Origin of the sequence: Streptomyces sp. MB09-01 (assembly GCF_033794505.1) — a bacterium.
Taxonomy (GTDB): domain Bacteria; phylum Actinomycetota; class Actinomycetes; order Streptomycetales; family Streptomycetaceae; genus Streptomyces.
Window position 1 is genome coordinate 1 of the sequence record NZ_JARAYQ010000044.1, and the last position, 40,477, is coordinate 40,477.

41 protein-coding genes and 1 riboswitch are annotated in these 40,477 nt (G+C 71.1%); of the genes, 20 read left to right on the plus strand and 21 right to left on the minus strand.

The window, feature by feature from the left end:
• Nucleotides 1-123 precede the first annotated feature (123 nt).
• From PV721_RS12365 to PV721_RS12375, 3 genes are read right to left on the minus strand one after another with little or no spacing between them, the layout of a single operon-like run.
• Entirely contained in the window at nucleotides 124-1,551 is a 1,428-nt protein-coding gene (locus PV721_RS12365) for a bifunctional RNase H/acid phosphatase (protein WP_319723299.1), read from the minus strand.
• On the minus strand, nucleotides 1,551-2,294 hold the full coding sequence (locus PV721_RS12370) for a zinc ribbon domain-containing protein (RefSeq protein ID WP_319723363.1): 744 nt from the start codon (nucleotides 2,292-2,294) through the stop codon (nucleotides 1,551-1,553). The genes PV721_RS12365 and PV721_RS12370 overlap by 1 nt, the downstream gene beginning before the upstream one ends.
• The gene (locus PV721_RS12375) at nucleotides 2,291-3,148 is read right to left on the minus strand and encodes a Nif3-like dinuclear metal center hexameric protein (protein WP_319723301.1); all 858 of its coding nucleotides are present in this window, start codon (nucleotides 3,146-3,148) and stop codon (nucleotides 2,291-2,293) included. The genes PV721_RS12370 and PV721_RS12375 overlap by 4 nt, the downstream gene beginning before the upstream one ends.
• A gap of 358 nt (nucleotides 3,149-3,506) precedes the next feature.
• On the opposite strand from PV721_RS12375, the gene PV721_RS12380 reads away from it, so the two are divergent.
• The 6 genes from PV721_RS12380 to PV721_RS12405 all read left to right on the plus strand — a co-directional run bounded on the left by PV721_RS12380 (nucleotide 3,507) and on the right by PV721_RS12405 (nucleotide 10,219).
• The gene (locus PV721_RS12380; protein ID WP_319723303.1) at nucleotides 3,507-4,574 is read left to right on the plus strand and encodes a hypothetical protein; all 1,068 of its coding nucleotides are present in this window, start codon (nucleotides 3,507-3,509) and stop codon (nucleotides 4,572-4,574) included.
• Nucleotides 4,575-5,286: 712 nt separating this feature from the next.
• Nucleotides 5,287-5,955 (plus strand): hypothetical protein, encoded by a 669-nt coding sequence (locus tag PV721_RS12385; RefSeq protein ID WP_319723305.1) that lies wholly within the window; start codon nucleotides 5,287-5,289, stop codon nucleotides 5,953-5,955.
• On the plus strand, nucleotides 5,952-7,430 hold the full coding sequence (locus tag PV721_RS12390) for a B12-binding domain-containing radical SAM protein (protein WP_319723306.1): 1,479 nt from the start codon (nucleotides 5,952-5,954) through the stop codon (nucleotides 7,428-7,430). Before PV721_RS12385 ends, PV721_RS12390 begins: the two co-directional genes overlap by 4 nt.
• Complete coding sequence (locus PV721_RS12395; RefSeq protein ID WP_319723308.1) at nucleotides 7,423-8,202, plus strand: hypothetical protein; 780 nt, start codon at nucleotides 7,423-7,425, stop codon at nucleotides 8,200-8,202. Before PV721_RS12390 ends, PV721_RS12395 begins: the two co-directional genes overlap by 8 nt.
• Nucleotides 8,202-9,431: an MFS transporter gene (locus PV721_RS12400; protein WP_323806078.1), complete on the plus strand. Its 1,230-nt coding sequence runs from the start codon at nucleotides 8,202-8,204 to the stop codon at nucleotides 9,429-9,431. Before PV721_RS12395 ends, PV721_RS12400 begins: the two co-directional genes overlap by 1 nt.
• Nucleotides 9,431-10,219, plus strand: coding sequence for a hypothetical protein (locus PV721_RS12405; RefSeq protein WP_319723311.1), 789 nt, complete (start codon nucleotides 9,431-9,433; stop codon nucleotides 10,217-10,219). Before PV721_RS12400 ends, PV721_RS12405 begins: the two co-directional genes overlap by 1 nt.
• Before the next feature lie 171 nt (nucleotides 10,220-10,390).
• Here PV721_RS12405 and PV721_RS12410 read toward each other — a convergent pair whose 3' ends face one another.
• Genes PV721_RS12410 through PV721_RS12420 form a run of 3 tightly spaced genes read right to left on the minus strand, consistent with a single transcriptional unit; the run spans nucleotide 10,391 to nucleotide 13,328 of the window.
• A complete protein-coding gene (locus PV721_RS12410; RefSeq protein WP_319723313.1) occupies nucleotides 10,391-11,332 on the minus strand; it encodes a 3-oxoacyl-ACP reductase in 942 nt (313 codons plus the stop codon).
• A 37-nt stretch (nucleotides 11,333-11,369) separates the two neighbouring features.
• Nucleotides 11,370-12,446: a Zn-dependent alcohol dehydrogenase gene (locus PV721_RS12415; protein ID WP_319723315.1), complete on the minus strand. Its 1,077-nt coding sequence runs from the start codon at nucleotides 12,444-12,446 to the stop codon at nucleotides 11,370-11,372.
• A 27-nt stretch (nucleotides 12,447-12,473) separates the two neighbouring features.
• Nucleotides 12,474-13,328 (minus strand): MaoC/PaaZ C-terminal domain-containing protein, encoded by an 855-nt coding sequence (locus PV721_RS12420; protein WP_319723317.1) that lies wholly within the window; start codon nucleotides 13,326-13,328, stop codon nucleotides 12,474-12,476.
• Nucleotides 13,329-13,547: 219 nt separating this feature from the next.
• On the opposite strand from PV721_RS12420, the gene PV721_RS12425 reads away from it, so the two are divergent.
• The 4 genes from PV721_RS12425 to PV721_RS12440 all read left to right on the plus strand — a co-directional run bounded on the left by PV721_RS12425 (nucleotide 13,548) and on the right by PV721_RS12440 (nucleotide 15,523).
• Nucleotides 13,548-13,901, plus strand: coding sequence for a DNA-binding response regulator (locus tag PV721_RS12425; RefSeq protein ID WP_319723364.1), 354 nt, complete (start codon nucleotides 13,548-13,550; stop codon nucleotides 13,899-13,901).
• Nucleotides 13,902-14,080: 179 nt separating this feature from the next.
• Entirely contained in the window at nucleotides 14,081-14,635 is a 555-nt protein-coding gene (locus PV721_RS12430) for an RNA polymerase sigma factor (protein ID WP_319723318.1), read from the plus strand.
• Complete coding sequence (locus PV721_RS12435) at nucleotides 14,622-14,909, plus strand: hypothetical protein (protein WP_319723320.1); 288 nt, start codon at nucleotides 14,622-14,624, stop codon at nucleotides 14,907-14,909. Before PV721_RS12430 ends, PV721_RS12435 begins: the two co-directional genes overlap by 14 nt.
• Before the next feature lie 185 nt (nucleotides 14,910-15,094).
• Nucleotides 15,095-15,523 (plus strand): hypothetical protein, encoded by a 429-nt coding sequence (locus PV721_RS12440; protein ID WP_319723322.1) that lies wholly within the window; start codon nucleotides 15,095-15,097, stop codon nucleotides 15,521-15,523.
• 28 nt (nucleotides 15,524-15,551) lie between these two features.
• On the opposite strand, the gene PV721_RS12445 is transcribed toward PV721_RS12440, so the two are convergent.
• The 3 genes from PV721_RS12445 to PV721_RS12455 form a co-directional block, all read right to left on the minus strand.
• Complete coding sequence (locus tag PV721_RS12445) at nucleotides 15,552-16,067, minus strand: YcxB family protein (RefSeq protein WP_323806077.1); 516 nt, start codon at nucleotides 16,065-16,067, stop codon at nucleotides 15,552-15,554.
• Nucleotides 16,068-16,149: 82 nt separating this feature from the next.
• The gene (locus PV721_RS12450) at nucleotides 16,150-17,346 is read right to left on the minus strand and encodes a lipid-transfer protein (protein ID WP_319723324.1); all 1,197 of its coding nucleotides are present in this window, start codon (nucleotides 17,344-17,346) and stop codon (nucleotides 16,150-16,152) included.
• Between the two features lie 12 nt (nucleotides 17,347-17,358).
• A complete protein-coding gene (locus PV721_RS12455) occupies nucleotides 17,359-19,488 on the minus strand; it encodes an acyl-CoA dehydrogenase family protein (RefSeq protein ID WP_319723326.1) in 2,130 nt (709 codons plus the stop codon).
• 197 nt (nucleotides 19,489-19,685) lie between these two features.
• Between PV721_RS12455 and PV721_RS12460 the strand changes: the two genes are divergently transcribed.
• The gene (locus PV721_RS12460) at nucleotides 19,686-19,898 is read left to right on the plus strand and encodes a hypothetical protein (protein ID WP_319723328.1); all 213 of its coding nucleotides are present in this window, start codon (nucleotides 19,686-19,688) and stop codon (nucleotides 19,896-19,898) included.
• Nucleotides 19,899-19,923: 25 nt separating this feature from the next.
• On the opposite strand, the gene PV721_RS12465 is transcribed toward PV721_RS12460, so the two are convergent.
• The 3 genes from PV721_RS12465 to PV721_RS12475 are packed head-to-tail and all read right to left on the minus strand — an operon-like array spanning nucleotide 19,924 to nucleotide 22,625.
• Entirely contained in the window at nucleotides 19,924-21,579 is a 1,656-nt protein-coding gene (locus PV721_RS12465; RefSeq protein ID WP_319723330.1) for a serine/threonine-protein kinase, read from the minus strand.
• Nucleotides 21,580-21,622: 43 nt separating this feature from the next.
• The gene (locus tag PV721_RS12470; RefSeq protein WP_319723332.1) at nucleotides 21,623-21,817 is read right to left on the minus strand and encodes a DUF397 domain-containing protein; all 195 of its coding nucleotides are present in this window, start codon (nucleotides 21,815-21,817) and stop codon (nucleotides 21,623-21,625) included.
• Nucleotides 21,777-22,625, minus strand: a complete 849-nt coding sequence (locus tag PV721_RS12475) for a helix-turn-helix transcriptional regulator (RefSeq protein ID WP_319723334.1) — start codon at nucleotides 22,623-22,625, stop codon at nucleotides 21,777-21,779. Before PV721_RS12475 ends, PV721_RS12470 begins: the two co-directional genes overlap by 41 nt.
• A 229-nt stretch (nucleotides 22,626-22,854) precedes the next feature.
• On the opposite strand from PV721_RS12475, the gene PV721_RS12480 reads away from it, so the two are divergent.
• Nucleotides 22,855-23,499 carry a class I SAM-dependent methyltransferase gene (locus tag PV721_RS12480; protein ID WP_319723335.1) on the plus strand — a complete coding sequence of 215 codons (645 nt, stop codon included), beginning with the start codon at nucleotides 22,855-22,857 and terminating at the stop codon, nucleotides 23,497-23,499.
• Nucleotides 23,500-23,594: 95 nt separating this feature from the next.
• Here PV721_RS12480 and PV721_RS12485 read toward each other — a convergent pair whose 3' ends face one another.
• Nucleotides 23,595-24,176 (minus strand): RICIN domain-containing protein, encoded by a 582-nt coding sequence (locus PV721_RS12485; RefSeq protein ID WP_319723337.1) that lies wholly within the window; start codon nucleotides 24,174-24,176, stop codon nucleotides 23,595-23,597.
• A 238-nt stretch (nucleotides 24,177-24,414) separates the two neighbouring features.
• Nucleotides 24,415-25,443 carry an AraC family transcriptional regulator gene (locus PV721_RS12490; protein WP_319723339.1) on the minus strand — a complete coding sequence of 343 codons (1,029 nt, stop codon included), beginning with the start codon at nucleotides 25,441-25,443 and terminating at the stop codon, nucleotides 24,415-24,417.
• A gap of 151 nt (nucleotides 25,444-25,594) precedes the next feature.
• Here PV721_RS12490 and PV721_RS12495 point away from each other — a divergent pair, with 151 nt between their 5' ends.
• The 4 genes from PV721_RS12495 to PV721_RS12510 all read left to right on the plus strand — a co-directional run bounded on the left by PV721_RS12495 (nucleotide 25,595) and on the right by PV721_RS12510 (nucleotide 30,848).
• Nucleotides 25,595-26,584 carry an N-acetylmuramoyl-L-alanine amidase gene (locus PV721_RS12495; protein WP_319723341.1) on the plus strand — a complete coding sequence of 330 codons (990 nt, stop codon included), beginning with the start codon at nucleotides 25,595-25,597 and terminating at the stop codon, nucleotides 26,582-26,584.
• Between the two features lie 150 nt (nucleotides 26,585-26,734).
• On the plus strand, nucleotides 26,735-27,547 hold the full coding sequence (locus tag PV721_RS12500) for a hypothetical protein (protein ID WP_319723343.1): 813 nt from the start codon (nucleotides 26,735-26,737) through the stop codon (nucleotides 27,545-27,547).
• A 112-nt stretch (nucleotides 27,548-27,659) separates the two neighbouring features.
• Nucleotides 27,660-28,670 (plus strand): LLM class F420-dependent oxidoreductase, encoded by a 1,011-nt coding sequence (locus tag PV721_RS12505; RefSeq protein ID WP_319723345.1) that lies wholly within the window; start codon nucleotides 27,660-27,662, stop codon nucleotides 28,668-28,670.
• A gap of 132 nt (nucleotides 28,671-28,802) precedes the next feature.
• Nucleotides 28,803-30,848, plus strand: coding sequence for a PKD domain-containing protein (locus tag PV721_RS12510; protein WP_319723346.1), 2,046 nt, complete (start codon nucleotides 28,803-28,805; stop codon nucleotides 30,846-30,848).
• Nucleotides 30,849-30,914: 66 nt separating this feature from the next.
• Here the strand turns inward: PV721_RS12510 and PV721_RS12515 are convergent, their stop codons facing one another.
• Together PV721_RS12515 and PV721_RS12520 are read right to left on the minus strand one after the other, a co-directional pair.
• The gene (locus PV721_RS12515; RefSeq protein ID WP_319723347.1) at nucleotides 30,915-31,325 is read right to left on the minus strand and encodes a hypothetical protein; all 411 of its coding nucleotides are present in this window, start codon (nucleotides 31,323-31,325) and stop codon (nucleotides 30,915-30,917) included.
• 52 nt (nucleotides 31,326-31,377) lie between these two features.
• Nucleotides 31,378-31,956 (minus strand): hypothetical protein, encoded by a 579-nt coding sequence (locus PV721_RS12520; RefSeq protein ID WP_319723366.1) that lies wholly within the window; start codon nucleotides 31,954-31,956, stop codon nucleotides 31,378-31,380.
• Nucleotides 31,957-32,134: 178 nt separating this feature from the next.
• Between PV721_RS12520 and PV721_RS12525 the strand changes: the two genes are divergently transcribed.
• Complete coding sequence (locus tag PV721_RS12525; protein ID WP_319723349.1) at nucleotides 32,135-32,437, plus strand: hypothetical protein; 303 nt, start codon at nucleotides 32,135-32,137, stop codon at nucleotides 32,435-32,437.
• Between the two features lie 13 nt (nucleotides 32,438-32,450).
• On the opposite strand, the gene PV721_RS12530 is transcribed toward PV721_RS12525, so the two are convergent.
• From PV721_RS12530 to PV721_RS12540, 3 genes are all read right to left on the minus strand, one after another.
• Nucleotides 32,451-33,533: a prenyltransferase gene (locus tag PV721_RS12530; protein ID WP_319723351.1), complete on the minus strand. Its 1,083-nt coding sequence runs from the start codon at nucleotides 33,531-33,533 to the stop codon at nucleotides 32,451-32,453.
• Nucleotides 33,530-34,264 carry a class I SAM-dependent methyltransferase gene (locus PV721_RS12535; protein ID WP_319723353.1) on the minus strand — a complete coding sequence of 245 codons (735 nt, stop codon included), beginning with the start codon at nucleotides 34,262-34,264 and terminating at the stop codon, nucleotides 33,530-33,532. The genes PV721_RS12530 and PV721_RS12535 overlap by 4 nt, the downstream gene beginning before the upstream one ends.
• A 92-nt stretch (nucleotides 34,265-34,356) precedes the next feature.
• Complete coding sequence (locus PV721_RS12540) at nucleotides 34,357-35,670, minus strand: glycosyltransferase family 4 protein (RefSeq protein ID WP_319723355.1); 1,314 nt, start codon at nucleotides 35,668-35,670, stop codon at nucleotides 34,357-34,359.
• A 218-nt stretch (nucleotides 35,671-35,888) separates the two neighbouring features.
• Here PV721_RS12540 and PV721_RS12545 point away from each other — a divergent pair, with 218 nt between their 5' ends.
• Nucleotides 35,889-36,512 carry a TetR family transcriptional regulator gene (locus tag PV721_RS12545; protein WP_319723357.1) on the plus strand — a complete coding sequence of 208 codons (624 nt, stop codon included), beginning with the start codon at nucleotides 35,889-35,891 and terminating at the stop codon, nucleotides 36,510-36,512.
• Between the two features lie 71 nt (nucleotides 36,513-36,583).
• A complete protein-coding gene (locus PV721_RS12550) occupies nucleotides 36,584-36,958 on the plus strand; it encodes a VOC family protein (RefSeq protein ID WP_319723359.1) in 375 nt (124 codons plus the stop codon).
• An 83-nt stretch (nucleotides 36,959-37,041) separates the two neighbouring features.
• Here the strand turns inward: PV721_RS12550 and PV721_RS12555 are convergent, their stop codons facing one another.
• Nucleotides 37,042-37,275, minus strand: a complete 234-nt coding sequence (locus PV721_RS12555; protein ID WP_319723360.1) for a ferredoxin — start codon at nucleotides 37,273-37,275, stop codon at nucleotides 37,042-37,044.
• Nucleotides 37,275-38,738 (minus strand): aldehyde dehydrogenase, encoded by a 1,464-nt coding sequence (locus PV721_RS12560; protein WP_319723361.1) that lies wholly within the window; start codon nucleotides 38,736-38,738, stop codon nucleotides 37,275-37,277. Before PV721_RS12560 ends, PV721_RS12555 begins: the two co-directional genes overlap by 1 nt.
• A gap of 180 nt (nucleotides 38,739-38,918) precedes the next feature.
• Between PV721_RS12560 and PV721_RS12565 the strand changes: the two genes are divergently transcribed.
• Nucleotides 38,919-39,968: an MBL fold metallo-hydrolase gene (locus PV721_RS12565; protein ID WP_319723362.1), complete on the plus strand. Its 1,050-nt coding sequence runs from the start codon at nucleotides 38,919-38,921 to the stop codon at nucleotides 39,966-39,968.
• A 192-nt stretch (nucleotides 39,969-40,160) separates the two neighbouring features.
• Nucleotides 40,161-40,238, plus strand: a riboswitch (cobalamin riboswitch).
• Nucleotides 40,239-40,477: the final 239 nt, after the last annotated feature.

Here is a 40,477-nt window from a genome sequence, read left to right on the forward strand (position 1 = left end):
ACCCCCGGCCGAGCGGCACAGCCACCCCGCGCCCGAGCCACCCGAACCGGCGAAGCCCGCCGCCCCGGCCCGCGCACGGCCCGGCCAAGCGGCGCAGCCAACCCGCACCCCCGCCGGCGAGGCCTACCGCAGGTGGGAGGTGTCGTTCAGGAGGCGGACCGAGGCGTTGCCGTCCGCGTAGTAGGCGACGGCCGAGAGGGAGGCCGCCGAGAGTTCCATGCGGAACAGCGCTTCGGGCGGGGCGCCCAGGGCGAGGCGGACCAGGATCTTGACCGGGGTCACGTGGGTGACCAGCAGGACCGTGCGGCCCGCGTGCGCGGCCAGCAGCCGGTCCCGGGTGGCCGAGATCCGGCGGGTGGCGGCCGCAAAGCTCTCGCCGCCGCCCGTGGGGGCCGCCCTCGGGGAGTCCAGCCAGGCCTGGAGGTCGTCCGGGAAGCGTTCCTGCACCTCGGCGAAGGTCAGGCCCTCCCAGGCGCCGAAGTCCACCTCGCGCAGGCCCGCCTCGACCGTCACGGTCAGGCCGAGGCGGTCGGCGACCGTCCGGGCCGTCTCGCGGCAGCGGCGCAGCGGGGAACTGATGACCGTCTGGACGGTGCCGCGGGCGGCCAGTGCCTCGGCCACGGCGTCGGCCTGGCGGTGGCCGGCCGGGGACAGTTCGGGGTCGCTGCCCCCGCTGCCGGAGAAGCGCTTCTGCGGGGTGAGGGCGGTCTCCCCGTGCCGGAGCAGTACGAAGGTGGCGGGCGCACCCATGTCCGGGCCCCAGCCCTGGCCTCCGGCGGGCGCGGTGGCCGTGGCGTTCCCGGCGCCGTGGACAGGGGTGCGGGCCGGCCCGGCGTCGGCCGTGGGGGCCCGGCCGGGCGCGAGCGCCACGGCTTCCCCGAACAGGGCGTCGGCGCCGCCCGCTCCGGCACCGCCCGCTCCGGCGTCGCCTGCGCGCGGGGCCGCGGCGTAGGCCGTACCGGCTCCGGCCGTACCGGCCCCGGCGCTCGCGCCGGAGGCGGATGCCAGAGCCGCGCGGACCGCCGCCGCTCCCTTCGCCGCATCCCCCGGCGGGCCCGCCGGAGGGGCCGCCAGGGCCCGGGCCGCCGAGGCGTCCAGGGCGGCCGTGGAGTCGGACGGCTCCCACTGCTTGCCGCGCTTGCCCGCGTCCATCGCCTCGTTGGCGAGCCGGTCCGCGTGCTTGTTCATCTCGCGCGGGATCCACTCGTACGTGACCTGCGCGCGGGGCAGGATCTTCGCCGCCTCCGCCGCCAGGGGCTTCATGTCCGGGTGCTTGATCTTCCAGCGGCCCGACATCTGCTCGACGACGAGCTTGGAGTCCATCCGGACCAGGACCTGCGCGTCCGACGCGAGCTCGCGGGCCGCCTTGAGCCCGGCGATCAGGCCCTTGTACTCGGCCACGTTGTTCGTCGCGACGCCGATGTACTCCGCGCGCTCGGCGAGCGTCTCGCCCGTCGCCGGGTCGAGGACGACCGCGCCGTAGCCGGCGGGCCCCGGGTTGCCCCGGGACCCGCCGTCCGCCTCCACGACGAACCCGGCAGGCCTCGGCATCAGATGCCCGAGTCCGCCGTACGGACCAGGATGCGGCCGCAGTTCTCGTGACGTACGACCTGGTCGCGGGCGGCGGCCTTGATCTCGTTCACCTCGGCCATGTCCAGCTCCAGCCGGCAGCCCTCACAGCGGCGCTGGTAGAGGCGCGCGGCGCCGACCCCGCCCTGCTTGACGCGGATCTTCTCGTACAGGGCCATCAGGTCGGCCGGCATGGACGTGACGATGACCTCGCGGTCCTTGGTGATCTTCGCGGCCTCGGCGTCGATCTCCGCGGTGGCCGCGTCCCGGCGCTCGGTGACGTCCGCCACCTTGGCCTCGAGGGCGGAGACGCGCTCGGTGAGCCCGGTGACACGCTCCTGCGCGGCCTCCAGACGCTCCATGACCTCCAGAACCACGTCCTCCAGGTCGCCCTGGCGCTTGGCGAGGGAGACGACCTCGCTCTGCAGGTTCGCCAGGTCCCGGGCCGAGATGCCCACGCCGGAGTCCAGCCGCTGCTGGTCGCGGACCGCGCGCTGGCGCACCTGGTCGACGTCCTGCTCCGCCTTGGTCTGCTCGCGTGCGGTGTCGCTGGCCTGGGTCTGGGCGGCGACGAGCAGGTCGCGCTGCTGCGTCAGGTCCTTGGTGAGCGAGTCGAGCTCGGCGTGCTCGGGCAGCGACTTGCGCTTGTGGGCGAGCTGAGACAGCCGGACGTCCAGCGCCTGGACGTCGAGAAGTCGGATCTGGTCGGCGGGCTCGGCGTTCAGTTGGGGGCTCCAGGGATAGAAGGGTGTGTGACGGACGGCGCGTGCGCCGTCCAGGGGTCGGTGACCGTGCGCGAGACATGGGTGCGCAGACCCCAGCCCTTGCGCTCGGAGATCGCGTCGAGCTGCGCGGCGGCCTGCTCGCACCAGGGCCACTCGGTGGCCCAGTGGGCGGCGTCGACGAGGGCGAGCGGGCTCTGCTCGCGGGCCTCGGACACCGGGTGGTGGCGCAGGTCGGCGGTCAGGAAGGCGTCCACGCCCGCGGCCCTGACCTGCTCGAAGAGGCTGTCGCCGGAGCCGCCGCTGACGGCGACGGTACGGATGAGGGCGTCCGGGTCGCCCGCGAAGCGGATGCCCTGCGCGGTCTGCGGCAGCCAGGCGGCGGCGCGGGCAGCGAACTCCCGCAGGGTCTCGGGGTGGTCCAGTTCGCAGATCCGGCCGAGGCCGCGGCGGCCCTCGGGGTCGGTCGGGTCGGGCACCAGGGGGCCGGTGATCCGCAGGTCGAGGGCGCCGGCGAGGGCGTCGGAGACGCCGGGGTCGGCGGTGTCGGCGTTGGTGTGGGCGACGTGCAGCGCGATGTCGTTCTTGATCAGCGTGTGCACGACGCGGCCCTTGAAGGTGCCGGCCTCGACGGTGGTGGTGCCCCGCAGATAGAGGGGATGGTGGGTGACGATCAGGTCGGCGCCCAGCTTCAGCGCCTCGTCGGCGATCTCCTGGACGGGGTCCACGGCGAACAGGACCCGGCTGACCTCGGCTTCGGGGTCGCCGCAGACGGTTCCGACGGCATCCCACTGCTCGGCCCGCGAGGGGGGCCAGAGAGCGTCCAGCGCGGCGATGACTTCAGAGAGACGGGGCACGGGCCAAGGCTACCGTCCCCGTCACCACGACCCGCCCGTACCACTGACCAGGAAGCCGCGCAGGTCGTCGAGGACCTGGGACGTGGTGGGGATGCCCGCGTCACCCTCGGAGCGGCGGCGGTTCCGCGGCGGCGGAGGGACGGGTCAGAACTCCCGGGGTGGGGGCAGGGTCGACCGAGCACCCGGTCAGCCCTGCCTCACTTCACCCCATCCCAAACGCCCCGATATCGCACAGCACAAACGCCTCCTCCACCACAAACGAATCGCTCCCCGGACACCCGTATGTGTGAAGCCCGGTTGGTCGTGTTGTTCAGCAGGAACCCCGAAAACTAGCTTCCACCCCGGAGGTGACGCACGGATGACTGTCTGTGCCATCGAGATGACGACCCTGGTCCCGTTCACCATCGCCGCGGACGGGTCGTACGCCGCCCGGCTCGCCGGGGAGGGTGAGGCGCGCTTCGTGGAGCGCTGGACCCTGGCCGGCCCCGAGCCGTATGCGGTCCCGCTGCCGCTCGCGCAGCCCGAGGAGGCCGACAGCGAGGTGCTGCCGCTGGCCGACGGGCGGGTGCTGATCCACCGGCGGGTCGCGGAGCGGCACGCGTTCGCGCTGCTGTACCCGACGGGCGCCGCGGCCGGGCCGCGCACCGGGGAACTGCAGCTGGGCGCGGTGGACGCGGAGGAGGGCGTACGGGTGGGCCTGCTCCCGCCGTCCCCGGACGGATCCGGCGCCTTCGCGCTGGCCGCGGCGGACGGGGTGACCACGGTCTGGCAGGTGGCCGGGGGCTCCTTCGGGCCGCAGGCGGTCGCCCGGATCCCGGGCCGGTGTTCGGGTGGCGTGTGGCTGGACCGGGCGGGCCGGCTGCTGGCCCTGGACCGCGAGCTGGAGGGCACGACCAAGTCCGTCGCCGTGGACCTGGGGTGCGGCGGGGTGTCCCCGCTGCTGCAGATCGCCGAGGACAGTGACGACCGGCTGCTGCTGGCGGACCCGGACAGCGGGCTGCTGCTGATCCGGTCCGATGCCCCGGGCGAACCGCGCCTGGGCTGGGGGGTGCTGGGCAGTTCGCGGCCGGTCCGGTTCCCGGAGTGCCTGCGGCTCGGCGGCGCGCTGCCGTTCGCCGCACAGCCGGGTCAGGCGCTGATGCCGGAGACCTGCGGGGTGGCGCTGCGGCTGCCCGAGGGCGACATCGGCCTGTGGCGCCCGGCCGACCGGCACGTGGTCCGACTGAGCGCCCCGCCCGGGTGGCTCGGCGGTACGGGCCTGTGGAGCCCGCAGGGCCGCCTGCACCTCCCGTACGCGACCCCGGAAGTGCCCTGCGGCGTCGTCGGCTTGTCCCTGCCGGCCTCCGCTCCCCCACCGGTCCACCTTGACCCGTCCCCACGGCAGGCCCCGCGCCCGGTCCCGCTGCAGCAGGCCCCGCTGCACTGACGGGGCGCCGGTCTCCGGGGCCCCTCTGCCGTCTCGGCCGCAGGCGGATCCGCGTACTGCGTACGCCCGCGGCGATCGACGTTCGCCTGTGGAAGAACGCGGCCGCCTTCCGCAGCGTCACCGCCCCGGGCCTTCCGTGACGTGGACATGCCGAGGATGCCGCAAGAGAACTGTCTTGAAATCGCGCCTGGACCCTCCCGCCCGCCTACAGCACGGCCTCCCCGAGACCGGACGCCCCCTGCGCACCCCGGCGAGGCAGGGGCGAGCAGGAATCGGTCCATTTCCACCCGCAAGGGCAGCTGGAATCGACTCGCTGACCGTCTCCGCGCGCGAGAGCCGCAACCCACCGACCCTGGCCGAAAACCACACCTTGCGTGAAGCCCGACTCGCATTCCGGCCCCTGAATTCGACGCCAAGCCCCGAACCGGACACTCCTGACTACGTAGGCAAACCTGCTCAATGAGTCATCGCGATTGTGAACTTTCAACTGTGAATGGCATTGACGCTGATCTTGCAGCGGGATACGGTCCTCGAACAGAGAACCGGGGAGCCGCCCCGATAATACCTCTGAACCCACGAAAGGGGGCGAAGATGAATCCGCAGGAAGAGACCAGCATCAAGTCGATGGATGCCATCCTCGAGGCACTCAACGCGGCCCACGAGGCGCCGGTGGAAATCGCGCGCAGCATGGCTTGGTCCAGCGAGTAATACGGTGACGAACCCGGAGCCGGCCACGGGACTGAAGCGATTCGAGGTTTCGTTCCGGGCTCCTGCATGCCGTGCGTTGGCCGACTGGAAAATCCAGTCGGCCAACGCCGACATCGTGGAGACGCTGTTTGAGAATCGGCCGCAGGTGACCCAGTACTTCATACCTCGCGACAGTGAGTCACCCGAGGTCATTGCGGTGCAAGACCGTGTCGATGCGCACGACTATGTGGCCTCGATGTCCGTGAAGCGGTCTGTCGAGATTGCGGACACTCTGCACCTTGCGAGGGTACCGCTGCTTCGAAGCGAGGTCGTCCACCGAATACGCCTGGACCTGCCCGTGCTGAGTCGGCAGTCTTTGAAGGCGCCTCTTGCGCTCGGTGGCGACTATCGCATCGGGCCGTGGTTGTCCCAGACGCGCAGTAAGTGGGAACTGGCCAGTCCGTTCGACGACGCAAAGGTGTTCGTGTCTGTCGACACTCAAACGTGGCATCACGAAGACGGAGATGTCGAAAGCCTTTTCCCCACCGTGGGCTTGGAGGCGAACCTGGTGCCACCGGTGGTCAACGGGCGAGTCGTGGTGGTAGCGGAGTTCTTGATTGAGACTCTTGATGAACTCGGACTCCTCGACCACGTTCCTGCGGTGGGGCTGAGCAAGCTTGAGGAGATACGGTGACGATCCTGCCACTACTTGGCGTTCAGACTGACGCCGGCCTCCAAGGCAGCCGAAAAGAACCTCAATACCGGCGGCTCGTCCTCGCCAGCTACCTGGCGGACCAGTACCAACTGGGTCCGTTCGGTTCCGCTGTTCTTGCCAATTCAGTGGAGACCCGGTTCAACGGGCCTGAGGACGCTGAGGACACCGACTGCACCCAGGACAGCAATGCCGTCCAAACGCGGGTAGTGGCCATGGAATTTGGCACCTCGGCCGCGGAAGCTGCCGAAAGGATCATCCGGGAGGAGCCGGACCTGCTCGGCCTCAGCCTCTACGTGTGGAATTACGTTCCCACCATGGCGCTGATCGAAGAACTGCACGCACAGGGGCCTGATTTTCCGATCATCATCGGTGGCCCGCACGTGAGCCGGGACGACCACCAACTGCAGCGTCTGGTGCAGGAGGGCAAGATTGCGACGTGCGTGAGCGGCGAAGGCGAGGCAGCGCTCGCACAACTGATGACACTGCGTCCCCAGGAACTTCCGGAGTTCCTTGAGGGGCAGCCCGCCGGATTCACCTCTCGGCGCAGCCCCTACATCACGCAAGAGGTGATGAGGACCGAACTCCGGAGAACCCGGACAGCCATCGTGGAAGGGGCGCGCGGCTGCCCGTTCTCTTGCACTTTCTGTGATCAGGGATGGCGCAAGGCCCGCCTGGCCTCTTTCGATGAACTGACAGACGAGCTGAGGCGGCTGTACGAGTTGGGGGCCAGACATTTCATCTTCCTGGATCCCACATTCAACTTCGACCGCGCGCGCATGCATCACCTCCTGGACTTCCTGCGTGATGAACTGCCGGGATCGACCTTCAGTGCAGAGCTCAAAGTCGACATGCTTCGCCCGGACGATGTGAAGGCGCTCACCGGGGTCTGCTCCTTTGTCGAAGCCGGCCTCCAGACTATTCACATCGAAACGCAGAAGCTGATCAAGCGTCGCGAGAAGGTCGACATCGTTCTGGAGAACTGCAATCAACTGATCGCCGCCGGCGTGCAAGTGGCTGTGAATACTATCTACGGTTTGCCCGGCGAAACGTTTGACGAGTGGCTTCAAACGATCGACAAGTGCTACACGGGAACCACCGCCGAAATAACCAGTGCATGCCTGAAGGTTCTTCCGAACACGGAGATCTGGAATCGCAGGGAAAGCTTTGGCTACACCTGGGATCCGGACCAGATGTTCCGTGCGCTGCGCTCATCGGCCATGACTACCGAAGAGTTCGACAGGGCTGCCCGATTGTCGCGGCTCCTCGACGGCATTCAGCGGAACGGAGAGGGAGTAATTTCCCCGGCCCGATCCTACATCGATCAGAACAATCTCAGCCTGAGCGATTTCCTGATCGGCCTCGAAAGCGAGACCATCGCCCTTGTCCAGCGCCGGGACGCGGACGGCAGAGCTCTCATCTCTTTTGCCGCTGCGCAACGTGAGCCGGTTGGCTGAGCTGATGGCCAATGACATTCTTGAGCCGCCAGGCCAGCCACGCCTCACGGGAAGGGCATCCGAGATCATCGCGAAGTTCGATGAATCTCACATGTCCGCATCCGCAGCCTTCGGGCCGGTTTCCAAGGCCACATACATCGTCACCTGGGCTGCTCTCACAGAGATGTTTCGGCTGTACACGAGTATCGACTCCGTGCCGCATCGCGAGGAGGTCCGCCCTTCGCTGGAGTTCCTCCGGTCCCGGTTGGACTCCCTGTTCAGCAGGATGACGATGGCTCCGCGACCGGAGCGTGAAATCCTCACCGCGCGCGCAGGAGAGCGCGCAGGAGAGAAGGAACATCAGTCATATGTCTTCACGGGTGAAGACTCGGAGATGCGTGCGGGACGCGCCCTGGTACAGCCCCACGTCACAGACTTCGCAACGCTGGTGGAGGGAGGCCGGGAAGGCACCTACCTCTATGCCGCCTCGGAGACCAGCGGGGTTCGGGTTTTCCAGAAGCCTCTGTCCTTTACCGAGCTCATGCACGGGGCGCGCTTCGAGTCGACAGTCGTGAAGCACCCCATGTTGGTGAGCAGCAGCGAACCTGTGATCTGCGCCGGCGAAATGTTTCTGTCTTTTACCGAGACCCGCAATCCGGCAGTCTTCGTCACGAGAGCGTCCGGGCACTACCAGCCGCTGATGCCGGCCGAGCATGCGGTGGTGGAGCTCTTGCGGGAGGATCACCTGCTGCACCCTTGGGCTGTCCAGTCCCTCTCTAAGGCAGTAACGTGATGCTGTTCCAGCGCCAAGCGGATTCTCCTCCTCGCGCATTGCCTCGCGGTACGGTTTCGTTCATTGCGGCACAGTCGCTCTCGAACGGGTTCACCGCCATCGAGATTCTGGCGCTGAGCTGGCTGACCCTGGCTCCCCAGCAGATGGGTCTGCCACCTCACTACTTTGCCGCGATCACTGGCGCCCTGTTCCTTCCGTTCCTGGTCGTCGGCCCGCTCTACGGACGTATAGCCGCGCGGTGGGGAGCCAACTTCCTGTGGCGCACGTGCCTGGTGGGCGAAGCAGCGGCCTGTTCGCTGTTCGGCGCTGCAATTTTACTTTTCGGGATGCCCGACTATCTCGTTGTCGTGCTGTACGCCCTTTCCATCGGAGCACTTCAGGCCATTGAGGTTCCCTCACGTCAGACATCTCTGATGAATCACCTGGAGGACAGCTTCGCCACTGGCTACGCGGCCTTTACCGCCACGAGTCGCGGCATTTCGGCAGTGGCACCCCTGGCGGGTGGAGCGCTTATCGCGCTCCTGCCTATCGGAAGTGTCTTCCTGGTCAACGCCGCCAGTTTTGGGCTGGTCTTCTTCGTTGCCTTGAAGTTCTTCGACCCCGAGGTTGCCGAAGCCGCGGGTGGGAAGGCTGGGGGTGGCGCAGGGGGTCCGTCTCCGAGCGCAATTCTTTTCCCTGTCCTGGTCATGGGATTCTGCATCGGCGCGCTGGGGTATCAGTTCCCCGTAACCAATCTCTTGTCCCTGGACAGGCTGTCCGTCACCGGCAGCATGGCTTTCGGGGTCATTTCGGCTGCAGTTGCCGTAGGCGGAATTCTGGGCCCATGGCTGGGCGCGAAGCTTTCTGGAGCCCGAAGCCTGTGTGCAGTCGTCGCGATTTTTGGGGCATGTGAGCTCTTGATGGGCGCGAGCGATCAGCTGGTTGTCTATTGTGCGTTTGCGCTCGTATGCGGTGCAGCCTATTCATCGTTCACGGTCGCATCAATGGGTTTCGTCCGGTCTACCACCAGTGGAAACGACCGCGCGCGCTGGGTGGGAATGCTCTCCACCGTCACCATCGGGTGTGTCCCCGTCGGCACCCTGCTCGTCGGAGGGCTGGCAGTGATCGGTTCTGAGATGACCCTGATGTTGCCCGCAGCACTCTGTATGGCGGCTGGCGGCATCAGTTACCTTCTTTTGTGGTCCAAGCGAGCTTCCACGTTGCCGCTTTCACCTGGTGAGGAAAAGTGATGGACGACTTCGACGGCGTGGTGCGATTCCTGTCCTCGGACGTCGATTGGGATTCGTCCGAGGATGACGGCGTGGTATGGCGAGTCGGCGATTTCCTGCGTGAAAAATTGGCCCGTCATCCCGGCCTCGTTCAGGAGCGATTTGCTACCATCGCGCGGTCGCCGAAGCTCATGGACGAGCTGGTACCGCATTCTGAATTCCCCCACCGACGTCGAGACAAGTTCGTTCTGTACCGGGACCCGCAAGAGAGGTTCGTGGTGCGGGTCCACCGCTTCCACCCGTGCGGGGCAGAAAAGGCTGAGTTCGGGCCTGTCCACAATCATCGCTATCCTGCGGTCACATTGCTGCTCAAGGGCTCCTACGAGGAGCGCGTGTTCAGCGAGACGAGCCGCGACGAAAAGATGGGCACGGCCGAACTGACGCAGGTCAAAGCCCATTCGCTCGCGAGGGGCGATGTGGATGTGAAGGGGTGGGATCAGGCCCACCAGGTCCGAAATGCTGCCGATGAAGAGGCCGCCTTCACTCTTTTCGTCCGCGGACCGTCCATCCGCCGATTCGCGGACATCTACGACATCGAGCAGGGCACGTTCAGCCCCGCCGGCGGAATGCACGATCTGGCTCGGGTCGGTTTCATTGCCACCATGCTCGGGTCGTCCAGCATTCGTTCCAGGCATGAGGCCATGCGCTTCATGGGCTCCGCAGACGAATGGTCGGCGCGCGAGGCCGGCATGCTCGATGCCGCTACGCAGGGACGGTTCGACTTGCCGAAGGCCGGCGCGACCGACTGAGCGACATGAGTGCCGCGCACGAGGTCCTCGGCCCCTACGCGGTGGCGCGGGACCCCGCGACCTGGCCCTCCTGCTGCATGCGTGTCACCGGGAACGGCCCCCTCGTCTCCGCGCGGGCGCGGCCGCCGGCAAGTGCGCCTCCGCCACAGCAGCCACGCGAGGGTCCGGTGCTCAGCCGTGCTTGAGGCCCAGGACCTCCGTCGCGGCGAAGGTCTCGTTCGCCGGGCGGGAGGCGTAGTGCGGGGTCAAGAGCTCGTCGAGCTCCTCGTAGGAGAAGGCCTCCTTGCCCGTGTCGAACTTGGCGGCCACCTTGGGGCGCTCCATGACGACGACGATGCCGCCGTGTACGACGAACAGCTGGCCGTTGGCCTTGGCGGCGGCGGGTGAGGCCAGGTAGCCGACGAGCGGGGAGACGTGCTCGGGGGCCAGGGCGTCCAGCTTGCCGTCCTCCGGGACCTCGAAGCCGGCGAAGACGTCCTCGGTCATCCGGGTGCGGGCGCGCGGGCAGATGGCGTTGGCCGTCACCCCGTACTTGGCGAGGGCCAGGGCGGTCGAGGTGGTCAGGCCCACGATGCCGCCCTTGGCCGCCGCGTAGTTCGGCTGGCCGGCCGAGCCGCCGAGGAAGGCCTCGGAGGAGGTGTTGACGATCCGGCCGTAGACCGGGCCGCCCGCCGCCTTCGACCGCTCGCGCCAGTGCACGGAGGCGAAGTGGGTGGTGTTGAAGTGACCCTTGAGGTGGACGCGGATCACCGAGTCCCACTCCTCCTCCGACATCGAGAAGACCATCCGGTCGCGCAGGATGCCCGCGTTGTTGACCAGGATGTCGAGCTTCCCGAAGCTGCTCACGGCCAGCTCGACCAGCTCGCGCGCCTGCTCGAAGTCGGCCACGTCGCCCAGGTGCGCCACCGCCCGGCCGCCCGCGGCGCGGATCTCCGCGGCGACCTCCTCCGCCGGGGCGGCCGAGGCCTCCCCCGAGCCGTCGCGGCCGGGCTGGCCGAAGTCGTTGACGACCACGCTCGCGCCGAGCCGTGCGAGCTCGATCGCCTCGGCCCGGCCGAGCCCGCGGCCCGCGCCCGTGACGATGGCGGAGAGTCCCTCAAGTGGCAGTGACATCCGTATTGGTTCCCCTCGGAATCGGCAGAACGCGTGGTCAGAGTTCGATGCAGGTGCGCAGGGCGACGCCCGTGCGCATCTGGTCGAGGGCCTCGTTGATCTCGGCGAGGCTGACCCGGTGGGTGATCAGGTTCTCCAGGTCGATGCGGCCGGCCCGCCACAGCGCGATGGTGCGCTCGTAGGAGCGGAGCACGTCACCGCCGCCGTACATCGACGGGAGGATCTTCTTCTCGTCGAAGAACAGCGAGAACATGTTGATCTGGAAGTTGTCGTCGAGGGCGCCCGCGCCGACGATGACGACGGAGCCGCCGCGGCGCGTCATCTCGTACGCCTTCTGCGCGGTCGCGGACTTGCCGACGACCTCGAAGACGTAGTCGAAGCCCTCGCCCGCCGTGATCCGGTTCTTGGCGTCGGCGAACTCCTCGGGGGAGACCGCCTCGGTGGCGCCGAACCGCAGCGCCGCCTCCCGCCGCGACGCGACCGGGTCCACGGCGACGATCTGCGCGGCGCCCTGGACCTTGGCGCCCTGGATGACGGATATGCCGACGCCGCCGCAGCCGATGACGGCGACCGACGAGCCGGCCTCCACCTGGGCGGTGTTGATGGCCGCCCCGAGCCCGGTGGTGACGCCGCAGCCGATCAGCGCCGCGATGTCGAAGGGCAGGTCGTCGGGGATCGGGATGGCGCAGGCGGCCGGTACGACCATCTCCTCGGAGAAGGTTCCGGTGCCGGCGAAGCCGAAGATGTCGCTGGCCGCGCGCTTGAAGTTGGGGGTGGCGACGTTCCCGAAGGCCTCCAGGCACAGGTGTCCCTGACCCCGCTTGCAGGAGGGACAGTGCCCGCACGGCGGCAGCCAGCAGACGAGGACCCGGTCGCCGATCTTGTGGCTGGTGACCCCGTCGCCGACGTCCACGATCACGCCGGAGCCCTCGTGGCCGGGGATGAAGGGGGCGGGCTGGGGCAGTACGCCGCTCATCGCGGAGAGGTCGGAGTGGCACAGGCCGGTGGCCTTGATGCGGATCCTGACCTTGCCGGGGCCGAAGCCCACGGCCTCCATGTCGTCGACGACTTCGAGCTTGTCCTGGCCGATCTCGCTCTGCAGTGCTGCGCGCACGGTGCGGCTCCTTGTGTGGGTGCGGTGCTACGAGTGTTCGACGACGGTGTCGGCGAGGACCGGCGCGTCGTCCCGTTCGACGGCGGTCACCGACGCCAGGACGCGGCCGGCTTCCTGCCACATCCGGATGCGGAGCGTCTCGCCGGGGAAGACGATCCCGGCGAAGCGCGTGCGGTAGGCGCGGACCCGGGAGACGTCCCCGCCGAGGGCCGTGTCGACGACGGCCTTGAGGGTCATCCCGTACGAGCACAGGCCGTGCAGGATGGGCTTGTCGAAGCCGGCCAGCTTGGCGAACTCGGGGTCGGCGTGCAGGGGGTTCCAGTCGCCGGAGAGGCGGTAGAGCAGCGCCTGCTCCTCGCGGATGAGCCGTTTCTCGGTGCGGTCGGGGGCGCGCTCGGGGAGTTCCTCCTTGACGGAGGGGCCGCGCTCGCCGCCGAAGCCGCCCTCTCCCCGTACGAAGATCTGCGCGTCGCTGGTCCACAGCGGCCCGTCGGCGTCCGCGACCTCGGTGCGCAGCACGATCACGGCCGCCTTGCCCTTGTCGTACAGGGCGGCGACCTTGGCGGAGGAGGTGGCGCTGCCCCTGACGGGGATGGGCCGGTGCAGCTCGATGGACTGGCCGCCGTGCAGCACGTTGGCGAGGTTGACGTCGATGCCGGGTGCGGCCAGGCCGCCCATCATGGCCATGCCGGCGCCGGCGACGGTCGCGAAGCTGGGGAGGACGTGGAGCTTGGATTCGAGGGTGTAGCGCAGCTCGTCCGGGTCGGTGGCCGGCAGGCCTGCGCCGAGGCCGAGGTGGTAGAGCTGGATGTCCTTGTGGTCCCAGCCGATGCTCCCCTGGCGGGGGTCGGCGGCGAGGGCCCTGGCGGCATCGATCGGCATGAGGATGCGGCTCCCTGTCGTTGGAGTGTCGCTGCCCTGGAAGACCTCGGTGCGGCCGTCCGCACCGTCGGCCGCACCGAGGTCGTATACGGGGGCGGGTTCTAGAACGCGTTCTAGGACCGGCCGGTGAGGGAATGTATAACGCACGCCCCCGCAGTTGGGAAGACCGGTCGGGAAGACTCCTGACTTCACGTCAGATAGGCTTTCCCGGTGGACGAAATGCCCGTGGAACACCGCCAGGCCCGCGCCCTACGGGTCCTGCTGGATCCGCCGAACCCGGCCCTGGCGCTCCAGCTCGGCCTCGTGCCGGACATCGAGGTCGTGCGGGACCTGACGGCCCGGCCGGCGGTGGCGCTGGTCGAGGAGGTCGCGGCCGTGCCGGCCCTGCTGGCGGAAGACCCGGAGTGCCGGATCCTCGTCCTGACGGGCTCGGCCCACCCCGGCCTGGCCGCCTCCGCGCTCGCCGCCGGGGCGGCGGGGCTGATCCTGCGCGACGGCCCGATCGAGGACCTGGCGGACTCGGTCCGCCGCGCCTCGACGGGCGAAACGGTGGTCGACCCGGCCCTGGGGTGAACACCGGTGAACTCCGGTGAATCCTTTTGCGGCTCCCACGCCTCTTATGCATGTGCCGACGCAGACGTCGGCACCTGACCTGGAGGTTGTCGTGTTCACTGTGGTCGCCGCCGGCGCCGTCGTACTGCTCCTGCTCTGCACGTGCACCGTCCTCGTGGTGCGCCGACGGAGCCGCTCCCGTGGCTGAGTCGACCTGGCCCGCCGAGCCGCTGGTCCTCGCCGCGCAGCGCGGGGACCTCGATGCCGTCACCGCACTGGTCTCCGGATCGCACCCGAACGTCCGGAGGTTCGCGTACTCGCTGTGCGCCTCACCCGAGGACGCCGAGGACGCGGCCCAGGAGGCGCTGATCATCCTGTACCGGAGGATCGGCATGCTGCGCGCTTCCGGCGCCCTGGCCTCGTGGATGTTCCGCATCGTCCGCAACGAGTGCCTGCGCCGGGCCCGGCTGGTGCCGCGCGAGCGCGCCCCGCTGCCCGACTCCGCCGTGATGTCGGCCGAGGACGAGGTACTGGAACACCTGGAGGCCGCCCGGGTGGCGCGGGCGATCGCCGCCCTCCCCGCCGACCAGCGGCGGGTGCTGATCATGCGGGACATCCAGGGCTACAGCGGGCGGATGGCTGCGGACGCGCTCGGGCTCAGCCCCGCTGCGATGAAATCACGGCTGCACCGGGCCCGCGCGGCCCTTCGGCACACCCTGTACGCGACTCCTGGAGGCGACGATGACGACCACTGACGGCCCCGACTTCGCGAGCTCCTCCCTGCCCCGGCACCTGCTCCGCGGCGCGGTCGGCATCTCCGCCCTCGTCGGCGCCTTCGCCCTCCTCCCGCTCTACGGACCGGCCACCCTGGCCCTGGCCCCGGTCGGCCTGCTGGCCCTGCGCGGCTGCCCGACGTGCTGGGCGATCGGCCTGGCCCAGACGCTCTCCCGGGGCCGACTGCGACGGGAGTGCGGCACGGACGGCCGCTGCGAACTGCGGACCGCCGGCTCCGGCCCTGCCGGCGTGTGAGCGGGGGTCCCCCGGACGAAGTCCGGGGGAGGGTCCGGGCCGCGACCCGGCGGGGGGACGGGCGCGGCCCGGCATGCGCTCAACCGTTCGGTCCCGGCCACCGATTGACGGATTCCGCCGCAGCGCGCGTCCACCTGCTGGACCAGGATGAGACCCCTCGACCCAGCTTCGTGGAGGCAGAAACCATGCGCGTGTCCGCCCTGTCCGCCACCGCCGCGCTCGTTGTCGCGACCTTCGGGGGAGGCGCGGCTCCGGCCGCTGCCGACACCCCGGCCAGCCCGGTCCTCCAGGTCGACCTGGAGGCCGGCAAGGGCCTCCACCACAACATCGGGACGGTGTTCTACGAGCGCGTCGACGGCGCGGTGAACTCGGTCAGGATCATCTCGGTGCACATCACCAGCGGCGAGCGCGACTGCGCCTGGGTGGCGTGGAACGATCCGCACGACGTGAACGGCTGGTCCAACCTGACCAGCGAGCCCTCCTGCAACGGCACCGGCCTGGGGGAGTATCCCGACCGGATCATCAAGGCGCCGGCCGGCCACCCGCTCAAGGTGCGCCTGGCCGCCGACCACCCCGGCTCCGACGTGGTGCACAAGGACATCGAGAAGCTCTGACCGGCCCGGGCTGAGCCGAGGCGAGGGGCTACGAACGGTCGCCGGCTTGCGCGTGCCCGAGGACGGCGAGCAGGTCGCTCTCGCCCGGGGCGGTGAACAGCCGCTTGGGCAGCACCACGAGACACGTCCGGCGGCGCGAGCGGCCCACGAACACGTGCAGCCGGGGCGTCTCGTGGTACCAGCGCACCTCGTCCCACACGATCCGCTGCGACTCCCCGCCGCGGAACACCTCGATGCCCGTACCGTCCACGACGACCCGCTTCTCCTCGGAGGCCCGGCCGGTGCGGAAGCCCCGGGCCACCGCCCACCGCGGCAGGACCAGCAGCACGACCAGGCCGTACGCCGCCGCGATCCCGAGGGAGACGGGGTGCACGGTGAGACCGTCGGGGGACGGCGACACGCTCGCCGCGGCCAGGAAGACCGTACCGAGGGCGGCCACCGCCCGGCCCCGCCGGAACAGCCCCGCCGCCTTGGCGGCCTCGTCGTACTCGTCCCTGGTCAGGCTGCCGGTGGCACTGAAGGACGCCTCGCGCATCTCGCTCACGGGGGCGGAGCCTAACGCTCCGCCCCCGTGGCCGAAAGCGCGTTTCCCGTCCCCGCCGGCTCGGGGGCGCGGGTCCGGGCGGCTACCTCCGCAGCAGGGTCACCACCGCCGCGCCGCCCAGCCCGATGTTGTGCGCCAGCCCGACACGCGCACCGTCGACCTGCCGCGGCCCCGCCTGGCCCCGCAGCTGCCAGACCAGCTCCGCCGCCTGCGCCAGCCCCGTCGCGCCGAGCGGGTGACCTTTGGAGATCAGCCCACCGGAGGGGTTCACCACCCACCGCCCGCCGTACGTCGTCGCCCCGCTCTCCACCAGCTTGCCCGCGGCCCCGTCCCCGCACATGCCCAGCGCCTCGTACGTCAGCAGCTCGTTGATCGAGAAGCAGTCGTGGAGTTCCACCACGTCCACGTCCTCGATGCCGAGCCCCGAATCCTCGTACACCCGCCGCGCCGCCGCGGCCGTCATCGGCTTGCCGACCACGTCGATGCACGAGCCCGACGCGAAGGACTCCTCCGTGTCCGTGGTCATCGCCTGGGCGACGATCTCCACCGCCTCGTCGTGCAGCCCGTGCGCCACCACGAACCGTTCCGACACCACCAGCGCCGCCGCGGCCCCGTCCGAGGTCGGCGAGCACTGCAGTTTCGTCAGCGGCGCGTGGATCTCCTTCGCCGCCAGGATGTCCTCCACCGAGTACACGTCCTGGAACTGCGCGTTCGGGTTGTTCGCCGAGTGCCGGTGGTTCTTGGCGCCCACCGCCGCGAGCTGCGCGGCCGTGGTGCCGTACCGCTCCATGTGCTCCCGCGCCGCGTTCCCGAAGATCTGCGCGGTCGGCGGGGACATCTCGAAGCCGTGGCCGGACGCCATGATCCCGTAGTGCCGGGCGACCGGGGAGGTCTTGAAGTCGCCCCCGTCGGCACCGCCCCCCAGCGCTCCGCGCTTCATCTTCTCGAAGCCCAGCGCCAGCACGCAGTCGTTCAGTCCGCCCTCCACGAACTGCCGCGCCATCATCAGCGCGGTCGAGCCCGTGGCGCAGTTGTTGTTGACGTTGTAGACGGGGACGCCGCTCAGCCCCAGCTCGTAGGCCGCCCGCTGGCCGGCCGTGGAGGCCTGGAAGCAGTAGCCCACGGGGACCTGTTCGACCAGCCCGTAGTCCACGCCCGCGTCGGCGAGCGCCGCGGACCCGGCTTCCTTCGCCATGTCCCAGTACTGCCAGTCCCGCGACTCCGGCTTCTCGAACTTCGTCATGCCGACGCCCACGATGTACGACTTGTGCGACTTCATGCCCGATGACTCCTAGTCCCTGGGGAGGCCGAGAATCCGCTCGGCGACGACGTTGAGCTGGACCTGCGTGGTGCCCCCGGCGATGGTCAGGCAGCGGGACATGAGCAAGCCGTGCACCGCCCGTTCCCCGGGCCCCTCCCGTACCGCGCCCGCCGGTCCCAGCAGTTCGAGCGCGAGCTCGGCGGTCCGCTGCTGGTGCGGAGTCTGGACGAGTTTGCGTACGGAAGCGCCCGCGCCCGGCTCCAGCCCCGACACCTGCTGCAGGGTGGTGCGCAGCCCGATGCAGGCCAGGGCGTGCGCCTCGGCGGCCAGGGCGCCGATCCGCACCCTGTACGTTCCGTCGAGGTCGGCGGCGTGCGCGAGGAGCGCTTCCAGGCCGGTGTCGAAGGTCATCTGGTCGGCCATGTGGACCCGTTCGTTGCCGAGGGTGTTGCGGGCGACCTTCCAGCCGCCGTCGGCCGCGCCGACGAGGGCGTCCGCCGGGAGTTCCACGTCGTCGAAGTAGACCTCGTTGAAGAGGGCCTCGCCGGTGATCTCCTTCAGCGGCCGGATGTCGATGCCGGGGGTGTTCTTCATGTCGACGACGAAGTAGCCGACTCCCTTGTGCTTGGGCACGTCCGGGTCGGTGCGGGCCAGCAGGATCCCGTAGTCGGCGCTGTGCGCGGAACTCGTCCACACCTTCTGTCCGTTGACCTTCCAGGTGCCGTCCCCGGTCCGCTCGGCCCTGGTGCGCAGCGAGGCGAGGTCGGAGCCCGCGCCCGGCTCCGAGAAGAGCTGGCACCAGGTGACGTCCCCGCGCAGGGTCGGCAGGACGTAGGCCTCCCGCTGTGCCTGCGTGCCGTAGGCGAGCAGGGAGGGCACGACCCAGGTGGCGATCCCGAGGTCGGCGACCTTGACCCCGGCGGCCGCGAGTTCCTGCTGGACGACGAGCTGCTCGACGGGGCCGGCGCCGAGCCCGTAGGGCGGCGGGAGGTAGGGGGCCGCGTAGCCGGTGGGGGCGAGGATCCGCCGGGCGGCGGCCGGGTCGAGCCCCCGCGCGTCCTCGATGGCGGTACGGGCCTTCGCGCGGTGGGTCTCGGCCTCCGGGGGCAGTTCCAGGCGCAGTTCGCGCCGCGCACCGCCCGCGGCGAGCCGCACGGCCCGTAGGCGGTGTCCGTCGCCGGACCCCAGCAGCTGGCGGGCGACGAGCGCCCGCCGGAGGTGGATGTGGGCGTCGTGCTCCCAGGTGAAGCCGATCCCGCCGAGGATCTGGATGCAGTCCTTGGCGCAGGTGTAGGCGGCGTCCAGGGCGCTCCCGGCGGCGAGGGCGGCCACGAGCGAGCGCACGTCGGCGGGTTGGTCCATGGCCTGCGCGGCGTCCCAGGCCAGCGCCCGGGCCTGTTCCAGCCGGACCAGCATGTCGGCGCACAGGTGCTTGACGCCCTGGAACCGCCCGATGGGCCGGCCGAACTGCTCGCGCACCTTGGCGTACTCGGCGGCGGTGTGCAGGGCCCAGGCGGCGGTGCCGCAGGCGTCGGCGGCGAAGAGGGTGCAGGCCAGGTCGCGGACGAGGGCCGCGTCCAGTTCCAGCAGCCGGTCCGGGGCGGTGGCGACCCCGCGCGCCCGGACCTCCGCGGTGGGGCGGGTCGGGTCGGCGCTCTCGTGCGTACGGATGTCCAAGGCGGCGGCGTCGACGGCGAACCAGCGGGTGCCGTGCGCGGCCTCGGCAGCGAGGAGGACGAGGTCGGCCTCGCCGGCGCCGAGCACCGGCGGCGCGAGGCCGTCGAGCAGGTACCCGCCCTCGACGGCCACGGCGGTCAGGCTTCCGGGCCCCAGCGCGACCGCGCCGACCCGCCCGGCGAGGGGCTCGGCGCCGGCCCGCGCCAGCAGTACGGAGGCCAGCGCGCTCGGCAGGTAGGCCCCGGGCAGCGCGGCCCGGGCGGCCTCCTCGACGACGACGGCCAGGTCGAGCAGGGTCCCGCCGTCCAGGTGCGGTTCCAGCAGCCCCTGCGCGGTCATCGCGTCCCAGTAGGCGGGCCGCGCCCCGGCCTGCGGCGGCGTGTCGAGCAGCTTGCGCACCTCTTCGGGAGGCACGGCCCGCGCGACCCAGCCCCGCACCGCCCCGGCCAACTCGCGCTGCTCTTGCGTGATTCCGATGCCCATGCGCGGCAGACTAGAACACGTTCCAATCTGACGGAAGGTCAGATGACGGTGTTCTTCGCGGCCGCCCCGACACGGCGCCGTACGATCACGGCCATGCGCCGTGACAGACCCCAGGAAGTCCGGGCCCTGCTCGTCGACGGCACGGTCGGCGTCGGCAAGACCTCGGTGGCCGAGGCGCTCGGGGCCGACCTGGTGGTGTGCCGGCTGCGCGCCGAGCGGCGGTGGTCCACCAGCGCCTGCACGGCCGCGAAGGGAACGATCCCAGGTCCCTTCGCCGGCATCCGGTCCGCTCCGGCGAGCTGGCGGAGATCCTCGACCGGGCCGGTGTCGAGGACTCCACCGTCGACGCCACCGCGGGTTCGGTCGCGTACATCGCCGCGTCCGTGGTCACGGCAGCCGACTGGCGCTGACGGGCAGGGCGGCGCGGGCGTCGGGTCAGCGCTCGGCGGCCTTCAGCGCGGCCCGGGCGACCGCTTTCGCCTTCTCCTGGCAGGCCGACTTCGTGTACACGCTCTCGTCCAGGCCCACCCAGACGGAGAGGTTGCCCTCGCGCACGGCGAGGACGCACGTCCAGTCGAGGCCCGCACTCCCCCAGTAGGACTCCGTCCCGAAGTCCAGGGCCGGCTCCGTGCTCTTCTCGGCCGCGTCCACCCGGAAGCGTGCCCGCTGGGCTCCGGCGTTGCCCGCAGCGTCCCCGCCGAGGCTGAGTTCCCAGCGGACCAGGGCGCGGGGCGCGGCGGTCTTGCCGAGCCCCTTCCAGGTGCAGCCCATGCGCACGCCCCAGGTCTCCTTGGAGCGCGTGTCCAGCGAGGGCTCCCGAGCCTTCAACGGCAGGGTGCCGGCGGCTTCCACGCAGGTGGGGAGGGCCGTGTAGGCGACGGGGGCGTTCATCCGGTCCCGTACGTACGCCACCACCCCGGTGCCGGCCACCAGCAGCACCGCGGCGGCCGCGAGGGCCGTGATCCGCCGCCGGCCGCGCCACGGGCTCCGGGACCCCGGGCCGGGCTCGGTGGGCGGCTCCGTCGGGCGGGGAGGAACGGGCGGGGCCTTCGGTACGGGCGGCGGCGCGTCCTGCGTGTGCGCCGGGGCCTGCTCGTCCTCCCGTACGGGTACGGGGGCGGGTTCGGGTTCGGGCGCGGGCACGTGCGTGGGTTCCGGGAGGGGCGGCGACGGCTCCGGCTCGGCGGCAGGGCCACCGCCGAGCAGCCCGTCGATCTGCGCCCGCTGCGCGGCGAGCATCCCGTACACGGCGGAGGGCCACTGCCGCCCCGCCGGGCTCACCGGCCCGATCAGCTCGCGCAGCTCCGCCGGGGACGGCCTGGCCTCCGGATCCTTGGCCAGGCAGCGCGCGACGAGGTCGCGCAGCCCCGCCGGGACCTCGCTCAGGTCCGGCTCGCCGTGCACCACGTCGTACAGCGTCCGGAGGGTGGAGGTGCCGGCGAAGGGACTGCGGCCCGTCATCGCCATGGCCAGGACGGAACCGAGCGAGAAGACGTCGCTGGCGGGCGTGAGCGGCTTGCCCTCGGCCTGCTCGGGCGACATGTACGCGGGCGAACCCACGACCCACCCCGTACGCGTCAGCCCTGTGTCGCCCTCGGCCTCGCCCTCCGTGACCCGTGCGATGCCGAGGTCGATGACGCGTACGCCGTCCTCGGCGAGGAGCACGTTGTCGGGCTTGAGGTCCCGGTGGACGAGCCCGGCCCGGTGGATCTCCGCCAGGGCCGAGGTCAGGCCGGCCGCGAGGCGGCGTACGACATCCTCCGGCAGCACCCCGACCGCCTTGACCACGGCCCCCAGCGAGGGCCCGGCCACGAAGACGGAGGCCAGCCAGGGCGTCGGCGCATCCGGATCGGCGTCGATCACGGCCGCCGTGTACGCCCCGGACACCTTGCGCGAGGCGGCGACCTCGCGCCGGAACCGGGCCCGGAAGCCCTCGTCGTCCGCGAAGTGCGCGAGCACCTGCTTGACGGCGACGAGCCGCCCGTCCGGCCCGGCACCCAGCAACACCCGGCCCATCCCGCCCTGCCCGAGCACGCCGACGACCTCGAACGGCCCCACGTGCGTCGGGCCGCCCGGCCCTACGTGCTCCATAACCTCTGCTCCCCCGGATCCCCTGCCCCCAGTAGGGAGCGGATCATACAGAGACGGCCCTCACGAACGCCGAGAAAGCCGCGGGGCGGACGGTGAAGAAGGGCCCCTCGGGGTTCTTGGAGTCCCGGACGGCGACGAGAGCGGGCTGAGCGGCGACCTCGACGCACTGCCCGCCGGTGTCACCGCTGTACGAGGACTTACGCCACTTCACGCCCGTCAGGTGCTGGTTGCTGTCCATAGCGCTCCTCCAATACGCGGGCGATCAGTGCCGCCGAATCCTCCAGTGGCAGGGCGGCGGCCTGCAAATGATCGTATCGGAGCGAACCTTCCTTGAGAGCCTGCGGATTGGCCGTCATATGGCCCTGGACGAAGTCCTCCGTATAGACGAGGTCATGCTCGTCTTCGAGCCGCAGGAGGGTGAACGACCCCATCTGCCCCGCATGGGCTCCCGCCTCGAACGGCAGGATCTGCACTTGCACCCATTTGCGCCTCTGCATGGCCAGCAAGTGGACGAGTTGCTCCCTCATGACCTCCCGACCACCGACCTCCTGATGCAGCACGGCCTCGCTCAGCACCGCCCAACTCAGTGGCGGATTATCGCGGTCCAGGATCCGCTGCCGCTCCATCCGGGCTGCCACTTTCGCGTCGAGGTTCTCCTGGCTCCACGCCCCCAGTACTGCCCGCGCGTACGCCTCGGTCTGCAACAAACCGTCCACCAGCTGCGCTTGGAACGAGGAGATGTACGCCGCCCGGGCCTCCATCTCCGCGTACGCCTGGAACCACGTCGGCAGCACGCTCCGCAGGACCAGCCCCACCAGCCGGGAGAAGTGCCCGTCGGTCCCCAGCGCCGCGTCCACCCGCTCCGAGAAGTCCCGCGTCGGCACCCGCTTCGTGTTCTCCACCTGGCCGATCAGCGAGCCGGTGCAGTAGATGATGTCGCCCAGCTGTGACTGCTTCAGCCCGGCGCCCTCTCTCAGCCGGCGCAGCTCGTAGCCGTAGTAGTCCAGCGGTGAGGCGCTGGGATCGAGATCGCGCGTGCTGACCATGGGACGGTCACCCCCAAGCCGTTGTTCGTTCCGTAGCCGAGCGTAATCGCCCGGCTGCGGACAGATGGCCTGAATCACGCAATCGGCCCGGCCTCGGTCAGCCCGCGCACGGAGGTTGTGCCCGCCCCCCCGCCAGGACCGGTCGGGACCGCCCGCCAGGGCCCCGGCATGGACCCCTACCCGGCGGTAGGGCAGCATGGGCCGACCAGTCGCAGCTCAGGAGGAACCCATGGCAGCCCACCCCAAGCCGGAGACCCTCGCCGCCTTCGAGGCCGCCAAGGGGTTCATGCCCGTACGGGAGGGGCTCGCGCTGTACGAGGCGGCCGCGGCCGCGGCCGGGCTCGGGCTGCCGCTCCTGGAGGTCGGGACGTACTGCGGCCGGTCCACCATCCTGCTGGCCGACGCCGCCCGCGAGGCCGGCGTGGCGGCGATCACCGTCGACCACCACCGGGGCAGCGAGGAGCAGCAGCCGGGCTGGGAGTACCACGACCCGACGGTCGTGGACCCGGAGATCGGCCTGATGGACACGCTGCCCACCTTCCGCCGGACCCTGCACCGGGCCGGTCTCGAAGACCACGTGATCGCGATCGTGGGCCGGTCCCCGCAGGTCGCCGCCGCCTGGGGCGGCAAGCTCGGCTTCGTCTTCATCGACGGGGGCCACACCGACGAGCACGCCACCGGCGACTACGAGGGCTGGGCCCCGCACGTCGCGGAGGGCGGCACGCTGGTCATCCACGACGTGTTCCCGGATCCGGCCGACGGCGGGCAGGCCCCGTACCGGATCTACCTGCGGGCCCTCGCGTCCGGCGCCTTCGAGGAGATCTCGGTCACCGACTCGCTGCGCGTGCTGCGCCGCACCGGGTCCGGCATCTAGTACTGCGACCGGCTCCGGCTCCGGTCGGGGCATGAAGGAACCTCCGTGCGATCCGGACCGCACGGAGGTCATGGTTCTCGATCGGGCGTGGGTGCCTAGTGCCAGTACGCCCCGAGCTGGCCGTTGCAGTCCCACTGCTGGGCGCGCGCGCCGTTGGACTTGGAGGAGTTCTCGATCTCCAGGCACTTGCCGCTCTTGGCGTTGACGACCTTCGCGGCCTGGCCGGCGACCACGTAGAACCTCCACTTCGAGCCGGCCTGGCCCTTGCAGTCCCACTGCTGGGCCCGCGCGCCGTTGGCGGTGGACGAGTTCTCGATCTCCAGGCACTTGCCGCTGCGGGGGTTGACGAGGTAGTAGGTGCCGCCACCCGCGTCGGCCATGCCCCACTTCGCGCCGGGCTGGTTCTTGCAGTCCCACTGCTGGGCCCGCGCGCCGTTGGCGGTGGACGAGTTCGAGATCTCGAGGCACTTCCCGCTCTGGTTGATGATGTACCCGATGGCGGGCTCGGCCTGGAGGGCGAAGTCCGCCGTACCGCCCCCCTCGATGAACTGGGCCAGGAGCGGCGTGGAGGCGCCGGCGCCGGTCTCCGCCTCCAGTGCCGTCGCCGACGCCGGTGCGACGAACAGGGACAGGGCGAAGGCGGACGCGCCGACGGCAAGGGTTCGCTTGAGCTGCATGAAGAGGTTCTCCCCGTTTGCTGATGTGAAACCTGGTCTGGAAACAGCCGCTTCCAGCGGCCCGAGGCATCCCGCCCGGCACCCTCGAATGTGGCCGCAGGAGATGTCTCGCGTGCACCGTCGGCAGTGGTCCGGGCCGACAGGACCTCAGCATGGCTCTGGTCGGAGTCGTCCAGCTATCCGCTTTCGGCGGGGCGGGGACACGTTTCCGGATAGCGCAGAGCCCGGCCCGCCGTGTTCACCTGACGGGGCGGGCGCTGCGCACCGTCTGCGAAGGGGTCTCTCCATAGGCTTTGCGATAGTGTCCGGTGAAGCGACCCAGATGCGTGAACCCCCAGCGCAGCGCCACATCGGTGACGGTCTGCGAGACCTGGCCTTCGGCGACCGCGAGGAGGTCGCGGCGCGCGAGGTCCAGCCGCACACTGCGCAGATACGCCAGCGGAGTGGTGTCCATGTGCGTCCGGAAGCCCTCCCTCAGACTCCGTACGCCGACCCGGGCGGCCTGCGCCATGTCGGCCACCGATACGGGTTCGCCGGCGTGTTCGGCGCAGAAGACCGCGGCGCGCCGTACGGCGCTGGGCAGGGCGACGCGGTCGCGGCCCGCCACCGCCTCGCTGAGCATGTGGGGTTGTGCGTCCAGCAGGCCGTTCACGAGGAGCTGCTCGAAGTGCCGGATCGCCAGGGGCGAACGGGCGGCGAGGGCGGAACCGGCGAATTCGGCGAAGTGCTGCACCACGTTCAGCCACGCCCTCACCGCGTCCGCCCGCTCGTCGAAGACCGGAGCGAAGTCCAGAGGCTTCTGCGGCTGGTCGCCGAGCCTGACGGCAAGGGCCTGGTCGATGCTCTGGCGCGGGATGATCAAAGTCCGGTTCACGCTGTCATGGCTCCAGCGCATCGTCAGCTTCTGTCCCGGTCCCGCGATGCTGAGCGGGGAGGAGAGCGACTTGCCGTTCACGGTCACGGCGCCACCGCCGGCGAGCGGGGCATGGACGTTGTAGAAGTCCAGCGGCGCTTCGGGCGTGACGTCGACCTCCGAGCCGTACCCCAGCTCATAGATCGCGACCGTCCCTTCGTGGACACGACGGAAACGGCCGTCCAGCGGATGATCGGCCAGGACGGCTAATCGATGGGGCGCGAACCGCACGCGTATCAGGTCACTGAGCTCCTCGACGTCGCTCCCCCGGAAGAGAAGACCCCGGCTTCCCGTCCCGGCCTCGGCCTCGGTCCCGGCCCCGGCCTCCGAACCGACTGCGCTGCTGTCTGACATCTGGTAAACCCCCCGGTAACTTCAGATGAACTCCGGAATCTATCGGCCGGGGGAGAGACAGGCCCGCCATATATCCGTCATATAAGCGCACCGCGCCCTCGGATGGCCCACGGTCCGTACGGGCCGGGGGCCGGCGGTCTAGCATCGCCGCGTGCGCAAAGACGACGGTTTCCCGCCCCCCGAGTCCGGCTCCTCGGTCAGTCCGGACCGGCCCTGGTTCACCCGACGCTCCACGCTCGTCGTCGGGGTCGCCGCGCTCGCCCCGGCCTGTCTGGCGGGCTGGGTGCTGACCCAGGTGCTGTCCGGCTCCGGGTCCGACGGGCAGCAGCAGCCCCGGCCGCTGCCCGCCTCGCACTCGGCCCTGGCGCCGGGCCAGCGGGACGCGAAGCCGGGTTCCACTCCGAGCGGCAGCCCGAGCACGGACGCGAGCTCGCCCGCGGCAGCCCCCGTACCGGCTCCCGCCAAGGGCCCGCTCGCGGGCAAGACCGTGGTCGTCGACCCCGGCCACAACACGGGCAACTTCAAGCACACCGACGAGATCAACCGGCAGGTCGACATCGGAACCGGCCGCAAGGAGTGCGACACCACCGGCACCACCACCAACTCCGGGTACATGGAAGCGGAGTTCACCTACGACGTGTCCCTGCGCCTGCGGGCGGCCCTGGAGGCCCAGGGTGCGAAGGTGATCCTCACCCACCAGCAGGACCGCCCGTGGGGCCCGTGCATCACCGAGCGGGCCCGCATCGGCAACGAGGCCGACGCCGACGCCGTCGTGTCCGTCCACGCCGACGGGGTTTCCGCGGGCAGCCGCGGCTTCCACGTCATCCTCCCGGCCAAGGTGAAGGGCGGCGGCGCCGACACCGCGAAGATCGTCGAACCCTCCCGCGAGCTCGGCGAGCGGATCGCCGGGAACTTCGCCCGCACCACCGGATCGGCCCCGGCCAACTACCTCGGCAGCGGTACCGGTTTGGTCGTCCGCGACGACCTCGGCGGACTGAACCTGTCAACTCGGCCCAAGGTGTTCATCGAATGCGGCAACATGCGTGATGCCAAGGACGCGGCGCAGCTGACGAGTCCGGAGTGGCGGCAGAAGGCGGCACAGGGCATCGCGGACGGCATCGTCGGTTTCCTCGGCGGGTAGTCCCCCTCGGCAGCCCCGCCGGGGCTGCTCGCCGCCCCGATCCTCTCGGCTGCGGGGAACCTCCGTACCATGGTGCCGCCCGCCTTGTGCAGGCGCGATCTGCGACCGCGGCACCACGAGACGACCGAGACCGAGAAGGACACCTAAGACGTGAACATCCGCTCCCTCACTCGAGGCGACGGCGTGGTGATCGGAGCAGCGGTGCTGCTGTTCATCGCCTCGTTCCTCGATTTCTACTCCGCCACAGGTGTGGACATGCCCAGCGCATGGAACGCCGCCGGCTCCCTGGTGCTACCCAGCGTCTTCCTGCTCGGCTTCATCGCCGCCGGCCTGTTGATCGCCGGACGTTTCCAGCCCGAGACGCGCAAGGTCCTGGGCCTGCCGCTGGCGGCGTGGGGCACCGTGCTCGCCGTGTCGGCCGCCTGGTCCGCGCTGTGGTCCCTGATCAAGTGCCCGAGCGTTTACGACCTCGGCGCCGGCTCCGTCCTCGCCTTCCTCGCGACCCTGGCGCTGGCCGGCGTGGCCGTGGCCGGGGCGAAGATCCCGGCCCTCGCGGGCCAGCTGGTGCCGGAGCCGAAGCCGGCCGCCGTCCCGCCGTACGCGGGCCAGCCGGGCCAGCCCCAGCCGGGCGCCGGGTACGGCTACCCGGGCGGGCAGCAGCCCTACGGTTCCACCCCGCAGCCGGTCCCGCCGTACGGCGGCACGCCGACGCCGGCCCCGCAGGAGGCCCACCAGCCGGCTCCGGCGCCCGCCCCGGCGGCGGACTTCACCCCGTTCTGGTTCGCGGTCCCGGTGGCCCGCCCCCTCTTCGCCGAGGACGGCACCCCCACCCCGATCGCCGAACTCGCCCCGGGCACCTGGTACCTGGCCGTCGAGCAGCGCGGTCCGGAAACCCTGGTCGCCCAGACCCAGGACGGCCGCCGCGGCATCCTGAACGACACCTCGGGCATCCAGCGCGGCTGAGCGCAGCTCCGGTGCACACGACGGCCCCCCGCCCTTCCGGGCGGGGGGCCGTTGCCCTACAGTCTCCTGACGCATCGTCAGATACGGCTGTCGGCACCGCGGAGGGACGTACATGCGCCTCGGACTCGCACTCGGCTACTGGGGCCGCGGCCCCCAGCCCGCCCACCTCGACCTCGCCACCGAAGCCGAGCGCCTCGGCTACGACTCGGTGTGGACCGCCGAGGCCTGGGGCTCGGACGCCTTCACCCCGCTGACCTGGATCGCCGCGCACACCTCGCGGATCCGGCTCGGCACGGCCATCGCGCAGATGGCCGCGCGCACCCCGACCGCCACCGCCATGCACGCCCTCACCCTGGACCACCTCTCCGGCGGCCGGATGATGCTGGGCCTCGGTCTGTCCGGGCCGCAGGTGGTCGAGGGCTGGTACGGGCGTCCCTTCCCCGCGAGCCCGCTCACCGCGACCCGCGAGTACGTCGACGTCATCCGCCAGGTGCTGCGCCGCGAGGGCCCGGTCGCACTGGACGGCCGCTTCCACAGCCACCCGTACCGCGGCGGGGACGGCACCGGCATCGGCAAGCCCCTGAAGCCCATCACGCACCCGCTCCGCGCGGACCTGCCGCTCCTGCTGGGCGCCGAGGGACCGAAGAACATCGCCCAGACCACGCGGATCGCGGACGGCTGGCTGCCCCTGTACTGGTCCCCGACCCGCACCGACGTCTACCGGGCCGCGCTGGCGGACCTCCCCGAAGGCTTCATGATCGCGCCGATGGCCCGCGCGAAGGTCTGCGACGACGTCGCCGAGGGGCTGCTCCCGGTCAAGGCGATGCTCGGCTTCTACATCGGCGGCATGGGCCACGCGGCCCGCAACTTCCACGCCGACCTGATGGCCCGGATGGGCTACGAGGAGGAGGCCCGCCGCATCCAGGAACTCTTCCTCGCCGGCCGCAAGGAGGAGGCCGTCCTGGCCGTCCCCGACGCCTTCGCCGACGAGATCTCCCTGATCGGCCCCCGCGAGCGGATCGCCGAACGCCTGGAACTGTGGCGCAAGGGCCCGGTCACCGACCTCCTCGTGACGGCCCCGGACCCGCACACCCTGCGCGTCCTGGCGGAACTCAACAGCTAGCGCTCAGATCGGACCATCGGAAGTGACAGCGGCTGACTGAAAGTGGATGATGATCTTCGCCGCTACGGGTTTCGCGTGCGCCCGACTGCCGCCGGGGGGAACTGGCCTCATACGGTCGCGAGCGCCGCACCCGTGGCGGCCCACGTCGTCCTCTGCTCGAAGGAACCCTTCTGCGCAGAGCCCGGCGCACGCTACGGCATCGAGGTGGCGCAGACCGCGGCCACCGGCACCCGCGCCGACTACAACCTGATCACCGGCCCCTTCACCGCCGACCGGGTGGCCTACAAGTGGGCCGGCGCCACCTACCCGGACCAGGCGGCCCTCCACGCCGGGACCGGCCAGGGCGCGCACGACATCCTGACCCCGTCGAAGGCGGGCGTCGACGCGGTGGACGGCTCCCCCACGATCGACTCCGCCGACGCGACGGCGCCGGGCGTGCTGCTCACCGACCACTTCGGGCGGGAGATCGGGGACGACCCGCGCGTACCCAACACCGGCAAGGACGGCGGGTACCTGGACCGCGGCGCCTTCGAGCTGTACGACGACCTGCGCAGCGTCCGGGCGGAGCTCGAACCGGGCTGGGCCCCGGCCGGCACCACCGTGAAGGTCAAGGCCACGGCGGACAGCCGCTGGCTCACCGCGCTCACCTACGCGTACGACTTCGGCGACGGCACCGCCCCGGTCGTCACCTCGGCCGCCACCGCCGAGCACGTGTACGGCACGCCGTGCGCGTGCACGGTCAAGGTGACGGTGTCCAACAAGGTCCGGCAGCAGGTCTCCACCTCCGTGGCGGCCAAGGTCACCCCGGCCACCCCGCTGACCACCGTCTTCACCGCGCAGCCCGTCCTGCCGAACGCGAACGCCCCCAGAGAGTTCGTGCCCCCGCTGTCCGTCGAGGCCGACCCGCGGACCTCCACCGTGCCGTGGCCGGTCCAGCGCGTGGACGTGGACTTCGGTGACGGCGCGAAGGACAGCCGCACCGCTCTGGAGCCGGTCCGGCACGCCTACCAGCAGCCCGGCACGTACAAGGTGACGACGACCCTCCTGGACGTCAAGGGCGCCACCTCCACGGCCGAGCGGACCGTGCAGGTCGCCTACACCCCGGCCGGCTACGTCTCCCAGCGTCCGACGCGCGTCCTGGACACCCGCACCACCAACACCCCCGTCCAGGGCGGTACCGCCACCGCGTTCTCCCTGCCGGTCGTCTTCACCGGTTCGGGCCCGCACCACACGGCCGGCGCCTCCGCGGCGGTCGTGAACGTGACGGTCACCGGCGCCACCGAGGACACCCACCTCAGCGTCTGGCCGTCGGGCCAGCCCCGTCCGGTGACCTCGAACGTCAACGTCAAGGCGGGCGGCACCTCCTCCAACACGGTCACCGTCCCGGTGGGCGCCGACGGCAAGCTCTCGGCGCAGCTCAACTCCGGCAAGGCCGCGCTGATCGTCGACTTCGTCGGCTACTACCAGCCGGGCGGCGGCGACCGGTTCTCGCCGCTCGCCCCGACCCGCGTCGTCGACACCCGTACGACCGGCGGCGCCCTCGGCGGCGGCCAGACCCGCACCGTGAAGGTCGCCGGGGTCAACGGCATCCCGGCCGACGCCACCGCCGTCGCGCTCAACCTGACCGCCACCGGCGCGACCGAGCAGGCACACGTCATCGCCTACCCGGAGCCGGACAAGCGGCCGGTCACCTCGAACCTCAACCTCGACCCCGGCAAGGACAAGTCCAACCAGGCCCTCGTCCCCGTCGGGCCCGGCGGCACCGTCACCCTCTACACCAACACCGGCTCCACCCACCTGATCCTGGACGCGGTGGGCTACTACGCCAAGAACGGCAGCACCCTCTTCACGCCCGCCGTTCCGCAGCGCCTCGCCGACAGCCGCACCACCGGCAAGCTCGCCCCCGGCGCCACCGCCTCGGTCGCCGGACTGCCCGCGGGCGCCGTCGGCGCGGCCCTGAACGTCACCGCCACCGACACCACCGGCCCCGGCTTCCTCACCGTCTACGGACACGGAGGCACGCGGCCCGAGGCGAGCAGCCTCCAGACGCGCCCCGGCGAGACCGTCCCCAACCACGTCACGACCCCCGTGGCGGACGGCCGCGTCAGCATCTGGAACAGCTACGGCGGCAGCAACCACGTGATCACCGACCTGTTCGGCTACTTCACCCGGGGCTGACCCCACCCGCAGCACACCGGAGCCCCGGCCACCGCGCACACCGCGGTGACCGGGGCTCCCGGCGTGTCAGGGCGAGGGGGTGTCCGTGTCCGCCCGGGGGACGGCCTCCAGCAGCTCGCGCAGGTCCAGCGGCATGACGGCGATCTCGATGCTCCCGCCGTCCCCGTAGGTACAGGTGACGATCCGCGAGCCGGGGTTGATGACGATGCCCTCCTTCACGGAGGGGACCCGCACCCCGGTGGCCCGGCCACCGGGCAGCGGTACGGGCTCGCCGCGCTGCGGGACCCAGCGGGCCGCGCCCCCGTCGGCGTACACCCGGCCGGCCCGCCAGCGGCCTTCGCCGGCGGGCCGGCGCGCCATCCCGGGAATCCCGGGCACGGGCCCGTCGGCCGTCCGCGCGAGGTGCTTGCGCCGCAGCAGCCACGCGGCTCCGGCGGCCCCGGCGGCCCCGGCGGCGAGGAACACGTACTCGATCATCCGCCCATTGAAACAGGCCGGAACCCGCCGCCGGGCCGGGCGGCGGGCGGGCTCAGCCGCCGCTCAGCTGGGACGTGCTGGGGACCTTGTCGACGACCTCGGCGCCCGCGCTCTTGCCCGCCTCCTTGACGCTGCTGATGACGTCGTCGAAGGAGCTGATGTCGGCGTCGCCGGCCTCCCCCTTGCGCAACTTGGTGCCGAGGCCCTTGAGGGACGCGATGCCCGCCGTCAGCGGCGCCATCGCCTTCGACAGCAGCGGGTCGCCCTTGGCGTTGTCGGACGCCGCCTTCAGCCGGTTGTACGCAAAGGCTCCCGCGAGGCCCGCCTTGATGAGCGCGAAGGTACGGCCCTTCGCGCCCTTCTTGAACTTGCCCGCCCGGTACGGCTTGATGATCCACTGGTACGTCGCCCCGGCCGCGAGCCCGGCGTTGGCGACGAAGCGCGTCTTGGCGAACTTCTGCTTCTCGGCGCTCGTGGTGGGCGAGGGCTCCGCGGCGGCGGCCAGCTCGTCGGCTTCGACGGCGGACGGCTCGGCGGCCGTCAGCGCGGCCAGCTCCCCCATGGAGGCGGCCGAGAGCTCCTCCTGCCGGCTGCCACCGCCGTCGCTGCCGCATGCGGTGGCGCCGACCATCAGCGCGGTGGCCAGGACCACCGCCGTGACGGCGCGACGGAATCGGACGGTCGAGGGTACGGACACGGTTTCCTCCGGGGACTGAGGTGTCCCCCGCAGCCTCGCCCCGGTCCCCCGGCCCCGCCACCCGCGGGACCCGTTCGGGTTTGCCGTCCGCCAACGCGGCAACACGAGCGACATGCCCACACACACCCGAGCAAGCGCACGCGGAAGCAGTCAGGCCGGGCGGGCCGTCGCACTGGTGGCGGACGTACTGGCCTTCGTCATCGCCCTGTGGATCCTGATGTACCTGCTGGACGCCAACCGGGGCAACGAGCTCGTGGAGTTCGTCCACGACACCGCCAGCTGGCTGGCCGGCTGGTCCTACGACCTGTTCACCTTCAGCAAGGAATGGGTCCAGGTCGTCTTCGGCTACGGCGTGGCCGCCGTGGTCTACCTCCTCGTCGGCCACGCCGTAGCCGGCTGGCTCTACCGGCGCTGACGCCGGCCACGGCTCAGCCGCAGCAGTCCGGCTCCAGTCCGGCCGGGAGCGAGGCCCCGCCGAACACCTCGGTGGTGGCCTCGTCCCCGCCCAGCGCCGCCACGGCGAGCAGCAGGGACCCGGCGGTCCAGGTGGTCTGCTCCACGGGCCAGACGGCCTCGTCCTGGAAGACGTAGCCCGTCCAGTACATGCCGTTGTCGGCGCGCAGGTGGGTGATCGACCGCAGGATCTCCAGGGCCCGGTCGGACTCCCCCGTCGCCCACAGAGCGAGGGCCAGCTCGCAGGACTCGCCGCCCGTCACCCACGGGTTGGGCAGGACGCAGCGCACGCCGAGGTCCGGGACCACGAACTCGTCCCAGCGCTGCTCGATGCGGGCCTTGGCCTCGGCGCCGGTCAGGGCGCCGCCGAGGACCGGGTAGTACCAGTCCATCGAGTAGTGGTTCTTGTCGAGGAACCGCTCGGGGTGGCGCCGGATCGCGTGCCGCAGGGCGCCCGCGGCGAGCTCCCAGTCAGGCTGCGGCTCCTCGCGGTGCTCGGCGATGGCCAGGGCGCAGCGCAGTGCCTGGTGGATGGAGGAGGAGCCGGTGAGGAGGGCGTCGGTGACGGCGGTGCCGTCGGCCTCCCGCTTCCAGCCGATCTCGCCGCCCGGCTGCTGGAGCGTCAGGACGCACTCCACGGCCGCGTAGACGGCCGGCCACATGCGGTCGAGGAAGGTGTCGTCGCCGGTGGAGAGGTAGTGGTGCCAGACGCCGACGGCTATGTAGGCGGTGAAATTGCTCTCGCGGCTCGCGTCCTGCGGCTCGCTGGTGTCCACGCCGTCCGGCCGGTCGGCGTAGGCCGCGTACCAGGATCCGTCCTGGTTCTGGTGCCGCGCCAGCCACGCGTACGCCCGCTCGGCGGCCTCGTGCTCACCGGCCGCGTCCAGCGCCATCGCGGCCTCGGTGTGGTCCCACGGGTCGAGGTGGTGCCCGCGGAACCACGGGATGGCCCCGTCCGCGCGCTGGGCGGCGAGGATGCCCGCCACCGTCGCGGCGGCCTGCTCGGCGGTCAGTACGCCGTCCAGGACCAGGTGTTCGGTGCGCCCGGGCGAGCTCACTGGGTCGCGCCCACGGGGAGGTGGGGCTTGGTCGCGTACGCCACGAAGCTCTTGCCGATGAGCGGGTTCAGGGCCTGCTCGGCGAGCCGCGTGGCCAACGGCTTCTTCATGATGTCCCAGACCAGGAGCTTGTGGTACGCCTTGACGGGCAGCGCCTTGTCGTTGTCGACGCCGAAGGCGCACTTGAGCCACCAGTACGGGGAGTGCAGCCCGTGCGCGTGGTGCGTGCCGTACGGCTTGAGGCCCGCGGCCTTCATCTTGCCGAGCAGCTCGTCCGCCTTGTAGATGCGGATGTGGCCGCCCTCGACCTCGTGATAGGCGTCGGAGAGCGCCCAGCAGATCTTCTCGGGGCCGTAGCGCGGGACGGTGATGGCGATGCGCCCGCCGGGCTTGAGCACGCGCACCATCTCGGCGAGCACGCCCTTGTCGTCGGGGATGTGCTCCATGACCTCGGAGATGATCACGACGTCGAAGGAGTCGTCGGGGAAGGGCAGGGCGAGGGCGTCGCCCTCCATGGCGGTGGCGGTGGCCCCGGCCGGGGCCTCGCCGGCCTCCTTCATGGCGGCGAACCACTTGGCGACCTCGCGGATCTCCTCGCCGTTGCGGTCGACGGCGACCACCTGGGCGCCTCTCCGGTAGCACTCGAAGGCGTGCCGGCCTGCGCCGCAGCCCAGATCGAGTACGCGGTCGCCTGCGGCGAGCGGGAACCGGGAGAAATCGACGGTCAGCACGGGGTCCTGCCTTCGCGGTCGCGGGGGTGTGGGGCGGGGGTGTGGATGAGGCGGAGGGTCACCGCGCGCGGCAGGTCACCGCGCGCGGCAGGTCACCGCGCGCGGCGGGTGCGGGCGGCCTGCTCGATGGCGGCGCGGTAGTGCGCGGCGGTGCCTTCGGCGGCCTTGGCCCAGGTGAAGCGGGTCAGGACCCGTTCGCGCCCGGCGGCGCCGAGGCGGGCCCGCAGGTGCGGGTCGCCCAGCAGCCGGCCCAGCGCGGCGGCCAGTGCGCCCGCGTCGCCCGGGGGCACCGCGAGGCAGGTTTCGCCGTCGGGCCCGGCGACCTCGGGGATCGCACCGCCGGTGGTGGCGACGAGCGGGGTGCCGGTGGCCATGGCTTCGGCCGCCGGGAGCGAGAAGCCCTCGTAGAGGGAGGGGACGCAGGCGATCTGGGCGCTGCGGACGAGGTCGACGAGTTCGGCGTCGGTGATGCCCTTGACGAAGCGGACGGCGTCCTGGAGGCCGTACGTCTCGATGGCGCGGGCGACCGGCCCCTGCTCGGCGCGCTTGCCGACGACGACGAGGTGGGCCTCGGGCTGCTCGGTGCGCAGCTTCGCGAGGGCCTCGACGAGGTACACGAGCCCCTTGAGGGGGACGTCGGCGCTGGAGGTGGTGACGATGCGGCCGGGTACCTCGGCGACGGAGGCGTCCGGCGACCACAGGTCGGTGTCGGCGCCGATGTGCACGACATGGATGCGCTCGTCCCGGACGCCCAGGTGTTGGGCGATCTCCTGCTTGGAGGATCCGGAGACGGTGAGGACGGACGGGAGCCTGCGGGCCACGCGGCCCTGCATGCGGGTGAAGCCGTACCAGCGGCGCACGGAGGCCCGCTTCACCCGCCCCTGCGCGGCGTCGAGGTCGAGCTTGCGGTCGACGGTGATGGGGTGGTGGATCGTCGTGACCAGTGGTGCGCCGAGTTCGCCGAGGAGGCCGTACCCGAGGGTCTGGTTGTCGTGGATGACGTCGAAGTCCCCCGCGCGCGCGGCCAGATGGCGGCGGGCGCGCAGCGAGAAGGTCAGCGGCTCGGGGAAGCCGCCGGTCCACATGGTGGCGACCTCGACGGCGTCGATCCAGTCCCGGTACTCCTCGCGCTTGGGCGTGCGGAAGGGGTCGGGGCTGCGGTACAGGTCCAGGCTCGGGAGCTCGGTGAGCGAGGCGCCCGTGTCGAGCACCGGGTAGGGCTGCGCGCCGATCACTTCGACGGAGTGCCCCAGCTGTACGAGCTCGCGCGAGAGGTGGCGGACGTAGACGCCCTGGCCGCCGCAGAACGGGTTCCCCTTATAGGTGAGGAGTGCGATGCGCAGCGGGCGGTCGCCGTCGGTGGCGGAACCCGCGAAAGGGCTCGTCACCATGGCCTCAGCGGTCACTCTCGGCCCCCTTCTCCCTGCAACTTTCGCCGGAGCGTAACCGCTCGGATAATGTAGAACAAGTTTCAGACTTGATCCGTCGAAGAGCATTGAATCTACCGGCCGGAAACTACACCGTAAGAGGCGGAGCAGGTGATTCGCGCCACGACTGCGGCGCCTGCCATGCTGACTGCGGACCAGCCCGGAATCGGCCCGCGCAACGACACGGAACGGGACACATGACAGCGGAAGTGAAGGCCGTCACCACACCGGCGTCGCCTCCCCTGACGGAGCGCCAGGAGGCCCGCCGCCGCCGGATCCTGCACGCCAGCGCGCAGTTGGCCAGCCGGGGCGGTTTCGACGCAGTCCAGATGCGCGAGGTCGCGGAGGCGGCCGGCGTGGCGCTGGGCACGCTCTACCGCTACTTCCCGTCCAAGGTGCACCTGCTGGTCGCCACCATGCAGGACCAGCTCCAGCACATGCACACCACGCTGCGCAAGCGCCCGCCGGCCGGGGACGATCCCGCGGCCCGGGTCGCGGAGACCCTGATGCGGGCCTTCCGCGCCCTGCAGCGGGAACCGCAGCTGGCCGACGCGATGGTGCGGGCCCTGACCTTCGCCGACCGCAGCGTGAGCCCCGAGGTGGACACGGTGTCCCGGCTGACCACGGCGATCATCCTGGACGCGATGGGCCTGGAGGGCCCGCCGACCGCCGAGCAGCTCTCGGCGGTCCGGGTCATCGAGCACACCTGGCACTCGGCGCTGATCACGTGGCTTTCGGGCCGCGCCTCGATCGCCCAGGTCAAGATCGACATCGAGATGGTGTGCCGTCTGATCGACCTGACGGCCCCGGAAAAGGCCTGAAGCAGCCGCTGGGTCACGCGCCGGACTATTTCGGTGGACAGCGGCCGGACGCATGATCGATAGTCCGCCGCATGGCTTCTCTCGTGCGACACCTCACCATCGACTGCTCCGACGCCTACCGCCTCGGGCAGTTCTGGGCCGCCGTCCTGGACGGCTCGCTCGCCGACGACGATTTCCCCGGGGACCCCGAGGCACTGGTCAGGGCGCCCGGCTCGACCCTGCTCTTCGTGACGGTGCCCGATACCAAGACCGTGAAGAACCGGGTGCACGTGGACCTCCAGCCGCAGGACCGGACGCGCGACGAGGAGGTCGAACGCGTCCTCGCCCTGGGCGCCACCCTCGTCGGCGACCACCGGCGGGCCGACGGGGGCGGCTGGGTGACCCTCGCCGACCCCGAGGGGAACGAGTTCTGCGTCGAGCGGAGCGCGGCCGAAATGACGAAGTAGGCCTCGCCGGACGCCGGGACGCGAGGCGGGACGGCACCGGGGCCGAAGTGCCGCCGGCAGCGCCGCTTCGACCACACGACCCCCTACTCCTCCGGCGGGAAGACGGGTTCGCCCGTGGCGGCCAGGGTGATCAGGATGGCCTCCACCGGGCAGCCCTCCGCCGCCGTGAGGATCGGTTCGTTCGCGTCCGACTGAGCGGTGCGGGGGTGGGACTGGCGCGCCGAGTCCAGGACGAAGCCGTCCGGGGCGTGGTTCACGCACATGCCCGAGCCGATGCAGACCCCCCGGTCCACCTCGACCTGCCAGCGGTCACCCATCAGGCACCCGCCTCGTAGCCTGCCGGCAGGTGGATCATCTTGTGCTCCAGGTACTCGCTCAGCCCCTCCGGGCCGAACTCCCGGCCCACGCCGCTGTTCTTGTAGCCGCCGAACGGGCCGAGCATGTCCAGGCTGAAGGTGTTGACGTTGAAGGTGCCGGTGCGGATCTGCCGCCCGAAGTCGATGCCGTGCTCGACGTCGCCGGTCCAGACGCTGCCGCTCAGGCCGAATTCCGAGTCGTTGGCCACCCGTACCGCCTCCGCCTCGTCCCCGTACGGGATCAGGCAGACCACCGGGCCGAAGATCTCCTCGCGCGCGATCCGCATGGAGTTGTCCACGTCGCCGAAGAGGGTGGGCTCCACGTACCAGCCGCGGTCCAGGCCCGCCGGACGGCCGCCGCCCGACAGGACCTTCGCGCCCTCCTCCTGGCCGATCCGGATGTAGTCCAGGGAGCGCTGCTGCTGCCGCTGGGCCACGAGCGGGCCGAGCTGGGTCGCCGGGTCGAGGGGGTCGCCCACGACCAGCGCGCCGGCCGCCGCCGCGAGGGCCTCGGCCACCTCCTCGTACCGGCTGCGCGGGGCGAGGATCCGGGTCTGGGCCACGCACGCCTGGCCGTTGTTCATCCAGGCCGCGGGCACGATCCCGGCGACGGCCGTGTCGAGGTCCGCGTCGGGGAGGATCACGGCGGCGGACTTGCCGCCGAGTTCGAGGGTGACGCGGGTGAGGTTGCGCGCGGCGACCTCCATCACGCGCTTGCCCGCGGCGACCGAGCCGGTGAAGGCGACCTTGTCGATGCCGGGGTGGCCGACCAGGTACTCGCTGACCTCGCGGTCGGCGGGCAGGATCGACAGCACGCCCTCGGGGAGTCCGGCCTCCCGCGCGATGTCGGCCAGGATGTAGGAGTCCAGCGGCGCTTCGGGGGACGGCTTGAGGATCACCGTCGAGCCGGTCAGCAGGGCCGGGGCCAGCTTGGCCGCCGCCACGAACTGCGGGACGTTCCAGGGGATGACGGCGGCGACCACGCCCACCGGCTCCCGGCGCACCAGGATCGGGCCGAGCACGCCCTGGCGGTGCTCCTCGTACGGGTAGGCGCGCGCGACCGTGATCGCGGCGTCGTAGACCATCATCGGGCCCAGCGCCTGGGCGAGGACGCTCCAGGAGTACGGGGACCCGTTCTGGGAGCTGATCGAGCGGGCTATCTCCTCGTGCCGGACGGCGATGGCGTCCTTGATCCGGGTGACGACGGCGATGCGCTCGTCGAGCGTCATCCGCGGCCAGGGCCCTTCGTCGAACGCCTTGCGCGCGGCGGCGACGGCGCGGTCCACGTCCCTCTTGGAGGCGTGCGGGACGGAGCCGATGACCTGCTCGGTGTGGGGGGAGACGATCCGGATCGTGTCGGTGCCCAGCGGATCCGTCCACTCCCCGCCGATGAACAGTTGTCCGTGTTCCACGAGCTCGGTCATGGCTGAGGCCTCCTGCGGCTTGGCGTTCCAGAACTGATACCAGTTCTAGTTCGAGGAGTCCACGGCCAGGACGGAACAGCGGAGAAGATCCAACGACTAGTCAGAAAGCCCCGGAGGTGGTCGACTTGGGCTACTACTGAAACACGTTCTCGTCAGAGGGCGGCGACGGGCGGAGGGCTCATGCCGGAGGACACGTCACAGGTCACCGATCACGGCGGAGGCGTGTGGGGGATCAAGGTGCCCATCCCCGACAACCCCCTCGGGCACACCCTCGTCCACGTCCTCGACACCGACCGCGGCCCGGTCCTCGTCGACACCGGCTGGGACGACCCCGAGTCCTGGGACACCCTCGTCGCCGGCCTCGCCGCGCTCGGCACCGCCGTCACCGACGTCCACGGCGTGGTCATCACCCACCACCACCCCGACCACCACGGGCTCTCCGGCCGGGTCCGCGAGGCGTCCGGCGCGTGGATCACCATGCACGCCGCCGACACCGAGGTCGTCGTCCGCACCCGCGCCTCCGAGCCCGGCGTCTGGTTCGACTACATGAGCGCGAAACTCGCCGCCGCAGGAGCCCCCGAGGAGCACATCGCCCCCCTGCGGGCCGCCCGCGCGAGCGGCCGCATGCGGACCCTGCCCGGGCTGCGCGCCGCCGTGCCCGACCGGGAGATCGTCCCCGCCGAACTGCTCCCCCTCGCCGGGCGCCGACTGCGCGCGATCTGGACCCCCGGCCACACCCCAGGCCACGTCTGCCTGCACCTGGAGGAGGCCCACCCGGCGAACCTGCCCGGCAACGGCCGCCTCTTCTCCGGGGACCACCTGCTGCCCGGGATCTCCCCGCACATCGGCCTGTACGAGGCCCCGGAGGACACCCGCGTCACCGACCCCCTCGGCGACTACCTCGACTCCCTCGAACGCATCGGCCGGCTGGCGCCCGCCGAGGTGCTCCCGGCCCACCAGCACCCCTTCACCGACGCACCCGCCCGCGTACGGGAACTGCTGGACCACCACGAGGAACGGCTGGCCGGGCTGTGGGCGCTGCTGGCCGAACCGCTGACCCCGTGGGGGCTCGCGGAGCGCATGGAGTGGAACCGGCCCTGGGAGCAGATCCCGTACGGCTCCCGCAACATCGCCGTCTCGGAAGCGGAAGCCCACCTGCGGCGCCTGGTCAAACAGGGCCGCGCGGAAGCCGTCCCGGGCACCGACCCGGTGACCTACCGCGCCGTGTGAGGACTGCGGTGCGGCGCTGTACGGGGCTCGGGCGCGGCGCCGTACGGGAATCGGGCGCGGCGGCGTACGGGAATCGGGCGCGGCCCGCCGGGGGACTCGGGCGCGGCCTGTAAGGGGCTCGGGCCCCCGGCGCCCCGGAGTCGGCAGGCTACGGGCCGGTAGAGTGAAGCCGTCGTCCACACTTCCGTCCGGGGGGAAGCCGGTGCGAATCCGGCGCTGACCCGCAACCGTGACCCCTCGGCACCGACCCGGCGGGAAGCCGGAATGCCCCGTACCGGAAGTGCGCGGCTCGCGCCGCCGGATCCTCCGGCGGCCGGCACCGTCGAGGTAAACGGAGCCGGAGCCCGGTGCCAGTGCGTGCCCGCCTCCGGTTCCCCAGCAGGAGAGGCACCCTCCCCCATGAACGTCCGTCGCAGCGCAGCCGCGCTCGCCGCCTCCGCCGTGCTCCTGTCACTTATACACATCTTCACATGCCACCGCATCATTAGATGTAGAACTCGGGTGTACCA

What these genes read in the sequence shown, in the direction of transcription:
- PV721_RS12365 (WP_319723299.1), bottom strand. Translation starts at nt 1,551, where the DNA reads ATGCCGAGGCCTGCCGGGTTCGTCGTGGAGGCGGACGGCGGGTCCCGG.
- PV721_RS12380 (WP_319723303.1), top strand. Translation starts at nt 3,507, where the DNA reads ATGACTGTCTGTGCCATCGAGATGACGACCCTGGTCCCGTTCACCATC.
- PV721_RS12400 (WP_323806078.1), top strand. Translation starts at nt 8,202, where the DNA reads ATGCTGTTCCAGCGCCAAGCGGATTCTCCTCCTCGCGCATTGCCTCGC.
- PV721_RS12405 (WP_319723311.1), top strand. Translation starts at nt 9,431, where the DNA reads ATGGACGACTTCGACGGCGTGGTGCGATTCCTGTCCTCGGACGTCGAT.
- PV721_RS12410 (WP_319723313.1), bottom strand. Translation starts at nt 11,332, where the DNA reads ATGTCACTGCCACTTGAGGGACTCTCCGCCATCGTCACGGGCGCGGGC.
- PV721_RS12420 (WP_319723317.1), bottom strand. Translation starts at nt 13,328, where the DNA reads ATGCCGATCGATGCCGCCAGGGCCCTCGCCGCCGACCCCCGCCAGGGG.
- PV721_RS12425 (WP_319723364.1), top strand. Translation starts at nt 13,548, where the DNA reads ATGCCCGTGGAACACCGCCAGGCCCGCGCCCTACGGGTCCTGCTGGAT.
- PV721_RS12435 (WP_319723320.1), top strand. Translation starts at nt 14,622, where the DNA reads ATGACGACCACTGACGGCCCCGACTTCGCGAGCTCCTCCCTGCCCCGG.
- PV721_RS12440 (WP_319723322.1), top strand. Translation starts at nt 15,095, where the DNA reads ATGCGCGTGTCCGCCCTGTCCGCCACCGCCGCGCTCGTTGTCGCGACC.
- PV721_RS12450 (WP_319723324.1), bottom strand. Translation starts at nt 17,346, where the DNA reads ATGAAGTCGCACAAGTCGTACATCGTGGGCGTCGGCATGACGAAGTTC.
- PV721_RS12455 (WP_319723326.1), bottom strand. Translation starts at nt 19,488, where the DNA reads ATGGGCATCGGAATCACGCAAGAGCAGCGCGAGTTGGCCGGGGCGGTG.
- PV721_RS12465 (WP_319723330.1), bottom strand. Translation starts at nt 21,579, where the DNA reads ATGGAGCACGTAGGGCCGGGCGGCCCGACGCACGTGGGGCCGTTCGAG.
- PV721_RS12470 (WP_319723332.1), bottom strand. Translation starts at nt 21,817, where the DNA reads ATGGACAGCAACCAGCACCTGACGGGCGTGAAGTGGCGTAAGTCCTCG.
- PV721_RS12475 (WP_319723334.1), bottom strand. Translation starts at nt 22,625, where the DNA reads ATGGTCAGCACGCGCGATCTCGATCCCAGCGCCTCACCGCTGGACTAC.
- PV721_RS12480 (WP_319723335.1), top strand. Translation starts at nt 22,855, where the DNA reads ATGGCAGCCCACCCCAAGCCGGAGACCCTCGCCGCCTTCGAGGCCGCC.
- PV721_RS12485 (WP_319723337.1), bottom strand. Translation starts at nt 24,176, where the DNA reads ATGCAGCTCAAGCGAACCCTTGCCGTCGGCGCGTCCGCCTTCGCCCTG.
- PV721_RS12490 (WP_319723339.1), bottom strand. Translation starts at nt 25,443, where the DNA reads ATGTCAGACAGCAGCGCAGTCGGTTCGGAGGCCGGGGCCGGGACCGAG.
- PV721_RS12505 (WP_319723345.1), top strand. Translation starts at nt 27,660, where the DNA reads ATGCGCCTCGGACTCGCACTCGGCTACTGGGGCCGCGGCCCCCAGCCC.
- PV721_RS12515 (WP_319723347.1), bottom strand. Translation starts at nt 31,325, where the DNA reads ATGATCGAGTACGTGTTCCTCGCCGCCGGGGCCGCCGGGGCCGCCGGA.
- PV721_RS12520 (WP_319723366.1), bottom strand. Translation starts at nt 31,956, where the DNA reads ATGGTCGGCGCCACCGCATGCGGCAGCGACGGCGGTGGCAGCCGGCAG.
- PV721_RS12525 (WP_319723349.1), top strand. Translation starts at nt 32,135, where the DNA reads ATGCCCACACACACCCGAGCAAGCGCACGCGGAAGCAGTCAGGCCGGG.
- PV721_RS12545 (WP_319723357.1), top strand. Translation starts at nt 35,889, where the DNA reads ATGACAGCGGAAGTGAAGGCCGTCACCACACCGGCGTCGCCTCCCCTG.
- PV721_RS12550 (WP_319723359.1), top strand. Translation starts at nt 36,584, where the DNA reads ATGGCTTCTCTCGTGCGACACCTCACCATCGACTGCTCCGACGCCTAC.
- PV721_RS12555 (WP_319723360.1), bottom strand. Translation starts at nt 37,275, where the DNA reads ATGGGTGACCGCTGGCAGGTCGAGGTGGACCGGGGGGTCTGCATCGGC.
- PV721_RS12560 (WP_319723361.1), bottom strand. Translation starts at nt 38,738, where the DNA reads ATGACCGAGCTCGTGGAACACGGACAACTGTTCATCGGCGGGGAGTGG.
- PV721_RS12565 (WP_319723362.1), top strand. Translation starts at nt 38,919, where the DNA reads ATGCCGGAGGACACGTCACAGGTCACCGATCACGGCGGAGGCGTGTGG.